This is a genomic window from Janthinobacterium sp. GW456P (assembly GCF_002127655.1).
GTDB lineage: Bacteria > Pseudomonadota > Gammaproteobacteria > Burkholderiales > Burkholderiaceae_D > Janthinobacterium.
Genome location: NZ_NEHB01000017.1, coordinates 57672 through 113464 on the forward strand (window position 1 = coordinate 57672; position 55793 = coordinate 113464).

Consider the following 55793-nt stretch of genomic DNA (forward strand, 5'->3'; position numbering starts at 1 on the left):
ATTGTTGTCGAGCTTGAAGCCGCGGATCGTGAACTGTTCCGCATAGCCGACGGCGTTGTAGGCATCGTTGATGCTGGCATCGAGCTTGGCGGCATCGCTGAGATTGCGGATCTGTAAATCCTGCATGTCTTTTTGCGAGATGACGGTGACGGACGCCGGCGTCTGCAGCAGCGGCGCATCGCTAAAGCCGCCGACGGAGGCGCGCCTGGCGGCCGGCGCCTTGCTGGCCGTGACGACGACTTCGGCCATGCTCGGCGCCTGCGGGTCGGCGGCTGCGGTGCTGTCATTCGCGGCGAAGGCAGGCGCGGCAAACGCGTGCAGGATGGCCAGGGTCAAAACAGAAACGGATAAATTCGGTGTGGACATAGATTGCTCGTGGTTCAAGCCGACTCTGTACAGAGCACGGCAGGCTGCTTGTTCGGCTGGCGCCAACGCAGGAGCTATCAAAGGAGGGAAGGTACTTTGCGCTTTCCTTCGCTGGCATTATCCAGATCAGGTACGAAGGGTATCTCTCACCCGGATGACTGCTCCAGGACCCCTAGCGAAATGACAGCTTAGCATGAAGCACGGCCCGCTGTCCCACCCGGCTGACCGTTTTACAACACTGTGACGCGAATCTACAAACTGAGTTCGAGCACCTTGCGGCTGACGGCGGGCGTCACTTCGCGCTGTTCGCCCAGCGCCGTCATGCCGTGCCCTTCCAGGGCGGACACGACGGCGTCCACGCTCGCATGGTTCAGGCCGTAGTCGGCCAGGCGCGTCTTGACGCCCATGTGGCGGAAGAAGAATTCCGTGCGCGCGATGGCCGCCTCGATACGGCCATCCTCGTCGCCGCCATCGAGGCCCCACACGCGGGCTGCGTATTGCAGCAGCTTGGCGCGCTTGGCCTGCTTGCGCACGCGCAGCATGCTGGGCAGGATGATGGCCAGCGTCTGCGCATGGTCGAGCTCGTACAGGGCCGTCAATTCGTGGCCGATGGCGTGCGTGGACCAGTCTTGCGGCACGCCCACGCCGATCAGGCCGTTCAAGGCCAGGGTGGCGCTCCACATCACGTTGGCGCGCACGTCGTAGTCGTTCGGGTGCGACAGCGCTTTCGGGCCTTCCTCGATCAGGGTCAATAAAATGCCTTCGGCGAAGCGGTCCTGTACGGACGCGTTCACGGGGTAGGTCAGATACTGTTCCATCACATGCGCGAACGCATCGACGACGCCATTGCCCACCTGGCGCAGCGGTAATGTGAAGGTCTTCGACGGGTCCAGCACGGAGAATTTCGGATATACCTTGCGGCTCATGAACGAGCGCTTTTCCTGCGTGGCCTTGCGCGTAATCACGGCCGAGCCGTTCATTTCGGAACCCGTGGCCGGCAAGGTGAGCACCGTGCCGAAGGGCAGGGCGGCCTCGACGATCTTGCCGCCTTTCGCCAGGATATCCCACGCTTCGCCCTCGTGCAGGGTGGCGGCGGCGATGAACTTGGTGCCGTCGACCACGGAGCCGCCGCCGACGGCCAGCAGGAAATCGATGCGCTCGCTTTTCACGAGGGCCACGGCCTGCATCAGGGTTTCATAGCTGGGATTGGGTTCGATGCCGGAAAATTCCAGCACCGTGTGGCCGGCCAGCGCCGCCCTGACTTCATCGTAGACGCCGTTCTGCTTGATGCTGCCGCCGCCATACGTCATGAGCACTCGGGCCTGCGGCGGGATCAGCGCCGTGATGGCGGCGATCTGGCCCTGGCCGAAGAGGATTTGCGTCGGATTGTAAAAATCGAAATTGAACATGTGGCTCCCGCTGCCGAGGTGTAGGCTGTTGCTGAGCCATGATTATGGCCGAACGGGTGAAATTGTGTCGTGGACGCTTGAGCTTTTCGTCCGCGCGGTGGAGAATGCAGCCGATGTCACCACCACGCGAAAAGGAATGCGCATGACCACCGTCCCACTGGAAGAATCCGGCTTGCCGGCCACCGCGCTCGACATGCACCGCGCCATCGGCGCCACCATCGCCGCGCTGCAGGCGTTGGACTTGAACAGCCAGCGTTTCGAGGCGTGCACGGATCCGGAACTGCGCCGCGTGCTCGCGCATGCGGGTGACACCAGCCGCAAGGAAGCGGCCATGCTGCTCGAATGGATGCGCCGCCGCGACGCGCGCCTGGACGCGGCCTTGAAGGAAGCGCTGTTCAAGGCGGGGCCAATTGTTGCTCAGTATCACTATGACGAGAAAATATTGTAACTATTGGTTTGTTGTCGTGGCGTACCATGCGCCATTTAACCTTTGCTTCGCGTAGACTGTGCCCCGAACACGATTTTGGGGGAGTCTGCAGAAATGAAATCATTACCATACCGAGAAGGCAGCTGGTTTGCCGTGCCCCTGCCGGGCGGCGGTTATGCCGTCGGCGTGGTGGCGCGCAGGGCGCCTGCCGGGCGCATCATGCTGGCGTATATGTTCGGGCCGAAGCGCGACAGCTTGCCCACACTGGAAGAGCTGGAAGGCTTGCGGCCGGAACAGGCCGTTCGCCGCCTGCGCACGGGCGACATGGCGCTGCTCAACGAGCGCTGGCCCCTGCTGGGTGACAGCCGTCACTGGGAGCGCGACGCCTGGCCCATGCCGGCCTTTATCCGCCGCAATGAATCCCTGCAGCGCGCCTGGCGCGCCAGCTATGCGGACGCCGATCCTGCCAAGCTGAACCGAGAGGAGTCAATCCCCTTCGACACGCCAGGCATGGAAAGCGATTCCCTGTACGGCTATGGGGCGACGGAATTGTTGATGAGTAAATTGCTGGCGCAGGAGCAGGCATCAACGGCGTAGGTCGGATTAGGCCGGCAGGCCATAATCCGACAACATTGTTGGCTATTTTTGTCGGATTACGCGGTTCCCGCTAATCCGACCTACGCCGCTGGCAAGCTGATCTGAAACGCCAGGCCGCCGCCTTCGCGGTTGCGCACCTGCAGTTCGGCACCGTGGCGCAGCAGCACGCGGTCGACGATGGCCAGGCCAAGGCCGGCGCCATTGGCCTGCCCGCGTGCCGTGTCGAGGCGGGTGAACGGCTTCATCAATTGCTCGATCTTTTCCGCCGGCACGCCCGTGCCGTGGTCCTGTACCTCGATGATCACCTTTTTCGCGCCGTGGCTGGTGCGCACGTGGCAGACGATGTCGATTTCCGTCATGTCGCTGCCCGGCGTCTTGCCATAGCGGCGCGCATTTTCGATCAGGTTGTTCAGCACGCGGCGCAGGTCGGTGGGGTTGCCCATCGCATGCGCGCCGTCGGCGATGCTGGCGTTGACCTTCACGTCCGGCAGGCGCATCGCTTCGCGCGTCATGTCGTGGAGCAGGCCGCTGAGGTCGACATCGGTAAAGCTCGACGCTTCCGTCGGCTTGGCGTAGTCGAGGAACTGGCCGATGATGGCGTCCATCTGCCCGATATCGGACTGGATGCCTTCGCGCGCCTCGTCCGACAGGTTGGCCATTTCCACTTCCAGCTGCATGCGCGCCAGCGGCGTGCGCAAGTCGTGCGAAATGCCGGCCAGGATCACGGCGCGGTCCGATTCCACCTGTTTCAGATCATCGACCATCTGGTTGAAGCTGCGGTTCGCCTCGATGATTTCGATCGGTCCCTTTTCCGGCAGCGGCGCCGGCTGCTTGCCCTTGGCGATGTCGCGCGCGGCCGCCGTCAGACGCGACAGCGGCAGATTGATCAGGCTGGAAATGATGGCTGCGCCCAGCAGCGACAGCAGCGATACCAGGCTGGCCCAGCCCAGCCACTGGAAGCCCGTGAGGCCGCGCAGGCGCTCGCGGTCCAGCATCAGCCAGTACTCGTCGTCGTCGATCTTGAAGCTGACCCAGAAGCCGGCCACGCCGTTGACGCGCGCGGAAAAGCGCGTGTCCTTGCCCAGCTTGGCTTTCACCAGTGCCTCGATCTCGGGCATCAGGTAATTGTCGGGCGGCGGCTCGATGCGGTCGTCCTCTTCCAGCGAGAAGATGCGGATGCCTTCGTTGCTGACGAGGTCGAACAGCAGCTCGCGGCGCAACTCGGGCGCCGAGTGCGTCAGTGCCGCATGCGTGATGGTGACGACGGAAATGATCTGGGCGGAAATCTGCTGCGCCTGCGGCTCGCGCTGGATGACGGAAATCATGCCGATCCAGGTGATCATGCTGACGGTGGTCAAAGTACCCAGCAGCAAAAAGGTGCGCCAGAACAGGCCGCTTTTCAGCCGCGCCAGGCTGATATCGGGAACAAGCTTCATCATGCCTCGCCAGCGATCAGCGCGGCTGTCCGTCCGGGATGAAGACGTAGCCGAGGCCCCACACGGTCTGGATGAAGAGCGGGCTCGACGGATCTGGTTCGATCAGCTTGCGCAGGCGCGAAATCTGCACGTCCAGGCTGCGGTCGAACACTTCGTATTCGCGTCCGCGCGCCAGTTCCATCAGTTTTTCGCGCGACAGCGGCTGGCGCGCATGGCGGGCAAACACTTTCAGCACGGAAAATTCTCCCGTGGTCAGCGGCACCGTTTCGCCATTCTTTTTCAAGGTGCGCGTGCCCAGGTCGAGCACGAAGTCGCCGAACTCGAAGGTTTGCGGCGTTTCCGACGGCGCGCCCGGGATTTCATCGGGACCCTTGCGGCGCAGCACGGCGCCGATGCGGGCCACCAGTTCGCGCGGATTGAACGGTTTCGGCAGGTAGTCGTCGGCACCCATTTCCAGGCCCACGATGCGGTCCACGTCCTCGCCCTTGGCCGTCAGCATGATGATCGGCGTCTGGTCGCCCGCGCCGCGCAGGCGGCGGCAGATCGACAGGCCGTCTTCGCCGGGCAGCATCAGGTCGAGCACCAGCAAGTCGTAGCGTTCGCGCAGCCACAGCTTGTTCATGGCCGTCGCGCTCTCCGCCGTGAAGACATTGAAACCCTGTTCGGTCAGGTAGCGCCGCAGCAGGTCGCGCAGGCGCACATCGTCATCGACCACCATGATTTTTGCCTGGTGGCCATGGATCGATTGCGTTGTTGTATTGCTGCCGGTAGTGGAGGTTGTGGTCATTTAGGGTGTCGTGTTATCTTATATTAGTTGCTATAGTAACGCCTCGCGCGGCGTCGGCAAGGGGCTGTGGCGACCCATTACAAAGTGTTACAAACTTTACCCAATTACTCTTACTGCACCGTGTAAAGCATCATACACTGGGGCCACAGTGGAAATCAGCTTTAGTTTATACGGCATCGCGGAAGAGGAACTCAATGAATATCTTTACTAAAAAAATTCACGCCGCTCCCAGCGCAGCTATCGCCGCACGTACGACTGTGCTGTCCGCATTTGCCGTTTGTTCCGTGTTTGCCGCCAGCTTGGCGCTGGCGCAAAACCAGCCGCCGCCACGCCGTGACGACCAGCAGCAAATGCAGGCCCAGCGGTATGAGCAGGTACAGCGCAGCAATAGCAATGATACGCGACTGCGCGAACAGCGCGACGCACGCAGTTTCGACACCCGCGCCGAAGAGCAGCGCCGCGCCAACGAGGGCGCGGACGCCTCACGCCGCACGGGCCGCATGACGCCCGACGAACGGCGCGACCTGCGCCGCCAGATCAACGAAGTGGGCCAGGATATTTACTCCAACCCGCCACGCCGTTGATGACATCCGGCAATACCTACTGCGCGTCGCGACTTGTGGCCTGCGATGCTCACTGTACTAAAGTACAGTTCCGCTTCTCGGCCACAATTCACTTCCGCTCGCTACGGTCTTGCCAGATGTCGTGACTGTACCTGAAACATCCATCTCCATTTTCCCCCCATGTTTGTTGCGTCAGGATTATGCTGATCCGGCACACCGCCACGCCCCGTGATATTGTTCTAGTGCACTGAGACAATTCTCTGAATGTGTTGCAGGGGGAGGCAAGGCGTGAGCGACGACGACACACCCGTTCCTGATGCGGCCCCCGCAGGCGGCTTGCCGTACGGCCTGGTCCAGCGCGACGGGGGCGTGTTCCTTGACCTGTCGCTGGCGCCGGCGCAGCTGCGCGCCGCCGTCGACCAGCTGTTCCAGTCGGGGCAGTTGCTGGCTGGCCTCGATTACGGTTTGTTCCTGCTGACCCTGTTCCATGCGCCCACGCCCCGCGCCGCGCCCAAGGGCGAGGCCTTGCTGCGCATCGCCGTGCGCGTGGCGCCATTTCCGCCCCCGCGCCGCGCCCTGTATAAACAGGTCAAGATCCACGGCGACAGCGCCGAGTTTTACTTTGAAGCATTGCTTCCTGACGCGGATGGCCAGGTGCCTGCGCGCCGCGAGTTTGACGAGCTGGTGGCCGACCTGTGGTGCAAGGGGGTGCACTACGGCATCGATAGTGTGGCCGTGCGCGCCGTTCTCGCCAGTGGCAAGGCCGAGCGCATCACGGTGGCGCGGGTGCTGCCGCCGCAGCCGGGGCGCGACGCCCAACTGGTGGCGGTGTCGCAAGGCATCCACCGCGACGATGCGCCACGCGAACGCTCCGATGGCCGCCTCGATTTGCTCAGCTTTAAGAACCGCTTTCCACAAGTCAAAAAACACGCGCGCCTGCTGCGTCTGCTTCCAGGTGCGCCCGGTTTGCCCGGCTATGACCTGGCCGGCAAGGCACTGCCGCCGCCCGCGCCGCTGGAGCTGGACCTGGCCACAGTGGCGGGGCCGGGCACGGCGGTCGAACATTTCAGCGATGGTGATTTTGTCGTCGCCACCACGAATGGTTATGTGAACGTCGATGAGCACGGCAAGATGTCCATCGAGAACAAGATCGTCAGCCGCGAAGGTGTCAGCAGCCGCACCACGGGCAATCTGAAGCTGCGCGCCGCCTACGAAGAATATGGCGACGTGCAGGAGCAGCGTCAGCTCGACGGCAGCGACATCACTATCCATGGCGACGTGTATGGCCATTTGCACTCGCATGGCGGACTGATCTTGTTGCAGCGCAACCTGGTGGGCGGCACGGCGGTCAATGAACACGGCGACGTGCGCGTCGATGGCGTCGCTTCCGGTTCCGTGCTGCAGGCGCTGAGCGGCGAAGTGCATGTGAAGCGCGCCGAAAGCTGTGTCATCGCCGGCACGCGCGTGGTGATCGACAGCGCCAGCAATTGCGAGATCATCGCCGACGAGGTCGTCATCGAACTGGCGGAAGGCTGCGCCGTGGCGGCGCGCACCATCCGCATCGGCAGCGCCGGCCCGCGCAAGCAGGTGGAAATGCTGCTGTTTCCGCTCGTGCCCGATTTGAGCGCCCTGGAGCAGCAGATCGCGGAAAGCCTGGCCAAGGCGGCGCAATTCCTGCAACTGCAGCACAAGCGCCAGCAGGAAATCGATGCCATTGCGCAATTGCCGGAAGTGCGCAATTACCTGACCCTGGCGGGCCAGCTGCGGCGCGGCGAATTGCAGTTGCAGCCGGCGCAGCAGTTGCAGTACGACAAGCTGGCCACGCGCATCGCTCCCGTCCTGAAGGAAGTGGCGCGGTTGCGCGTGGAAGTCAAACAGTCGGAAATCCTGCATGCGCAGATGCTGGCGCTGGTGGCGCAGCTGCGCCAGGAGCGGCAGGCGACGGCTGGCCAGTCGCGCTGCACCCTGGGCCTGGTCGATGGAGAAACGACGGTGCGCGCCCTGGTCGTGCCGCCCGGGCCGGCCAAGGTCTACGACCGGCCGCCGAAAGAGATCAAGGCCTTGCTGCGCAGCGTCACGCCGGCCACGCAAGCCGTGTTCGCGGAAAGCACGGGCAGCCTGGAGTGGATATACCAGCCGCCACCCTGATCAGTCGATCACCTTGCCGCGCGACTGTTTCAGCACACTGTGCGTGCTCTTGCTGTCGAGGCGGCGGCGCTGCGAGCCGCGTGTAGGCTTGGTGGCGCGCCGCACGGCGGGCAGGAAGGTCACGCTGTCGATGATTTCCTGCAAGCGCCGCAACGCTTCTTCCTTGTTCTGCTCCTGGCTGCGCGACTGCTGCGCCTTGAGCACCAGCACGCCATCCTTGCTGATGCGGCTGTCGCGCAGGGCCAGCAGACGCTCCTTGTACGCTTCCGGCAGCGACGAGGCGGCGATGGGGAAGCGCAAATGGATGGCGCTGGACACCTTGTTGACGTTCTGCCCGCCCGGACCCTGGGCGCGGATGGCGGAAAATTCAACTTCAGCGGGGTTGACGAGGTGTTGCATGGCCTGCCTGTAGGGAGTGATGTGGGTATTGTAAGGGAAGATGGCTGCGCCGGCGCAAGGGCGGGCGGCCAGTCGATGATGTCTTCCGGGAAAGTTGATGTTTCTCAACGCCGGGGGCGGGGATGCTGGTTAGCATGGGCCAACGTTGCGCCACTGCGCATCCTGGCAGCGCTTACCGGATGAAAGGAACACCATGCAGCCCACGACCACGCCTGGCGCCGCAGCGACGGCGGAACGCGGCACCGCGCAATCTCTGAAGCAGTACTTGAGCTTTCGGCTGGGCGGCCTGGAATACGGCCTCGATTACCGCTGCGTGCGGGAATTGCGGGCACTCAAGGAGCTCGACCGTTTTTCTTCGGAAGGGGAAGTGCTGCACAGCGTGGCCGTATCGCGCGGCGTGATCATCCCCATCGTCGATATGCGCGCCGCGTTCGGCAGCGCCCACGGCGCGCCAGACCCGGCCACCGACGTGATCATCTTACAGCTGAGCAATGGCGTGATGGGCATGGTGGTCGACGGCGTCACCGACATCGTCAGCCTGGCGCCCGCCGACATCGCCGCCGTGCCCGGCCTGGGCGAGGCGGAAGCCGATTACCTGCAGGGCCTGGCCACGGTGGCGGGGCGCCGCTTGATCCTCGTCGACATCGACCGCCTGATGGCGATCCGCAGCCCCGGTCCGATGCAGGCAGCCTGAAAAAAAAAGACGACCCGGAGGTAATGCCGTTCAGTGAAGCTGTCCGACGCATTGAAAGGCAAAGGTGTCAGGCGTAAAAACGTAAAATTGGCGGGCCGAAGACGCGAGCTTGGCCCGGTACACCTGTGCCGGCGACTGGGGCTTTATTCCGTTTTGCAGGTCTACTGGTCGCGTAGGGGCGCTATCTGAACGGCATTACGACCCGGAGGTCGTCTTTTGTCGTTGCTTGATTAACCGAGTTTTTCCAGCTGATCCTGCAAGTCCAGCCATTCCGCTTCCAGCTGCGCCAGGTCCTTGGTGAAGAAGGTCTGGTCGGCCAGCAACTGTTTCAGCTTGGCCTTGTTGGCGGCGTCGTAGATGGTCGGCTCGCCCAGCTTGGCGTCGGTTTCCGCCTTTTGCGCGTTGCGCTTGGCAATCTGCTCTTCCTGGCGCTTGATCTTGTTTTCGATCGGCTTGCGCAGGGCGGCCGTTTTCTGGCGCTCTTCCGCTTCCTTGCGCTTGTCGCGCACGGGCGCGGCAGGGGCGGCGGCCGGCGCAGGTACGGACGATGTTACCGGGAAATCGGTCTTGTTGGCCTTGCCGGCGGCCGGCAGCACATCGGTACCCTTGCCCAGCTTGGTCTTGAACAGCCAATCCTTGTAGTCGTCCAGGTCGCCGTCGAACGGCTGCAGCTTGCCGTCAGCTACGATGATGAATTCGTCCGTGGTGGCGCGCAGCAGATGGCGATCATGGGACACGACGACCAAGGTGCCTTCGAACTGCGCCAAGGCTTCCGTCAGCGCTTCGCGCGTTTCCAGGTCCAGATGGTTGGTCGGTTCATCGAGCAGCAGCAGGTTCGGACGCTGCCAGACGATCAGGGCCAGCGCCAGACGGGCTTTTTCGCCGCCCGAGAAAGGCGCGATCGAGGCGGTGACCATATTGCCGGGGAAGTTGAAGCCGCCCAGGAAGTTGCGCAATTCCTGCTCGCGCACGGTGGGGGCGATCTTGGCCAGATGCCACAGCGGCGATTCGTCATGGCGCAGCATTTCCACCTGGTGCTGGGCGAAGTAGCCGATGTTGAGGCCCTTGCCCATGGTGGCGTCGCCCGTCAATGGCATCAGTTCGCCGGCGATGGTCTTGATCAGGGTCGATTTGCCGGCGCCGTTCTGGCCCAGCAGGCCGATGCGCTGGCCGATCTGCAGCGAAAACTTGATGCCGTTGACGATGGTCTTGTGCGTGATCTCGCCCGTCGCTTGGTTCTCGATCTTGTAGCCCGCATCGACGTCTTCCATCACCAGCAACGGGTTCGGGGCCGACAGCGGCTCGCGGAATTCGAACGAGAATTCGGCGGCGGCGCGCAGCGGCGCCAGCTCTTCCATCTTCGCCAGCGCCTTCATGCGGCTTTGCGCCTGGCGGGCTTTGGAAGCTTGCGCCTTGAAGCGGTTCACGAACGATTCCAGGTGGGCACGCTTGCGCTGCTGCTTTTCCAGCGCGCCGGCGGCCAGGATCATCTGCGCCGCGCGCTGGCGCTCGAAGCTCGAATAGTTGCCCGAGTAGCGCTTCAGCTTGCGCTCGTCGATATGCACGACCACGTTGACCACTTCGTCGAGGAAGTCGCGGTCATGCGAAATGATCAGCAAGGTGCCGGCGTAGCGCTTGAGCCAGTCTTCCAGCCAGATGATGGCGTCCAGGTCCAAGTGGTTGGTCGGTTCATCGAGCAGCAGCAGGTCGGACGGGCACATCAGCGCCTGCGCCAGGTTCAGGCGCATGCGCCAGCCGCCGGAGAAACTGGCGACAGGCTGCTGCATCTGGTCCAGGGTGAAGCCCAGGCCCAGCAGCAATTGCTCGCCGCGCGACTGCACGGTATATGCGTCCGCATCGGCCAGCGCGCTGTAGATGTCGCCGATGGCGATGCCGTTTTCCGACGTGGCCGGCTCCGATTCCAGGCGCGCCAGTTCCGCTTCCAGTTTGCGCAAGGTCACGTCGCCGTCGATCGCATAGTCGAGCGCGGCACGGTCCAGCGGCGGCGTTTCCTGCGCCACGTAAGCCACGCGCCATTTGGCCGGGAAATCGATTTCGCCCTGGTCAGGGTGCAATTCGCCGCGCATCATGGCGAACAGGCTCGATTTGCCCGCGCCATTGGCGCCGATCAGGCCGATCTTGTCGCCCGGATTGAGGGTGACATCGACTTGTTCGAGCAACGGTTTGATGCCGCGCATCAGGCTTACTTGTAGGAAACGTATCATTTTTTTCTTTGTGTAGGCTGGGCTTTACCCCTCGCCGTAAAATTCAGGTAGGTCGGATTAGCGTAGCGTAATCCGACAAGTGTGTGCGCTGCCTGTCGGATTATGCCCTTCGGGCTAATCCGACCTACCAAGTCGATTAAACCAGCTTCAACTGCTCGGCCGTCAGCAGGAACACCATGTCGTCGCCGGCGCTCGTCGTCAGCCAGGTCAGGCCCAGCTCGCCGAAGGCCGCTTCCGCGTATTCGCGCTCGTTGCCGATTTCAATCATCAGGATGCCGTCGTCCGTCAGGCGTTCGGCCGCGCCTTTGATGATTCTCCGCACCAGGTCCATGCCGTCGCTGCCGCCGTCGAGGGCGATTTGCGGTTCGGCCAGGTATTCCTGGGGCAGGGCGCCCATCGACGCGGAATTCACGTACGGCGGGTTGCTGATGATCAAATCATATTTCTTGGCCGGCACGTTCGTGTACAGGTCCGATTCGATCAGGTTCACGCGGTCCTGCAGTTTATAGGTGTCGACGTTGCGCTTGGCCACGGCCAGCGCGTCGGCGGAAATGTCCACGGCGTCGACGGCGGCGTTCGGGAAGGCATCGGCCATCATGATGGAGAGGCAGCCCGAACCGGTGCACAGTTCTAGGATGTTTTCCACGGCTTCCGGTTCTGCCACCCACGGCGAGAAGTATTCAGGGATCAGTTCGGCAATGAAGGAGCGGGGCACGATCACGCGCTCGTCCACGTAGAAATTGTACGTGCCCAGCCAGCCTTCCTTTGTGATGTAGGCGGCCGGCACGCGGTCGATGCTGCGGCGGTCGATCACCGTCATCACGCTGGCCACTTCCGACGGCAGCAATTTGGCATCGAGAAACGGTTCGAGCTTGTCGAGCGGCAACTTCAAGGTGTGCAAGATCAGATAGGCCGCTTCGTCGAACGCTTCGGCGCTGCCGTGGCCGAAAAACAGCTTGGCGGTATTAAAACGGGTAACGGCGTAGCGCAGCAGGTCGCGTGGCGTGGAAAACGGGTTCGGGGTCATGGCATTCTCGAAAAGACGGTGTTCTGGCCCGCCGTGACGGGCCTCGGTATTCTTGTTCAGGCGGGCAGCAAATGCTCCAGCGTGCGCCGGTAAATATTCTTCAGGGGATCGATGTGGCGCAGTTCGATGTGCTCGTCGATCTTGTGAATACTGGCATTGGGCGGCCCGAATTCTATCACTTGGGGGCAGATTTGCGCGATAAACCGGCCATCCGAGGTGCCGCCCGTGGTCGACAGCTCCGTCGTCAGGCCCGTTTCTTCCAGGATGGCGGACGACAGCGCATCGGAGAGCGTGCCGCGCGGCGTGAGGAAGGGCAGGCCGCTCAGGGTCCACTGCAAATCGTACTGCAAATCATGTTTGTCGAGGATGGCGTGGACCCGTTCCTGCAAGCCCTCGGCCGTGCTGGCCGTGGAAAAGCGGAAATTGAAGTCGATGACCATGTCGCCGGGAATCACGTTGTTGGCACCCGTGCCCGCGTTGATATTCGACATTTGCCACGAGGTAGGGAGGTAATATTCGTTGCCCGCGTCCCATTTTTCTTCGACCAGGTCGGCCAGCGCCTGCGCCGCTTCGTGGATCGGGTTTTTCGCCAGGTGCGGGTAGGCGATATGGCCTTGCACGCCCTTGATCGTCAAGCGGCCCGACAGCGAACCGCGGCGGCCGTTCTTGATCATGTCGCCCAGCTGCGCGCTCGAGGTCGGCTCGCCCACCAAGCAATAGTCGATCTGCTCGCCGCGCTCCTTTAACTTGTCGCAGACGATGACGGTGCCGTCCGTGGCCGGGCCTTCCTCGTCGCTGGTGATCAAAAAGGCGATCGAGCCCGTGTGCTGTGGCGTGGCGGCGATGAATTCCTCGCAAGCGACCACCATGGCGGCGATCGAGGTCTTCATGTCGGCCGCGCCACGGCCGTACAGCTTGCCGTCGCGGTGCGTGGGAATGAAGGGCAGCGAGCGCCATTGCTCGACGGGACCCGTCGGCACCACGTCCGTGTGGCCGGCAAACACGAACACGGGCGACGTCGTGCCGCGCCGTGCCCACAGATTGGTGACGTCGTTCGACTGTATCGTCTCGCAGGCAAAGCCCAGCGGCGTGAGGAGGTCGATCAGGTGCTGCTGGCAGCCCTTGTCATCGGGTGTGACCGAAGACAGGGCGATCAGTTTTTCGGTCAGGGCGAGGGTTTTGGAGGTGGTCATGGGTAAGGTCGTGCCGGCAACATCGTTCCGGTGGTCAACTAAATAGATTACAGCGAGAAAATGGTCTGGTACTGCGCATCCGAAAACGCCACGCTGAACTTTCCATCCTTGTCCAGCACGGGGCGCTTGATGATGGACGGGTTTTCCAGCATCAGGTCCAGGGCGCTGGCCGCGTCCGTTATCGACGTCTTGCGCTCGTCGGGCAGGGCGCGCCAGGTCGTGCCTTTCTTGTTGACCAGCACATCCCACGGCAATTGCTGCAGCCACGCCTCGACAGTGGCGCGTTCCAGGCCCTGCTTCTTGAAGTCGTGGAAGGTGAAATCGAGTTGCTGTGCGGCCAGCCAGGTGCGGGCCTTTTTGACGGTATCGCAATTGGGGATACCGTAGAGTGTAATGGTCGTCATGGGTAGGGCTAAGGGGAATGAATGCGGTTCGCTTGATCGCGGCGCTTGCGCCAGGACAAAATGCGGTGGTAGCCGACATTATACAGTCGAAGCGCAGCCGATGCGGCAGTGCAACACGTCCCTTGACTTCCCTACACCGGCCGTGGCGCCGTCTTGCCTGATTCAGCCGGACCGAAATGCAGACCAAGCCGCAAGGCCAGGGCGCGCAGGGCGCCGCTTTCCTGCAGGTGCAGGGCAAGCGCGATGTGGCCGTCGGGGCGCACCAGATAGGCCGCGTCGCGCCCCAAGCCGGCCAGCTTGGCGGCGACATTGAAGGTATAGCAATGCACGGGCAGTTTCAGCACGCGCGCCTCGTCGAGCAGTTCGGGCGCCGCTTCTCCATAGATGTGCAATTGCCAATCCATGCTGCGCAGGGCTAAAAAGTTGTCTTGCGTGCCGTCCGAGAACCACGGCAGGCGGTCGCCGCCGCGCAGGTATTCCGCATGGCCGGCGGACAGGGCGCTGTCTTCATAGCTGATCTCGATTTGCGACACGGTCTTGAACAGCAAGCGGCGCGCCCGCGCGAAGCCGGACAGGAAGGGCAGCGCGTGTGGCACCAGCCAGCGCCGGAGGAATTGCCCGGCCATGCCCTGTGCGACGATGGCCTGGAAGGCGCGGTCCGTGGTGGCGACGAGCTTGCGGGCAAACACGATGCGCTCGCTTTCATAGGTGTCGAGCAAGGCGTCGTTGCTCTGGCCGTGCAGCTTTTGCGCCAGTTTCCAGGCCAGGTTGACGGCGTCACCCAGGCCCGTGTTCATGCCCTGGCCGCCCACGGGGCTGTGCAGATGGGCGGCGTCGCCGAGGATGAAACAGCGGCGCGCGCGGAACTGGCCTGCCACCCGGTGATGGACCTTATAGGTGGAAAACCAGTTCACGTGCTCGACTTTGATGCCCAGCAAGGCTTGCACCTGTTCCCGCACGTCGTCGAAGACGGGGGGCGGCGCGCCATCGGGGCGGTCGGGCAGGATGCCGATCAGGCGCTGCATGCCGCTGGTGCGCACGGGCAGCATCAGCGCAAACGCGTTCGCGCCCAGGTGGGCGTGCAAATCTGTATTGTTGCCGGCCACTTGCGCATCGGCCACGTAGTACAGGTGGTCGTAGGTGCCGCCGGAAAACTCGAAGCCGGCGATCTCGCGTACCTTGCTGCGGGCGCCGTCGCAGCCGCAGATGTAGTCAAACGTGCAATACTGGCGTTCGCCATTGTTGAGCAGGATGGCTTGCACTTCGCTATCGTCCTGCGTCCACAAGTCCAGGGTGACGTTCCATTCCACATGCACGCCGGCCGCCGCCAGTTTGCTGATCAGAAAGCGTTCATGCTCGTCCTGGGGCAGGCTCAGCACGAAAGGGTAGGGACTCAGCCCTTCGCCGATCTCGCCCAGCGCCAGTTTTACCAGCTCTTCGCCGCCTTCGTGGATGTGCATGGCATTGATCTTGATGCCCAGGCTGACCAGCTCGTCGGCAAAGCCCAGCTGCTGGTAAAACTCCAGGGTGCGCGCATGCACGGCCATGGCCCGCGACGCCTGGCCCGGTCCGCTGTTTTTATCGATGATGCGGCAATCGACGCCATGGCGCGCCAGGCGCAAGGCAAGCATGAGGCCGGTAGGGCCGGCACCGACGATCAATACGGGAGGAGTATTCATGCCATCCAGTATAGGACAGGATGGGGAAGGGCTGCGCGACGATTGAAGATGGTATTCAGATGCGATGCGGGAGATGTGTGGTGCTGGCCTTGGCGCCAATTTGACTGTTGCGCAGTTTTTTCAGTGTGGCAAATTGCGCGCCATCTTCATCTATGCGATAGTCCTTGAGCAGAGTGCCCTGCGCGTCCCAGACTTGTTCCTGGATGCATATTCCGAGTTCATAGCGTCCGTCGGATTTGCGCGCGCCATTGTCGTGCCATTCATGCGCCGGGCCATGTAACGCGTTCAGGGCAAACCATTCTTCGCGAATAAGCCTGCTCGCAACCGACCATTGCCGAGAAATACCATTTTTCTGGCCATCAATAAAACTGGTTTCTGTTATCAATGCGCCATCCGTATCGTTTTCAAATGCTATGCCGCTAAACGGTGTGCCTGTGTAGCACATCAGCAGGCAATCCTCTGATGGCTCCAACGCCTCGTAATCGACTCTGGACATGCTTTACCTCAAACAAGTGTTACGCTGGCGTGGATAGAAATAAAAATGTCCCGCCGTAGCGGGACATTCAGGTGTGACCGATACTTCGCAGCGCAGTGATTAAATGCCGCGCAAGAGTTCGTTGATGCCGGTCTTGGCGCGGGTTTTCGCGTCGACGCGCTTGACGATCACGGCGCAGTACAGCGAGTACTTGCCGTCATCCGAAGGCAGGTTGCCCGAGACCACGACGGAGCCGGCCGGCACGCGGCCGTAGGTCACTTCGCCCGTGGCGCGGTCGTAGATCTTGGTCGACTGGCCGATGTACACGCCCATCGAGATGACCGAGTTTTCTTCGACGATCACGCCTTCGACGATTTCCGAACGGGCGCCGATGAAGCAGTTGTCTTCGATGATGGTCGGGTTCGCTTGCATCGGCTCGAGCACGCCGCCGATGCCGACGCCGCCGGACAGGTGGACGTTCTTGCCGATCTGCGCGCAGGAGCCGACGGTGGCCCAGGTGTCGACCATGGCGCCTTCATCGACGTAGGCGCCGATGTTGACGTAGGACGGCATCAGCACGACGTTCTTGGCGATGAAGCTGCCGCGGCGGGCGACGGCTGGCGGTACCACGCGGAAACCGCCCTTGGCGAAGTCTTCGGCCGTGTAGTTGGCGAACTTGGTCGGCACCTTGTCGTAGAACTGCATCGTGCCGTCGGACGGCAGGACGACGTTGTCTTCCAGGCGGAACGACAGCAGCACGGCTTTCTTGACCCACTGGTTGACGACCCAGTCGCCCGAGGTTTTTTCCGCCACGCGGATGCTGCCATTGTCCAGGCCATGGATGACGTGGGAGACGGCGTCGCGCAGTTCGGCCGTGCCGTTGCGCGGATTGATCTCGGCGCGGTTTTCCCAGGCCTGGTCGATGATGGTTTGCAGTTGTTGGCTCATGATGATGTCTTGTTTATTTAGTTGGTTGATGCGGATGCGGAAAGCTGCTGGCAGAATTTTACTATGCGCAAGGCCGCTTCCAGCCCTTCGGCCGTCTCGGCCACCAGGGCCATGCGGATGCGGTTGCGGCCCGGATTGATGCCGTGCGCGTCGCGCGCCAGGTAGCTGCCAGGCAATACCGTGACATTATATTCGGCGTACAGGCGTTGCGCGAATTCGGTGTCGGACAGGCCCGTGCGGCTGACGTCTGCCCACAGGTAGAAGCCGGCGTCCGGCAATTGCACGTCCATCACCGCTTGCAGCAGCGGCGTGATGGCGTCGAACTTGGCGCGGTACTTGGCGCGATTTTCCTCGACATGGGTTTCGTCGTTCCAGGCCGCGACGGAGGCCGCCTGCACGGCGGGGCTCATGGCGCCGCCGTGGTAGGTTCGGTAGAGCAGGAATTTTTTCAGCACCTCGGCGTCGCCGGCGACGAAGCCCGAGCGCATGCCCGGCACGTTCGAGCGCTTCGACAGGCTGGAAAACACCACCAGGCGCGCATACGGGCGCTCGATCGTGGACAGGCCCAGCATGTGGGCCGCCTGCAGCGCGCCCAGCGGGGGCGTGTCGCCGTGGTAAATCTCGGAATAGCACTCGTCGGCGGCGATGACGAAGTCGTAGCGCTCGGACAGGGCGAACAGGTGTTCCCAGTCCGTCAAGGTGAGCACGGCGCCCGTCGGATTGCCGGGCGAGCACAGGAACAGCAGCTTGACTTTTTCCCACACGGACGCGGGCACGCTGTCGTAGTCGCAGCCGAAGTTGCGCGTGGGGTCGGAGTTGACGAAATACGGTTCGGCGCCGGCCAGGTAGGCTGCGCCCTCATAGATCTGGTAAAACGGATTCGGGCTGATCACGAGCGAACCGGCCGATGGATCGATCACCGTTTGCGCCAGCGCAAACAGCGCTTCGCGCGAACCGTTTACGGGCAGGATTTGCGTGGCAGGATTGAGCTTGGGGATGCCGTAGCGGCGTTCCAGCCAGCCGGCGATGGCGCTGCGCAAGGCTTCCGAACCGATGGTGGTCGGATAGCTGGCCAGGCCGTGGATATTGTCGACCAGCGCCTGCTCGATGAAGGCCGGCGTCGGATGCTTGGGTTCGCCCATGCCCAGGCTGATGGGCGCATACTCGGGATTGACGGTCACGCCGGCAAACAGCTGGCGCAGCTTTTCGAATGGATATGGTTGCAGTTTAGCAAGAAGTGGATTCACGGAACGGACCAGGGCAAGAGTGGAAAGACGATATTGCTGAGCGATGTGGCTTGGTAATGGCTGAATAATGGCTGAACGATTGCTTGGCGCGGCAGGCTTGATGCCGGTCAAATAATAGGCTGCGTCTTTCATTATAGCCGTCCTCGCGGGGCCGCTGTGCAAGCCGCGCCAGCTTGATCGCTGCCCGGCTGGTCCAGGCATGCCGCGGCGGGGAGTGCCGCGCCATGGCGTGGCAAGGTAAAATACGGCATGCCTATCTTACTTCCCACCTTGCTTGCCATTGAAACTTCGTCCGAACTCGCGTCCTGCGCCTTGCTGCGCGGCGATGCCGTTCTTTTCCGCGCGTCGTCGGGCGTGCGCACCCATTCCCAGTCGATCTTGCCGATGGTGCAGGAATTGCTGGCCGAAGCGGGCGTGACCCTGGCCGACGTCGATGCCATCGCCTACGGCTCCGGTCCCGGCTCGTTTACGGGCGTGCGCACGGCCTGCGGCATCGCGCAGGGCCTGGCCTATGGCGCCAATTTACCCGTCGTGCCCGTCGTCACGCTCGACGCCATGGCGCTCGCCTGCCACCAGCAGCATGGCGCGCAGCGCATCGTGACCGTGCTCGACGCCCGCATGGGCGAAGTGTACTGGGCCCAATATGATTACCAGGATGGCTTGCAAGCCGTGCTGCCGCCGGCCCTGAGCGCGCCGGCCGGCGTGGCGCCGCAAGGCGACGTGGTCGGTTGCGGCAACGGTTTTAGCGCCTATGCCGAAGCGCTGGCTGCGCTGCCGTGCGCCGCCACTGCCGACGTCGCCATCATGCCGCACGCCGTGCAAGTGGCGCAGCTGGCGCGCATCGCCTTTACGGCCGGCCAGTTCGTGACGGCGGCCGATGCGCAGCCTTTGTACTTGCGCAACAAGATCGCCTACACGAGCGCCGAACGCCTCGACATGCAGGCCGCCAAGGCCGCCGCGGAGTCCGCGCAATGAGCGTGGCGGGCCAGGATCGCGCTGCCGGCTGGGACTTGCTGCGCCTCGACTATCAGCCGATGCAGGAAGCGGATCTGGCGGAAGTGCTGGCGCTGGAGCAGCGCGTCTACCCGCATCCCTGGACGCACGGCAACTTCGTCGATTCCCTCAAGAGCGGCTATCCGGCCTGGGTCTTGCGTGACGTGGATGGCACCTTGCTGGGCTACTTTTTGCTGATGCTGGTCGTCGACGAGGCGCATTTGCTCAACGTGGCCGTCGAGGGCGCCATCCAGGGGCAGGGACTGGGCCGCTTCCTGCTGAACCAGTCCTGCGCCTGCGCGCGCCAGCTGGGCATGGAATCGATGCTGCTGGAAGTGCGTCCGTCGAATGTGCGCGCGCTTGATATTTACCAGCGCTATGGATTTGAACAGATAGGCCGGCGCAAGGGATACTATCCGGCCAGCAACTCGCAACGTGAGGACGCCATCGTGATGCGTTATACCTTATGAGCCGCAGCGCCGTTTTTCTCGATGAAATGGGTGTCGGCCCCTTGTGGCGCTTGCGCCAGGGCGCCGCACCCGAGGCTGTTGACGTCGTCGCCGACGCTGCCGTGGATGCGGAAGTCGCTGTGGCCCCGCCTGTGGTCGAAGCCATTGAATCCGTGACCGCAGTGGTCACTGAGGTGGTCGTTCAGGTACAGACCGAAGCGCCCGCCGCTGTTGCCGCCACGCCAGTTCCCGTCGCCGCGCCTGACGACACGGCCTGGTTCGACGATGCGCCGCCACCGCCGCCCGCCAGACAGCTCAGCGATACGGACATTGCCGCCCTCGACTGGGAAGGCTTGGCGGCGGCTGTCGCCAAGTGCGCGCGCTGCGACTTGTGCAAGACGCGCAAGGGCGTGGTCATGGGCCGTGGCGACCGCCAGGGCGCCTGGCTGATGCTGGCCAGCAGCCCGTCCCGGCTGGAAGAGCGCGAAGGGCGCGCCTTGCCGGGCGAGCAGGGCAAATTGCTCGACAATATGCTCAAAGCCATCGATGTCGATGCGGGCGGCGATGTGTACATCACGCACTTGCTGAAATGCCGTCCGCTTGACGAGGCGGGCCAGGAACGCTTGCCCACGGAGGCCGAGTCCGCCGCCTGCCGTCCTTATTTTGAGCGCGAACTGGCCTTGCTGCAGCCGCGCACCATCGTCACCCTCGGTTCGATGGCCGCGGCCGGCATCAATCCCGGCGAAAAGCCCGTACGGGGCAAGGTGCGTCAGCTGGGCAACGCCTCGCTGATCGCCACCTTCCATCCGGAAATGCTGCTGCAGGACGAGACGGGCAAGGCCAAGGCGCGCGCCTGGGCCGACCTGTGCCTGGCGAAAAGCACGCACGGTGGTTGATACGGCCGTCGCTACCTTCCAGGCCCGCTTCGAACGCCGCTGGGGACATTTGACTCACCCACGCGTGCGGGCGCTGGCCTGGCTGCTCGACTCGCCCGACTTGCTGGACCCTGCCAGCCCCCACTGGGGCGGGCGCATCGCCAGTTTGCCTCCCGTCGCGCCTGCCGTGGCGGCGTGGCTGGGGGCGCTGCAGGATGACCCGTCGCCGCTCGATGTGGCGCTGGGCAGCCGGTTCTATTCCCGCCTGGGCCTGTACGCTGAAAAGCTGCTGGCCTTTTATTTTGAGCAGCACGGACTGCTGCAAGCGCATGGCTTGCAAGTGCAGGTCAACCGCAACGACACGGTGGGCGAGTTCGATTTCCTGCTGCGTGACGAGAGTGAATTGTTGCACTGGGAATTCGCCACCAAGTTCTACCTGCTCGAAGGGGCGCCCGATCCCGGCGTCTTCAATCACTTTATCGGCCCGAACCTGGCCGACACCCTGGGCTTGAAGATGCGTAAGATTCTCGACAAGCAACTGGCCTTGTCCCGCCATCCGGCCGCGCAAGGCCTGCTGGCGCACCCCGTGCGCGCGGCGCAGGCGCTGGTCAAGGGCTGGCTATTCTATGCGCCAGGCGCCACACCCGCCATGGACGGTATTTCCCCGGGGCATGGGCACGGTTTCTGGTGCACCCCGGCCCAACTGCCCGAGCAGCGTTATGTCGTACTGCCACGCCTGCAATGGCTGGCGCCGTTCAAGGGCCGCGACGTGGAAGTGCTCGATGTGGAGGCCCTGCGCGCGCAGTTGTTTGATCTGTCGCAACCGGTGATGGTGGCCACGGTGGATACTGTCGAAGGCTGGGAAGTGGAGCGTACGCGCGGTTTTGTCGTGCCCCAAGACTGGACGCAGCAGGCTGCCGCGCGGCGAGTAACAGGCGCGCTTCCTGCGTAGGTCGGATTAGCGCGCAGCGCGTAATCCGACACTACACCGATGCCACCTCATTGCCTAGTGCTTTTGCTCGCCAATCAGCGACAGATTGTCATGCTCAGCCTGGTTCAGCTTGTGCTTGCGCATGATGGCGTACATGGTACCGGCAACGAACAGGCCGAACAGGGTGATGATGATATTGAGCGGCAGGTGCAGACGGATCATGATCGAATACACGGCCAGCATGGTGAGAATCGACAGGTTTTCATTGAAGTTCTGCACGGCGATGGAATGGCCCGCGCTCATCAGGACGTGGCCGCGATGTTGCAGCAGGGCATTCATGGGCACGACGAAGAAGCCGGACAGGGCGCCGATCAGGATCAGCAGCGGGTAGGCGATCCACACGGAGTGCACTTGCGTCATCATCATGACGATCACGCCCATGGCGATGCCCAATGGAATAACGGTCAACGATTTGCGCAGAGGAATGAAGCGCGCCGACAGCACGGCGCCGCCGGCCACGCCGATGGCGACCACGCCCACCAGGCTGGTCGCCTTGTCGAACGGCATGTTCAAGGATTGCTTGGCCCATTCCAGCACGATCAGTTGCAAGGTGGCGCCAGCGCCCCAGAACAGGGTCGTCACGGCCAGGGTGATCTGGCCCAGCTTGTCTTTCCACAGAATGGAATAGCAATTGGCAAAATCGGTGATCAGTTTGATAGGATTGCGTTCCTGGTGCGGATACACGCAGCCCGTGTCGGGTATCTTCAGGTTGGCCAGGGTTGCCAGCACGTAAATACCGACCACGACGCACAAGGCCGCTTCCGTCTTGCTGGTGATGCCCGTGTCGATCAGCGGGATGTCGATCGACAGCAGCAGGTCGGACACGTGGCCGCTGACGAGCGCGCCGCCCATGACGGTGCCGAGGATGATGGAGGTGACGGTCAAGCCTTCGATCCAGCCATTCGCCGCCACGAGCTTTTCCGGCGGCAGCAGTTCCGTCAGGATGCCGTACTTGGCGGGCGAATATACGGCCGCGCCAAAACCGACGACGGCGTAGGCAAGCAGCGGATGCACGTGGAAGAAGACGAGGGCGCAGCCGAAGATCTTGACCATGTTGGCGATGAACATGACCTTGCCTTTTGGCAAAGCATCCGCGAAGGCGCCGACAAAAGCGGCCAACAGCACGTAAAACAGCACGAACGATAACTTAAGTAGCGGCGTGATCCACGCCGGGGATTTCATGGACACCAATAAATCGACGGCGACAAAAAAGAGGGCGTTATCGGCCAGCGAGGAAAAGAACTGCGCCGCCATGATGGTATAAAAACCACGATTCATTCTGGAATGCCTGAAATCATATCTGGCTTGCTTTATACCACGAAAAAACGGCAAACCCCAAGTTTGGCAGGGGCTGCTTTGCATAGTCTTGCCTAAGCGAAGCTTAATTATTCTGCCGTAGAAAAATACACACACATGTGAGCATTTTGTATATGGTGTCCGGCGCACCTATCCTGCTTCCGCTTGCTGCACCCGCTTGCGGCGCCCGCTCGAGTCCCATCCGGTAAAATATGGCTTTCCCACCTGCCGTGAACGACGCATATGCCCAGGCCCATCCTTGCCACTATCCATATTGATGCCATGCAACATAATCTGGCGCGCGCCCGTGCCGGCGCCCGTGGCGCCAAAGTATGGGCTGTCGTCAAGGCCAATGCCTATGGCCACGGCCTGGAACGGGCCATGCGGGGCTTTGCCGAGGCCGATGGCCTGGCGCTGGTCGAGGTCGATTACGCCGTGCGCTTGCGCGAACTGGGCTGGAGCAAGCCTATCTTGCTGCTGGAAGGGTTTTTCGATGCCAGCGATTTGCCGGTCATGGCCCAATACGACTTGAACGGCAGCGTGCATTGCGAGGAGCAGATCGCCATGCTGGCAGCGGCGCAGCTGTCGCACCCCATCGACGTGCACCTGAAAATGAATACAGGCATGAACCGCCTGGGCTTCACGCCGGCTGCCGTGGCGGGTGCTTATGCGCGCCTGCGCGCCATGCCGCATATCGGCATGATCACCGTGATGACGCATTTCGCCAATGCGGACGAGGCGGGGCCCACGCGCCTGCCTTTGGCCCAGCAGATGCTGCGTTTTGAAGCCGGCGTGGCCAGTATCGGCGCGGCCGGCGAAGGCACGCGCTTGCCGCGCAGCCTGTGCAATTCGGCCGGCGTGCTGATGCACCATCTGGACAGCGACTGGGTGCGCCCCGGCATCATGCTGTATGGCGGCACGCCCAGCGGCGCTCCGGGCGGCACGTCCGCGCAAACGTTCGGCTTGCTGCCCACGATGACCTTGCGCAGCAGCATCATTGGTATCCAGGATATCGCCGCCGGTGAGGTGGTGGGCTACGGCAGCCGCTACCAAGCGGCAGGCAACGTCAAGGTGGGGGTGGTGGCCTGCGGCTACGCGGATGGCTACCCGCGCCATGCACCGGAAGGCACGCCCGTGCTGGTCGACGGCGTGCGCACGGGGCTGATCGGCCGGGTTTCGATGGACATGCTGATGGTGGATCTGACCCACGTGCCGGGCGCCAAGGTCGGCAGCAGCGTCACCTTGTGGGGGCAGGGCATGCCGATCGACGAGGTGGCGCTGGCCGCCGGTACCATTGGCTACGAGCTCATGTGCGCATTGGCGCCGCGCGTACCGGTGAATGAAGCGTAGGGTGACGCGGAAGCGCGGTTTGTATATACTGTATATATAACCAGCTATTTTATTTTATCCGGGCAAAGTACACCATGGCAAAAGTCAAGACCATCTACACCTGCAGCGATTGCGGCGCCATCAGCAACAAATGGATGGGGCAATGCACCTCGTGCAACCAGTGGAATACCATGGTGGAAACCCTGCCCGAGACAGGCGGCAATAACCGCTATTCGAACCCGCAGCATATGTCGCTGGCACAGACGGCGCCCGTGCTGTCGCTCGACGATATCGACGCCATCGACGTGCCCCGCTTCGGCACGGGCATCGAGGAATTCGACCGCGTGCTGGGCGGCGGCATGGTGGCGGGCGGCGTCGTGCTGATCGGCGGCGACCCCGGCATCGGCAAGTCGACCCTGCTGCTGCAGGCGCTGGCCAACATGTCGCACCACAAGCGCGTGCTGTACGTCAGCGGCGAGGAATCGGGCGCGCAGATCGCCCTGCGCGCCAAGCGCCTCGTCATCGACGCCAAGGAACTCAAATTGCAGGCGGAGATCCAGCTGGAAAAGATTCTTTCCACCTTGAACGACCTGAAGCCGGAAGTGGTGGTCATCGACTCGATCCAGACCGTGTATTCGGACGCCCTCAGCTCGGCGCCCGGTTCCGTGGCGCAAGTGCGCGAATGCGCGGCGCAATTGACGCGGGCGGCCAAGCAGACGGGCGTGACCATCATTCTGGTCGGCCACGTGACGAAAGAGGGGGCGCTGGCCGGCCCCCGCGTGCTCGAGCACATCGTCGATACGGTGCTGTATTTCGAGGGCGACGCCCATTCCAGTTTCCGCCTCGTGCGCGCCATCAAGAACCGTTTCGGTGCCGTCAATGAGCTGGGGGTGTTCGCCATGACGGAAAAGGGCTTGAAAGGGGTGTCGAATCCGTCGGCCCTGTTCCTGTCGCAGCACGACAACCAGGTGCCAGGCTCGTGCGTGATGGTGACGCAGGAAGGCACGCGCCCCTTGCTGGTGGAAATCCAGGCCCTCGTCGATACCAGCCACTTGCCGAATGCGCGCCGGCTGTCCGTCGGCCTGGAACAGAACCGCCTGGCCATGCTGCTGGCCGTGGCGCACCGCCACGCGGGCATCGCCGCCTTCGACCAGGATGTGTTCATCAACGCCGTCGGCGGCGTCAAGATCACGGAACCGGCGGCCGACCTGGCCGTATTGCTGGCGATTAACTCGTCAATGCGCAACAAGCCCCTGCCGCGCGGACTCGTGGTGTTTGGCGAAGTGGGGTTGGCCGGCGAAATCCGCCCCGCGCCGCGGGGCCAGGAACGCTTGCGCGAAGCGGCCAAGCTGGGCTTTACCCTGGCCGTGGTGCCCAAGTCCAACCTGCCGAAGCAAGTCATCGAAGGCCTCAAGGTCATCGGCGTCGAGCGCATCGACGAAGCGTTTAACAAATTGCGCGACCTGGAGTAAGAGTTGGTATGGTTTAAATGCCAAGCTTGAGGTAAGTCAAACAAAGTTTCCGTTTGGAACTATAATATTTGTCCGATGAGTTCGCGTAGCGAGTTCGCGTCGACAATGAATTAATAGAGAAGCGGAATATAGTGTTAGTTGAGCAAAGACAGGGCGCACGCAAGATATTGCGTGCCAAGGCAATGTTGGTGATGGACGGCGCGGACCCTGTGGCGGCGCGCACCCTTGACGTGGGGCCGGGCGGCATGACGGCCGTCATCGCGGAACCGCTGCCGACAGGCAAGCAGGGCAAGGTGCTGTTCGAGCTGTTTTACGATGGCGCGGCGCACATCATTGAGGCGCGCGTGTCTGTCTCCCACTGCATTTTCAGCAGTGCAGGTTTCAAGGTGGGACTCACTTTCCCGCAGCTGGACATGGCTGTCAGCAGCGCCATTTCGAGATTCATGCGCTGAGGCACGCCCGGGGAGCGCAGCGGGCGAAATGCGCTAAAATGGTGCATATGGGTTTGCAGTCAGGAAAAACCTGTTCTGTTCGCTGTTTTGATATTCCGGTAATACTGCATAATTATCAACCAGAAGAGGGACCTTGCCGCGCCACGCGCGCCTGCCGTCCGTTTCCAGCGCAGCACGGTCAAGACCTGAACCGTGTGCCTTGACCTTACACCCGACGGGAACGCCTACCATGTTTAATTCGACCATCAACAGCAGGGCCTTTACCAACAACACGCAGCAGACGACGCAGGGCAATATTTCGGCCGATGTGTATGCGAAGGTGGAGCGCCAGATGCAGTCGCAGAACACGGGCGTCGTCAAGCTCAACGCCAGCCTGGCGCGCGACCAGGCCAAGTTTTCGGGCCTGGGCCAGCTGCAATCGGCGCTGGCAAAATTCCAGACCGTGGCCAAGAACATGGCCGGCAGCGGCCTGGCCACGTCGGCCACGTCCAGCGCCAAGGATGTGCTGAGCGCCACCACCACCGACAAGGCCGTCAGCGGCAGCCATGAGCTGAACGTCAAGCAGCTGGCGCAGGGGCAGACCTTGCAGAGCGGCGTGCAGAAATCGTCGAGCGCGGCGATCGGCACCGGTGCGCCGGCGCTAGTCAAGATCGAGGTAGGCACGGCCGACGGCAAGCAATTTACGCCCGGCAGCGGCAAGATCATTTCGCTGACCATCGACAGCAGCAACAATAGCCTCGACGGCATCGCCGCCGCGCTCAAGCAGCAGGGCGTCGACGCCAGCGTGGTGAAGGGCGCCGATGGCTACTCGCTGGCCATCAATGGCAAGAGCGGCGCCGACAGCAGCATGCGCATCAGCGTGTCCGGCGACGCGGCCGTCAGCAACCTGCTGAGCTACGCGCCTGGCGCCGGCAAGGGCCTGCAGCAAACCGCCGCCGCGCAGGATGCGCTGCTTACCGTCGACGGCAAGGAAATCAAGAGCGCCACGAATACCCTGACGACGGCTGTCGAGGGCGCCACCATCGAATTGAAGAAAAAAGGCACGACCGATCTCGTCATCGCCAAGGACAGCAGCCAGATCGCGACCAACGTGGCCAGCTTCGTCACGGCCTACAATGAACTCAACAGCAAGCTGCAAAGTCTGCAGCAGGGCGACTTGAAATCCGACACCGCCCTGGGTCAGGTGCGTTCGCAGATGGAGCAAGTGCTGCGCACGGCCAGCACAGGCGTGCCCGCCTCCATCCTCAGCAGTGCTGGCGTGACCTTGGGCAAGAGCGGAGAACTGGTGCTCGACGATAAAAAACTCAAGGCCGCCATCGCTGCCGACCCTGATGCCGTCAGCAAGTTGTTTACGAATAACGGCAAGGGCGTGGCCGACCAGTTTTCCAGCAAGATCGGCGAGTTGACAGGCGAAACGAGCATCATCCGCAAAGAAGTGCAGACAGTCGGCAAGGACATCACCACGCTGACCAACAAGAAAGCCGTGCTGGCCAAGGCGCTGACGGCCCAGGCGCAGGCGCTGATCAAAGCCTATTCGGCCCAGGAGCAGATGGGAACGAACTCGGCCTTGCCGGGCTATACCGGTAAAAATTCGCTCTTCGACTTTATGGCTTAAGAGCGCTCGCTCTGGGCAAAGAATGCCGACGGCGAACTGCCGAAGGTCTTCTTGAACATGGCGGAAAAGGCCGACTGGCTGGCGTAGCCCAGTTCTTCGGCCACCTGCGACAACGGCACGCCGCGCGCGATCAGGGGCGCCGCGTGCGCCAGGCGCACCTGCTGGCGCCACTGGCCAAAACTCATGCCCAATTCGCGTTCGAACAGCCGCGCCAGGGTGCGTTCCGAGGCGCCGACCAGCTGCGCCCAGTGTTCCAAGGTCTGATTCAGGCCCGGTTTCTCGATCAGGCTGTCGCACAGGGTCTTCAGGCGCTTGTCGCTGGGCAAGGGGACGCGGATGGGGCGCGTGGCCGAGCGTTTCAATTCATCAAGGATCAGTTCGGCCAGCAGCGCTTCGCGCGCCGGTTCCTGGCCCGGATCCAGCTGTTCCAGTGCCATGATCAGCTGGCGCAGCAGGTTCGACACTTCCAGTACCTTGCAATCCTGGCCCGCGAACGGCGCGCGTGCGGCATGGATGCACAGGGGGCGCAAGCGGGTTTTTTCCAGTATCGTGACGGCATGCTCCACATTGGGCGCGATCCAGATGGCGCGCATGGGCGGCAGCACCCAGCTGCTGTTGTTGGCAGTGATGCGCAGTACCCCTTCGAGCGCCATCGTGACCTGACCCCAGGGGTGGGTATGCGGTAACAAGAATTCATCGGGTTGCAGGTCGCGCGCGATCATCGTCACGGGGATGGTCGCGCTGGGCGCTTCCCGCGGCGGACACATGCGGGTATGGTGGAGGATAGGTACACCCATCAGCTTGGCCTTAATTCGATAAATTATGTCATCCTGTCGGAAAACAGACGATGATATTTTGCATACACTTGAGCTTCACCAGTATAAGACAGGGTATGACATGATAACAACTAACTCAGCGTCCGAACTTCCAACCTTGCGCAGCGATGCGCGCGTCATCGCCCTGGTGGGGCTGGCGCATGGCGTGTCGCATTTCTACCATCTGATCCTGGCGGCCCTGTTCGTCTGGCTGAAACCCGCATTCGATCTGTCATATGCGGAGCTGGGCCTGCTGATGACGGTGTTTTTCATCATCTCGGGCGTGGGGCAGGCGCTGGCCGGTTTTGTCGTCGACCGCTTCGGCGCCCGCGCCGTGTTGTTTTCCGGCGTCTTTCTGCTGGGCATATCGGCGCTGGCCTTGTCCACCGCGCACAGCTATGCCGCGCTGATGCTGGGCGCCATGCTGGCTGGCATGGGCAACAGCGTGTTCCATCCGGCGGACTACACGATCCTCAACCAGCGCGTCTCGGCGGCCCGCGTGGCCTACGGTTTTTCCGTGCATGGCATCAGCGGCAACATCGGCTGGGCCCTGGCACCGCTGTTCATGACGTATGTCGCCACCCATTATGACTGGCGAATCGCGCTGCAATGCGCGGCCGTGCTGCCGTTCGGCGTGCTGCTGATCCTGTTCCTGAACCGTCACGCCATCCGCCCCGCGTCTGTCAAGAAGGCCGCAGCGGGTCAGCCGGCTGGCGGTGAAGGCACCCTGGATTTTCTGCGCCTGCCTGCCGTGTGGATGTGCTTTGCCTTCTTCTTCATTACCGCCATCGCCCTGGGCGGCATTCAGAGCTTTGCCAGCGTGGCCCTCGTCAAGCTGTACGGCATGAGCCTGGCGTTGGCCACCAGCGCCTACACGGCCTATATGCTGGCCTCGGCCGTGGGCATGCTGGCCGGCGGCGTGGTGGGCGCGCGCAGCAAGCAACCGGACCGCAACGTGGCGATCGCCTTTTCCGCCGCCGCGCTGCTGGCCGTGCTGCTGTCCATGGCCGTCGTGCCGGCCTGGGGCGCGGTGGTGCTGATGGGCGCCATCGGCTTGACGTCGGGCGTGGCGGGACCGTCGCGCGACCTGATGATACGCGCGGCGGCGCCGAAGAATGCCACCGGGCGCGTGTATGGCGTCGTGTATTCGGGCCTCGACAGCGGCCTGGCCGTCGGTCCCCTGTTCTTTGGCGCGCTGATGGATGGCGACCATCCGGCCCTGTTGTTCGTGTTTATAGGCCTGTTCCAGGCGCTGGCGATTGCCACGGCCGTGGGAGTGGGCGGCAAAACGCGTGCCGCCGCGCTGCAAAAGGCATAGAATCGTTGCCATCTGCTACGAAAGGAGTCCCCATGACCTTTGCCACCACCGACCTGTGCGACGACTATGCTGCCATGCTCGACGACGGCACCCTGGCCGTGCTGCCGCCCGTGTACCGCGCTTTCGGCCAGCGCGTGCGTTTCAGCGGGCCCGCCACCACCTTGCAAGTGTTCGAGGACAACGCCCTCGTGCGCAGCACGCTGGAAACGCCGGGCCAGGGCCACGTGCTGGTCATCGATGGCGGCGGCAGCCTGCGCCGCGCGCTGGTGGGCGGTCAACTGGGCGTGCTGGCCGAAAGCAATGGCTGGGCCGGCATCGTTGTCGATGGCTGCATCCGCGACAGCGAGGAAATCAATGTCTGCCAGATCGGCGTGCGCGCCCTGGCCACGCATCCGCGCAAGAGCAACAAGACGGGCGCTGGCCAGCGCGACGTGCGCGTGCAGCTCAGTGGCGTGGCCGTGCATCCGGGCGACTGGATCTATGCCGATGCGGACGGCATCCTGGTGGCGAGGCAAGAACTCGATTGACGGCGTAGTGCGCCTGAAAACGTTGCAAATTATCTACATTCAATATATTTCTGCAAAGTTCTTTGATTTTCATCATGGCTGAGATATGATTTCACTTAAGGAAACTTTAATATCGATAAAGCAAGGAAATCAGATCATGAAAATCGCCACCATCGCAGCAGTTGTCGCCCTGTTTGCCGCAGCCAGCGCCAGCGCCAGCGCCAGCCCAGTCAACCTGATTACGAACGGCAATTTTGACACGGTCGCTTCCGGCTACACCTTCGACAGCGGTTTTAAAGTCGTCAACAGCGGCTCTTCGGCCATCACGGGCTGGACCGTGGGCGCCAGCTCCGTCGACCTGATCCGCAATGCGTATAACGCCATCGATGGCTACAGCGTCGATATGCTGGGCACGCCTGGTCCTGGTTTCCTGTCGCAAAATTTCAATGTCGTTGCCGGCCAGACTTACAATCTGAGCTTTGACATGGCGCGCAATTCCGGCGGCCCCGCAGGCCAGGGCGTGAGCGTCAATTTCGGTGGCGCGGCCGGTAATTTCTACTCGACCGCCGCCGTGTCGAACACCTTGTACAGCCACACCCTGAGCTTCACTGCCGCTTCCACTGGCCTGGCGACCCTGTCGTTTGCCAGTGCCGCCAAGGCCGGCACGCCATTCGACAATTACTCGGGCGCCGTCATCGACAACGTGTCCGTGATGGCCGCCGTGCCGGAACCGGAAACCTACGCCATGTTGCTGGCCGGTCTGGGCCTGATGGGTTTCCTGCGCCGCCGCAAGGCTGCCAAGTAAGCCGGGTTGGCCTGACATCAAACCGCCTGCTGCCATGCACAGGCGGTTTTTTTTGGCTCTGTCCCCGCTCAGCAGGGGACGTCCGGGAATTTTCCTGTGTCCCTGCTGTCTGACTGTGCATCGCAGACCAACGGGAGCCTTCCATGCGGACAGGCCAATGCAACACCTTCATCGCCCGGTTCGCCGCACTGAACCGTCGCCAGCGCCCGGCAGGAACAGCCACGGCAGCAGTTTAGGGATTTGCATCGGCATCTCCGCGCAATGGGCACGCCGCCGCTGCCGCCCCCATACGCCGTACCAGTTCGCCGCGCAACTGCGTCAATCCATCGATGCGCGCATCGATTTCGCCCAGCTTGCGCGCCAGCGCCGCGCGCAGCAGATCCGCCGTGGCGGGATCGCCTGCGGCCGCCAGCAGCGGCATGTCGGCTTCGATTTCCGCCAGGGTAAAGCCCAGCTGCTGCGCCGTGCGCAGGTAGCGCAGCCAGTCGGCCGCTTCGGGCGGGTAGTCGCGGTAGCCGTTCGCGCCGCGCCGCGCGCGCAGCAAGCCCCGTTTTTCATAGAAGCGCAGGGTATCGCGGCTCAAGCCCGTCGCCTGTGCCATCTCGCCGATCTGCATGGTTCTTTTCTTTCATAAAATGCTTGACCCTGGAGTGTACTCCAGCCTCGATCATGGGCGCTTTCCACTGACAGGAGTTCCCCCATGTTGTCCGTTTCCGCCTTCCGCCGTGTGGTGCGCGCCAGCGCCATTTATGATGTGCTCATGACTGCCCCGTTTATCACGCCGTGGACGTTTTTGCTGCTGCGCGAGCACTTGAACGCTATCAACGTGGGCCTGGGCGGCGCGCCGCTGCCTCTCTTCGAACCCTTGCATCTGCTGTTCAGCAGCTTGTTTGGCAGCGTGGTGATGGTCTGGTCGGTGCTGCGCATGCTCGACCCGCAGCCGCGCTTCGGCCGCTATGACGCGGCGGCCCGCTACCTGTTTTCCACCTGGATGGCGTGGGCCTTGCTGGTGACGGGCCAGCCCGTGCTGTGGCTGTTCATCGTGCCGGAACTGGCCTGGGGCCTCGCGCAAAGCCTGCCTCTGCACGGCGCCGTGGCCGGGCGGGAAGGGCGTGCGCACGAATCGCTGTTGAGATGAATATAACGAAATGCAATAATGGGCGTGCTTTACAGCAATAAACGACTATTAAAGGAATGACTATGCAGCAGGATGCCGCTGGAAAAAACATGGCGTTGCTCGATCCGGTGGTGGCGCCGCGCATCGCGGTGACGCGCCTGGTGGCGGGCCTGCTGCAAGGCTTGCTGCTGTACTGGCTGTACAGCACGGCGCAAGACAAGGTGTGGCCCGCGACGGAAGCCTACCTGCTGGGTCCGCTGATGCTGATCAGCCTGCTGCTGCCCATCCTGCTGGTGTCCAGCCTGGGCCACATGTCGGTGAAACGCATCGCCCTGTGGATGGCGGGCGCGGCTGTCGTGCTGGCCGTGCTGGCCTGGCATGACGTGGCGCGCGGCGCCGAACATGTGATCTGGGGTAATTACAAGCCGGGCGCGCCGCTGCGCGTCATTTCCGCCCAGCTATTCGGCTTCTGCGTGGTGGGCTTGTATATTGCCCACGCGCTCGTGCTGGCCAGTGCCCAGGATGGCCAGCGCATCGCGCGCTATCCCACCTACTTTGAAATCGCCTGGAAGCTGGGCATCCAGCTGCTGTTTTCCCTGCTGTTCGTGCTGGGTCTGTGGCTGGTGCTGTGGCTGGGCGGGCAGCTGTTTCTGTTGATCAAGCTCAGTTTCCTGAAAAAGCTGCTGGGCCAGGCGTGGTTCGTGATTCCCGTCATCTGCTTCGCGTTTTCGTTCGCCATTCACATCACGGACGTGCGCCCATCCATCGTGCGCGGCATCCGCACCTTGCTGCTGGTGCTGCTGTCGTGGCTGGTGCCGATCGCCGCCGTGCTCGTTTCCGGTTTCTTGCTGACCCTGCCATTCATCGGCTTCGAGCGCCTGTGGGCCACGCGCCATGCGGCATCCGTGTTGCTGGGCATGGCCGGGGTGCTGGTGGTGCTGATCAATGCCGCCTTCCAGAATGGCGAAGTGGGCCATGGCGTGGCGCGCGGCATCCGACTGGGCACGCGCCTGGCATGTTTGCTGCTGCCGTGGGTGGTCGGCATCGCCATCTATGCGCTGACCCTGCGCGTGATGTCGCATGGCTGGACGTCCGACCGCCTGATCGCTTGCGCCTGCCTCTTGATCGCCACCTGCTACGCCGCCGGCTATGCCTGGGCGGCCAGCAAGTACGGCGACTGGCTGCACCTGATTGCCAACGTCAACGTGGCCACGGCCTTTGTTACCCTGCTGGTGCTGTTCGCCTTGTTCTCGCCGCTGGCCGACCCGGCGCGCATTTCCGTGGCCAGCCAGATGGCGCGCCTGGAGAGCGGCAAGGTTGGCGTGGACAAGTTCGATTTCGAATATTTGCGCTTCCAGGGCGCCCGCTACGGCCAGGCGGCCTTGCAGGAACTCAAGACGCGCACGACGGGCCCGGACGCCGCCATCGTGCGGGCCCGTGCCGAGGCCATGCTCAAGCGCCAGAACCGGCTCGACGAGACGGGTGCGCTGAGCGACGTATCGATCAACCTCACCCTGCGTCCGGCAACGGCGAAGCTGCCGCAGAGTTTCCTGCGCCAGGACTGGACGCAAGTGAGCCCGGCCTGGCGCTTGCCCGCCTGCTTGAAGCGGGCAGGGCCACAGTGCGATGCCTACCTGCTCGATTTCGATGGCGACGGCAAGCAGGAAGTGCTGCTGATCAGCAATGACCCGCGCGCCTCATCCGTCTTGCTGGCGGAAAAGGACGACGGCAGCTGGACCGCGCGCGGGCAAATCCCCACCGACGCCCTGCGCTGCAAGCCCCTGCGCGAAAAACTGCAGGCGGGCGAATTCCAGCTGGTGCCGCCGAAAGTGCGCGAGCTGGAAGTCGACGGCCAGCGCGTGCCGATGACCTTGTACACGCAGGAGGACGAGCTCAGCTGCCCGGAGGAGACGGCGGCGACGCCGTAAATGGCCTGAGGAGGGCTGGAAGCGCCTGATAGAACCACTTGCTTGTCATGAATACAATGACTTCATGGGCCGAGCGATTTCGGCCGTCCGCTATCGGCCAGTAGCAGACAATCGAAATTTTTAGGAGCCAACATGACTGCGCAATGTCCCGATATCTTGATTGTTGATGTCGAATCTATTTTACTGTCGGGCTTGCAGTTGTACGGTGTCTGCATCGGAGACATTGATGAGCCGAGAAAGTCATCTAATTATGTATTTGTGTCATCGGCCGACGAAACGAAGATGACTGAATGCACAGCGTTATGGCGTGGTTATGTGTCGGCGTATCGGCTTAAGAGCAACGGAACGTTGGTACTTGAACGAATGGAATACCCATTTTCGGATGGCGTGGTGGCAGATGAAATAAACGAAATTCTTCTAGGAGATTTTTGGCTTGATCTTCGGGTTTGGTTTATGGGCGACGCAGTGAGGATTCCATTCCGGGATGGTTTGGTATCGCTTGACCGTAGCACCTGGAGGTTTTCGTCCGGCGTCCCGCTTCCACGACAGTGGCCGAGGCAATAAATGAAGGTCCGCAATGGGGCGGAACGCGGCAACGACGGCAACCGGGCAGAAGCAGACATTCAAGTTGACGTGACAATGTGTGACTTATCTCGCTTGCTAATTCGTTATGCTCACGGGCCGCTGGCGGCCCGAAGCGGACGCCGTAACATCGAATCCGTATGTCCACACGAGGAAACGAAGCCTATGAATGATTTTGAACAATTCTCTTACTGCCACATTTGTGCCGCGTTGGCAAACATCGATACGTCGACCATTCCGGATATTTATGCATTGTCATTCTTCATTTACGATAACGACGACGATCCGCGTTATCCGGTTCTGCAACTTGGCTACAATACATTGACGCATTTGACGGAATGCACGCCCTCAGCGTCCGATGCCGCAGAAGCGAAATGGAACTTTGCCTTTTGGCTCCAGAACGAATTGAAATACATTGGTGAACCCGATACGGAAGGCGGCCAACTGCTGGAAGAGCTTCTGAAGGCACGAGGGCTATGGTACACAGATGAAGATGAGGAAGCCGACTTTGATCGGTGTATGCGCATTGGGGGCGACATCAACGCCTACTTTGTAGACGCATGTGTTCGGATCGCACGGGCACTTCATGAAAACGGCGTTATCGAAAAGGGCTTTTCACGCCCGATCCCGATTGTCGTGCATGAACTCGAATACTATGATGAGATTGCTGTACAAACGCGATTGGCCAATCCGCCAGATTTGGCGAAAGAATTTGAAGACTGGATCGCCAGCATGTAATGGAATCTGTTCGCTATGGAGCGGCATCCGCCAACGACGGCAACCGGCCAGAAGCGGTCTTTCAAAACCGCCCTTGCAGAGAAACAACCAAAACAGGATATTGTTGCATCGTGAAAATTAAAGACGAAGATGTAATTCAAGCACTGACGGTTAATGGCATAACTTTAGACCGCTGGCTCTCCCTTGACAGTCATCTCGTCGGCTATCTTGACGAGAGTGGTGGTCTAATGGCACGCATCATTGAGGATGATGCGCTCGCCGTCGCGGCTTCCAAGATGCTTCAAAAGCGGGGGCAGATTCACATCATTAAGCGCGTATAGCAGTGTTCGCCTTGGGGCGGAACCTGCCGATGACAGAAACCGGGCAGTAGCGGTCAGTCAGATTCGACCACGAGGGGCAAAACTGTATCCCCAGTGAAAATTGGACACCTTTTAGGAGAACGTAGTGCAACCACAGTTAGATGAAATTAAGCGGCGTGAGATGTCTGCGCTAGCCGCGATTCGTGATGCGTTCGGTACCGAAGCTGATGAATACGGTGGAACTCTATTCGTCTCTCACCACCTCGAAGAGTTGGACGCCACCTATTGGCAGTCGAATCTGGCCACTACGTCCCCCGAACCCGAACAGGTTCTTGGCCTCTTGGAATTGAAGTCTCACTGGGGGGACGAGGATGAGAACGGTATTGATGTGTTCGATTTTACTTTGCCTGGCAAGGTCACAAATTACGTACTTAGCGTCCGATTCGATGAAACAGGTGCCATCGAGGAAATTTCCATGGAAAGCTAAACGCAGTATGCCCAATCTTGCAACCGACTCGGATATGCTTTAGCGCTCCGACGCGCGTCTGCTTTGGACGTAGTTGGCTGTCGCAAGGCGGCCAGCAGCGGATGCCCAACTCGCGACTTAAAGGTACTAAGTGGCCTATCATCTGATGATATTTAAACAGTCTACAGCGATTGAGCCAACCATCAGTCTGTACTTAGGTTCCGCTCAGACCGTGTATCTCTATTGGGAAGCCGCAAGCTTCGATATCGGGCTGCCAACGATTAGTACAATTACAGAACGAGCTGATTCTGAGGCGGGATTCTGCCTTTCGGGTGCCACGCTTACTGCTTTTAAGGTGGAGTTGGAGCTGCTATACAAACACTGGAATACATCACACAAAGGCCACGAATTGCCGCCTACGCATTGTCAACTGATGCGTGCAGTGATTTTAGCATTGGACGATGAGTCGTTTGACAACGCAACGCTGATGATTGCATAGCTCGCTGGTAGGATTTGAGAGTCAACTTTGGGGCGGAACCTGCTAACGACAGCAGCCGGCCAGAAGCTGACCTTCGCAATGTCGACTTTTTTTTCACAACATGGGGAAAGGACGATGGAGAATGTAATCAATACTTTCGGCACTTTCGTTCGCGAGGTAAAAGACAGCGATTTTCATGAGTGGCAGGCATTGTGGCTTGGTTACAATGAGTTCTACGGTCGCCACGGTGAAACCGCGCTACCTGAAAAAACGACTTTGATGACTTGGTCACGTTTTTTTGACGCCTACGAACCGATGCATGCTTTGGTAGCCGTGAAGGAGGATAAGGTGGTGGGGTTTGCTCATTTTCTATACCACCGAAGCACAATTCAGATCGGTCCTAGCTGCTATTTACAAGATCTGTTCACTACTGTATCGGTTAGGGGGCAGGGTGTTGCCCGCTGTCTTATTGAACGGGTCTATGTCGAAGCCGCAGCCGCTGGATGCCACCGAGTGTACTGGCAGACGCACGAGACGAACGCTACCGCAATGCGACTGTACGACGGGATTGCTGAGAAGTCTGGCTTCCTCGTTTATCGAAGATTGCTGTGATATAAATCGGCTGAAATCGGCCAGAAGCAGCCATTCGCGTTTACGTGGCATTGCGTGACTTTTCTCGCTTGGTAATTCGATATGCTCATCGGCCGCTGGCGGCCAGAAGCGGTCACTCCAGAAGCGGTCACTCGCGCGAGCAAGAAAAAATGGAAGATAAAATAATGCTCTTGTGGAAGATTCAATCAGCTATTCAGCAGATTCAGCCTCTGGCAGTGAAAGGCTGGCCGCCTGGGCAATCCGGGGCGGGGTCAGGTCTGCCATTCGGACACGATCTCAGCCTAGGTGTTCAGACTCACAGCAAACCGTGCAGTACTAACTGTTAATACGGCACTACTTACTATGCTGTGTATGCGTATTGACGCTGAGCTTACGCAGAGACTTCAGCTTGGGGATTCGCATAGCTGGGCTTGTGTCAGAATGGCAGACCTGCCCCTCAGACGCACGGTTGGAATGGACTGTTGATGCGAAGAGTTCATTCGAGGCAATGACTATGTATTATAGATTTCGAGATTGGGGGGCTACACAACGTCCTTTCCTGAGATCGATATGATTCCATATGCCGACGAATAATTTTTCAGCTAACGGCCAGAAGCGGTCGTTCATTTCATGGGACGACAAAGTCGCGAGTTGAATGGCGGTGTCGCTATTCATTTCGCGCAGCATTACGGTCTGGCTCTACGCTATGTCTACCAGTAGCCTGTTACTTTGAATTTTGGGAAACACAATGTCCATTGAAACTACGCGTATCGAGACCATTATTAAGGTTCACTTGGCTCCAGAACTTCGTGCAGAAGGCTTTACGGGATATGGAAGGACGTTCCGCCGCACTCGGGATGGTCAAATCCATGTGGTCAATATTCAGGGGGCGAGGTATGGAGGACAGTTCGCGATCAATCTTGTTATTCAACCAGTTGCAGTTCCTGATGTACTAGGTAACGCATCCGCCCCAAAGAAGATCGCTGAGTCCGCGTGTGAGTTCAGGAGGCGATTGTCGGAATCCGGGGCAGATCAGTGGTGGCGCTATGATGATCAGGCATCACTTGAAAGGGCAATGAACGATGCAGCCAAGGTCTACGTGGCATACGGTCGCCCGGTGTTTGATGCGATGTCGATGCCGGCCTCTTCACTCGACACAATGAAAGTGGAACACTTGGTGGAAGGTCCGATGGAGTTCAGTGGATTTGGGATAACGAACGTTCGCTTAGCTCTTGTACTCGCGCGTCTGCGCGAAGTGGAAGGGAGAATCCCCGATGCCGTTTCATTTGCAGCGTACGGACTCCAACATGCAATCAATGCATTTGGACTTAGATCGGAACTGGAGCGAATCGCAGCACTGCCCCATAGTCCGCCGGACCAAATGAGCTAGCGTGCCCTAGTAGCCAGAACATCGGAACGCTGCTTTGAGTCTTTACCAATGTCCCCAATGGGGCTGAAACCGCCGACGACGGCAAGCGGCCAAGAGCGGCCGTTCGAGTCTCCGTGAGCAGAGCAGAAATTTCCTATGCACTCAATTCGAATTAATTCAAACCTGATAGTCGACGACGAGACCTTTCACTCGGTTTTCTCTGATGCTTGTGGGTTCCCAGATTTCTACGGGAGAAATATGAACGCATGGATTGACTGCATGGGATACCTCGACGAGCCGTCGGCACAGATGTCATCTGTACATGTCGCTGCAGGTGAGAGTTTGGCTTTGGTCATTGACGGCGCATCATCCTTCAAGACTAGATGTCCTGCATTGTATGATGAGCTGCTTAAGTGCGCTGCTTTTGTAAATGAACGATGCGAAGAAGCAGGGCGAGCGCCTCTGCTAGCTATCACAATGCACGCCTGATGGGTAACGGTGCCATAAAAACGTCAGTAGAGTTCTAGTTCACGAACGTCCGAAATGGGGCGTAACCGACCAACGACGGCAACCGGCCAAAAGCAGCCGTTCGAAATTAATCAACTCTGTGTAGATCACCATGCCAAGAAACCACCCTGGAGAAGTTGAGCACACCGTGTCGTTTAACCAGCATCTCGGCCCACGGTTCCAGTCCGCAGGATTGAGGGTGCAATTTCATTACAACCAAGTGCCGGGTATCCACTTTAAAGTTGAGCCACCTGTGGAGTACGCGGACGCGATTTTGAGAGGCCTGCAACATGGACTCGACCGGTATTTTCCCTCGTTTCCATCAACAGGCAGTATCTGGGTCAATGAGGTAATAGTTGATGAGGTTAGTTCCTCCCAAGCGGCCTTTTACCGAGCAGCAGTGCTTGTGATGCATCAGGCACTGGGTTTGGTCGAAATCATGGAGACGGATTTCCGTTCGCGGGATCTCCCGAAAGCATAAGAACATGCTTGCAGTGCTGTCGCGAAGGTCTGCTTCGGGGCGAAAGCAGACGGTGCCATTTAGGTAAAGCGCTACCGCTAGCTCAGTTTTGATCCATGGTTCCAGGCATATGAGAGCCTGATGGGGCGTGGCAGGGGCCTGGGCGGGGCGGTCCCTGTCGCCGCTGTAGCCGTCGCCCGACTGATACAGCATGTGCCTGTACGCGGCGCCTTGTGTCTTGTCGCCGCCGGGCCGCGCTCCTAGACTGGGGCCTTCTCCACCTGCGACTGCCTGCCATGACCGAACTCCTGCCCCTGATGAGCTATTGCTTTGTGATGTCCGCCACCCCCGGGCCGAACAACGTCATGCTGGCCACCACCGGCGCCAATTTCGGCTATCGCGGTGCGCTGCCGGTGATCCTCGGCATCCAGGCCGGCATTTTCGTGCAGACCATGCTCATGTGCGTGGGGCTGGGCAGCGTGTTCGTCGCCTACCCGATGGCGCAGCAGCTACTGCGGATCGCGGGCGCGCTGTACCTGGTGTTTTTGGCCTGGAAGCTGGCCGGCGCCTCGGTGGCGGGAAGCAGCGCGCCGAAGGCCGTGTCGTTTGCGCAGGCGGCGCTGTTTCAGGCGCTGAACCCGAAGAGCTGGCTCAAGGCGGTCACCATGGCGTCGGTCTTCATGCCCGTGCACGGCAACATGCTCGCCAGCGCGCTGCTGGTTTCCGTGACCGGCACCGTGGTGGGGGCGCCGTGCAACGCCATGTGGGCGCTGTTCGGCGTGTCGATCCGCGGCGTGTTGAAAGCGCCGCGCAAGCAGCGCATCTTCAATCTGACGATGGGTGCCATCCTGCTGGTGCTCGCCGTGATGTTTTTACGCTAGACTTGCGCCATGTTCGCCATCGACCGCTCCTCACCCATCGCCCTGTTCAAGCAGATCGAGGCCGCATTGCGCCAGCAGATCGCGCAACGCGTTCTGCCTGGCGGGACCAGGCTGCCGTCGATACGCCAGCTCGCCACGCAGCTCGCGGTCAGCACCAACACCGTGGTGGTCGCGTATGACAGGCTGGTGGCCGCAGGGGTCATCGATACGCACGGCACGACCGGCTTCTTCGTCTGCGCACCGGCTGACGCCAGCCGCGCCATTCCCGACGAGGTGGCGCTGGAAGCGGGCCAGGAGCAGGAGCCGGTCTGGCTGAGCCAGCAAGTGAACGACCAGCGGCCGGGCGTGCTGCTGGCCAGCAGCGGCGCCTTGCCGCCCACCTGGCTGCAGGATGCGCTGCCGGCGGCGGCCGTGCAACGCGGCCTGGCGCGCAGCGCGGCCGGCATGGCTTCGCGCTGCCCGCCGCAAGGGCTGGCCGAACTGCGCGAGCAGATCGCGCTGCTGATGCGCGGCATCGGCATCGCGGCGGACGCGAGCCACATCCTCACCACGTTCGGCGGCACCCATGCGATCGATCTGATCTGCCGCACCTTCCTGCAGCCCGGCGATACGGTGCTGGTGGAAGACCCCGGATACTTCCTGATGTTTGGCCGGCTGCGCCAGGACGGCGTGCGCCTGGTGCCCATCCAGCGCCGCCCCGACGGCCTCGACCTGGACGAACTGGAAGCGGCCTGCCGCGCGCACCGTCCGCGCCTGCTGTTCGTGCAGACGGCCTTGCACAATCCCACCGGGTGGAGCAGCAGCGCCGCCAACCTGCACAAGGTGCTGATCATGGCGCAGCAACATGGCTTCCTGATCGCCGAAGACGACGTGCACGGCCATTTCCAGCCGGGCCACAGCACGCGGCTGGCATCGCTGTCCGGACTGGATGGCGTGATCTACTATTCCAGTCTGTGCAAGGCGCTGAGCCCGGCCCTGCGCATGGGCTACCTGGCCGCGGCGCCGGCCCTGCTCAAGCCCTTGATGCGCACCAAGATCCACGCTGTCATGACCTTGCCTGCGCTGAACGAATACGTGCTGCTGGAAGTGCTCAAGGCCGGCAATCTGCGCAAGCACCTGGAGCGGCTGCAACGCAAGATCATGGTGGCGCGCAACGCCAGCACGCGGCAGCTGAGCGCGGCCGGCGTGCTGTTCGAGCAGCCCGGCGATGCGGGCATTTTCCTGTGGGGCTCCATGCCCGAAGGGCTGGACGTGGACTTGCTGGTGCAGGACGCCTACCGCAACAAGATCCTGCTGATGCGCGGCGCCGCGTTCTCGGCCAGCGACACGCCCGACCGGCACATCCGCTTCAACGTCGCCTTCAGCCAGCATCCGCGCGTGAGCGCCTATCTGGAAGAACGCCTGCGCGCGGTGGCTGGCGCGCGCTCAAGCCTGGCCCGCGCCGCCGCCGGCATCGAGGGCACGCCCTGAGCATAGTCCGCGCCTTTCTTCAGTATTTATTGATATTCTGGAGGAACGATTTTTTCGCAAGTGTGTCGATTTTGTATGCGTCCACCATCGCAGGGAAGGCGCACCGCTTGCCCATTCCACCTTCACCAAGGAAGCAGGGAAACGCCATGAACAAACAGATCATCCTCAACCTGCCCGTAAAAGACCTGGATAAATCCAGGGCTTTCTTTTCCGCTCTCGGCTTCACCTTCAATCCCCGCTTCAGCGGCGAGAACGCGGCGTTCATGAACATCGTCGAAGGCAGCATCGAGGCCATGCTGACGACCGAACCGTTCTTCCAGTCCCTGACCGGCAAGCCGCTCGCGGATGCAAGGCAGGCCAATGAAGTCGTCATTTGCCTCAGTTGCGAAAGCCGGCAAGAGGTGGACAGCCTGATTGCCAAGGCCGTCGCCGCCGGTGGCCGTATACCGCATCCGCCCGAAGACCATGGCTTCATGTACGACCAGGGCTTCGAGGATATCGACGGCCACCTGTGGAACCTGGTCTGGACGGCGCCCGAAGCCTGACGCGCCGAGCAAGCGGGACAGGCCGTATCAGTTCTTCGTGCGCACCTGGCGCACGTGGTTTTCCAGTTCGCTGAACGAGGGGCGTTCCGTGGCGGAAATGACCTTGCGGCCGAATTCCACGGCCAGCGCCGGGGCGTAGCCGTTCAGGCTGGCCAATAACGTCACTTTCACGCACTGGTACATCTTCGCCGTTTCATGGTGCTTGCGGCGCAGCAAGCTGGCCAGCGGCGCGATGAAGCCGTAGGCCAGCAAGATGCCGATGAAGGTGCCCACCAGCGCCTGCGCGATCAGCACGCCCAGCTCGGCCGGCGGCAAGCCGACGGAGGCCATCGTGTGCACCACGCCCATCACGGCGGCCACGATGCCGAAGGCGGGCATGGCGTCGGCCAGCTGCGAAATCGTCTGGATCGGCATTTCCGCATCTTCATGGTGCGTTTCGATCTCGTTATCCATCAGGTTTTCGATCTGGTAGGCGTCCATATTGCCCGACACCATCAGGCGCAGATAATCGGTGATGAATTCCAGGATGTGCTCGTCACCGAGCGTGTACGGGTATTTCACGAAGATGGCGCTGCGATAGGGGTCGTCGATATCGTCTTCGACCGACATCAGGCCTTCCTTGCGGATCTTGCTGAGGATTTCATACATCAACCCCATCAGCTCCATGTAGCGCGCCTTCGTGTATTGCGAGCCGTGGAACAGGGTGGGCAGGGCGGCGAACGTGGCGCGGATGGCCTTGGCGTCGTTGCCGACAAAGAAGGTGCCCAGCGCGGCGCCGCCGATCATCAGCAGCTCCAGCGGCTGGAACAGGGCGCCCAAGTGTCCCCCCTGCATGGCGAAACCGCCGAAGACGGAAAACAGCACGACGAGAAATCCGAGTATGACTAGCAAAACCTACTCCTTCATAATATTGCCATATCGCAATATTGTAGTTTAACCTGATTCTGCTGCTGTGGCCGAGTCCGGCTGCAATTGCTGGATGAGAAAATTGATAAAAGCGCGCACTTTGGCGGGCAGCTGGTGGCGGCTCGGATAATAGGCGTACAGGTCGGCCGGCGCCAGCGCATAGTCGGCCAGCACCACGCGCAGGCGGCCGCTGTCGAGGTAGCGCGCCAGGTCCCATTCCGAACGCAGCAGGATGCCGTGGCCGTCCAGGGCCCAGCCCAGCACCACGTCGCCATCGTTGCTGGCCACCGTGCCGCGCACTTTCACCGTGTGCGTGGCGCGGCCGCGGCTCAAACGCCAGATGCCGTAGGCGTCGTCGTTCTGCCGGTGCACGATGCAGCGGTGCCGCGCCAGCTCGTCGGGGGTGTGCGGCGTGCCGTGCGCCTGCAGGTAGGCGGGCGAAGCGCACAGGAAGCGCCGGTTCGACATGATGCGCCGCGCCGACAGGCGCGTGTCGGGCAAGTCGCCGAAGCGGATGCCCAGGTCGTACGCCTGCTCGACCAGGTTGATGGGGCTGTCCGTCAGCTGCAGCTGCACTTCCAGCTGCGGGTGGCGCAGCGCGAATTGCGACAGCAGGGGCGCGATCACCGTGCGCCCGAAGCCCAAGGTGGCATTCACGCGCAGCAGTCCGCGCGGCTCGGCGCCGCCGCTGGCCAGCGACTCTTCCATGGCGCGGATATCGTCGAGGATTTGCCGCGCCTGTTGCAAATAGTTTTCGCCATCGCCCGTCAGGCTGATGCGCCGCGTGCTGCGGTTCAGCAGGCGTACGCCCAGGCGCTGTTCCATCAGCACCAATCGCTTGCTGACGGCGGGTGGCGTGATGCCCAGCTCGCGCGCCGTGGCCGACAGGCTGCCCAGCTTGGCCAGCAGCACAAAGAAGGCCATTTCCGTGGTGGCGTCCGTTTTCATTGGTTCATCTTTCACTTCAAGTGAATAATGCTTTAAATTGATATCGATTATATGGCTTTGTATCGCGGGTAAGCTGGCGTCATTGTTTTCAGCCACAGGAGAGCCGCATGAAAATCGTCGAAATCCGCGAAAAGACCATCCCCATTTCCTCGCCCATCCGCAATGCATACATCGATTTCACGAAGATGACGTTAAGCCTGGTGGCCGTCATCACGGACGTGATGCGCGACGGCAAGCCCGTCGTCGGCTACGGCTTCAATTCGAATGGCCGCTACGGCCAGGGCATGCTGATGCGCGAGCGCTTCATTCCCCGCATCCTCGATGCCGATCCCGTCTCGCTCGTCACGGACGACGGCAGCAACCTCGATCCGCACAAGGTGTGGGATTGCATGTACACCAATGAAAAGCCGGGCGGCCACGGCGAGCGCTCGGTGGCCATCGGCACCATCGACATGGCCATCTGGGATGCCGTGGCGAAGATCGAGAACAAGCCGCTGTTCCAGCTGCTGGCCGAGCGCCACGGCACGGGCGTGCCTGACAAACAGGTCTTCGTGTATGCGGCCGGCGGCTATTACTATCCGGGCCAGAGCCTTTCCGCCCTGCAGGACGAGATGCGCAGCTATGTCGACCGTGGCTACACGGTGGTCAAGAAAAAGATCGGCGGCGCCTCGCTGGACGAGGATTTGCGCCGCATCGACGCCATCATGGAGGTGCTGCAGGATGGGCAGAAGCTGTGCGTGGATGCGAACGGCCGCTTCGATCTCGATACCTCGATCGCTTACGCCAAGGCGCTGCGTGAATATGACCTGTTCTGGTACGAAGAGGCGGGCGACCCGCTCGACTTCGAGCTGCAATCGACCTTGCGCAGCTATTACGACAAGCCGATGGCGACGGGCGAGAACCTGTTTTCCATGCAGGATGCGCGCAACCTGATCCGCTACGGCGGCATGCGCGCCGACCGCGACTGGCTGCAGTTCGACTGCGCCCTCAGCTACGGCCTGGTGGAATATTTGCGCACCCTGGACATGCTGCACCAGCACGGCTGGTCGCGCAGCCGCTGCATCCCGCACGGCGGCCACCAGATGTCCCTGAATATCGCGGCCGGCCTGGGCCTGGGCGGCAACGAGTCGTATCCGGATTTATTCCAGCCCTTCGGCGGTTTTCCCGATGGCGTGCGCGTCGAAAATGGCCATATCACGATGCCGGACCTGGTCGGCATCGGCTTCGAGGGCAAGGCCAACCTGTATGCGGAAATGCGGGCGCTGAGCGGCCAGTAAGCTTACTCGCTGCGCTGCCAGAAGCGCAGCCGGTTGCCGAACGGGTCCGCCACTTCCAGGATGTGGCCCCAGTCCTCGTCGCGGATGCCGGGCCGCGCATACGGATAATCCCTGGCCTGCAGTTCCGCGTGCAGGGCGGCGACGTCGTCGACGGGGATCAGCAGCGCCGCGCCCGGCGTCGCGTCGCCATAATGTTCGGACAGGTGCAGCACCAGCTCGCCCCGCGTCACCTGCAGGTACAGCGGCGCCGTGGGCTCGAAGCGGTGTTCCCAGTCCAGGGTAAAGCCGAGGAAGCCGAGGTAGAACTCGCGCGCCTTTTCTTCGGAAAAGATGCGCAGGATGGGGATGGCGGCATGCATGGCGGTGCTTTCAACAAGGTGGCGATGCCGCCATTCTAGCGTCAGGCCGGAGTCTGCCGTTTCACCCGGGCTGCGGGACTGGTCTTCTCCCAGCGGAACAGCCACATGATGATCAATTTGGTCGTGGCGCTGACGCAGGCGAGCAGCAGCAAGGGCCAGCCCGTCGACAGGCCCATGACGCAGGCAAAAAAGATGGTGCTGACATCCATCGCCAGGATGAACTGGCTCATCTTTAACGACACGGCGCCCGTCCTGCCCGACCGGTAAATGAGGCGAATCTGGTGCGCATAGCCCTGCGCCAGCAGCACCGTGACGGCGACGATCAGGCTTTGCGAGATCAGGCGCTTTTCATCGCTGAACGTGGGGCCGAAGGCCAGCCCCGCCACGCCGGCGCCCAGCAGCAGCGCGCAGGCCAGCAGCGCATGGCGCGATGCCCGGCTGCGGCGGTCGCGCTCGATTTCATACAGGACGGCCAGCGCGATCAGGGACGCTGCCAGGCGCGGCCAGACGATGTAGTGGTTGAACGGCGTGATGGAATAGCCGTACACAAAGAACGCGCAATACGCGAGGAAGCTGACGCTGAACTGATTGATGGACAAAATGTCCGTCGTCTGGCCGGCGCCGATGCCGGCATCGCGCTTGCGCTGCCAGATTTTTTGCAGCTGCGACCATAAACCATACAGGCTGATGACGATGAACAGGGAATTGAGGCTGCCGGCGAGGGCGTAGAGGGAAGGGGGCTGCAAGCTATCTCCTGGAATGGCCAAGGCAGCGCTGCCAGGACAGGCCGCCTTGTCTATACATTTTATTTGGACAACATGCTCTCATGAAATAAATTGGCAGGCAAGCAAGGATTTTGCGGCCGGGCCTGTTGCGGCCGCCCTCGCTTGAAACTTGCCCGGACGCACCTGTTCCTGCGCTTGCCCTTATAATCGGGACATGACTTTCTTATCACTGCGTGCCCGCTCCGTGCTGGCCACCCTCGGCAAAATGGCCGTTTCCCTGATTCTCCTGTTGACCGCCCTGTGGGGCGCGCTGGCGCTGTGGTACCAGCTGTCCGGCGGCACGGCGGCGCAAGCCATCGGCGCCTTGCTGTGGGGCGCGCTGGGCGTGGCCAGCATCGCGCTGTGGTGGGCGCGCGGCGACGCGCGCGTGCTGCTGCCGTATGCGGCCGGTTTCATCCTGCTGCTCGTGTGGTGGAGTTTGATCGCGCCGAAGCAGCAGCGCGTGTGGGCCGACGACGTGGCGCGCAACGTCACGGGCACGCTCAAGGGCAACCTGGTCACTCTGGACAATGTGCGCAATTTCGACTGGCGCAGCGATGACGACTACACGGTCAGGTGGGAGCAGCGCAGCTACGACCTCGACGAACTGCGCACGGTGGACACGGCGCTGTCGTACTGGACGGGGCCGTATATTGCGCACACGCTGATCTCGTTCGGCTTTGCCGACGGGCGATTTTTGACGTTTTCCATCGAGATCCGCAAGGAAAAGGGCGAGAGCTTTTCCGCCATCGGCGGCTTCTTCAAGCATTTCGAGATGAGCCTGATCGCCGCCGACGAGCGCGACATCCTGCGCGTGCGCACGAATGCGCGCGGCGAGGACATGCATTTGTACCGCGTGATGATGCCGAAAGCGGCCATGCGCTCGCTGTTCCTTGCCTACCTGGACGAGGCGCAAGCGCTGAAGGCCCAGCCGCGCTTCTACAACACCCTGACGGCCAACTGCACCACCATCGTCTTCGAGATGGTGCGCCGCATCGTGCCGGGCCTGCCGCTCGATTACCGGCTGATGGCCTCGGGCTACCTGGACCGCTATCTGTTCGACGTCCAGGGCTTGGTACCTGGCCAGACCTTCCAGCAGTTGCGCGATGGCGGCCACGTCACGGCGCGCGCGCGGGCCGCCAACGACGATGCGGACTTTTCGCACGCGATCCGGCGCGGCATGCCCGGCTACGATGAAACAGGCCATCCGGCGCTGCAAATGCCCAAGTAATGATCTACTGTCGCCACGACGCCCAATCAAACCGTAGCGAGCGGAAGGAAGAGGTGGCCGAGAAGCGGAACTGTACGAATAGTACAGTGAGCATCGCAGGCCGCCTATGCCGACGCGCAGTAGGTTTGGTTGGGTGTTAACGGCCATTGCCTTATACTGTCGCTATTCCGACCGGCCGCACATTGCGGCCGGTCTCACTTTCCGAATAAAGAAGGCCCGCTATGCCATTTTCCTCCCTGGGTCTGATTCCCGCCCTGGTCCGCGCCGTCGAGAAGGCCGGCTATGCCGCGCCGACGGCCATCCAGGCGGCCGCCATTCCCGCCATCCTGCGCGGCAGCGACGTGCTGGGCGCGGCGCAGACGGGTTCCGGCAAGACGGCCGCCTACGCGCTGCCGCTGCTGCAGGCGCTGATGGCGCCCGTTTCCGGCCCGCGCCAGGTGCGCGCGCTGATCCTCGTGCCCACGCGCGAGCTGGCCGCGCAAGTGGGGCAGACGGTGCATGCGCTGGCCAAGCCGCTGCCGATCAAGCTGAAGATTTCCGTGCTGTTCGGCGGCGTGTCGATCAATCCGCAGATGATGGACTTGCGCGGCGGCGCCGATATCGTCGTCGCCACGCCCGGCCGCTTGCTGGACCTGGTGCGCCAGAACGCCGTCAAATTGGGCGGCGTGTCGCTGTTCGTGCTCGACGAAGCCGACCGCTTGCTCGACATGGGCTTTAGCGAGGAAATCAAAGCCATCCTGGCGCTGCTGCCCGGGCAGCGGCAAAACCTGTTCTTTTCCGCCACCTTCCCCGACAGCGTGCAGGCGCTGGCCGACAGCCTGCTGCAGAAGCCCGTGCGCATCGAGGTGGCATCCGAACCGAAGGACCAGCCCGACATCGTGCAGCGCGCCATCACGGTCGACGTGCCGCGCCGCACGCAGCTGCTGCGCTACCTGATCCTGCAGCAGCAGTGGGACAGGGTGCTGGTGTTCGTCGCCACCAAGTACGCGGCCGAACACGTGGCCGACAAGCTGCAGCGCGCGGGCCTGCACGTGGGCGCCTTCCACGGCGAATTCAGCCAGGGCACGCGCAGCCAGCTGCTGGCCGACTTCAAGGCGGGCCGCCTGCAGGTGCTGGTGGCCACCGACGTGGCCGCGCGCGGCATCGACATCGCCGGCTTGCCGGCCGTCGTCAACTATGACTTGCCCCGCTCGGCCGTCGATTACACGCACCGCATCGGCCGCACGGGCCGCGCCGGCGAAAGCGGCACGGCCATCAGTTTCGTCACGGCCGACACGGAAGCGCATTTCCGCCTGATCGAAAACCGCAACGACTTGCGCATCGTGCGCGAAGTGGTGGCCGGCTTCGAGCCGACGGAACTGCCCACGCCCGTGAGTACCGCGACCGATACGGTGAACGGCGGCGTGAAGGGCGCGCGCAAGAGCAAGAAGGACAAGTTGCGCGAAGCGGCTGCCATGGCGGCAAAAGCGGCCGGGGACAATTAAATCCGTTTTATGTGCGCTCGCCGCTTGAATGCCCACGCTTCCCGGACTAAGATTGTGTTTCTATAAAGCAAGGGGACGGCAATGCACAGGATATTCATCACGCGCGCGGGCGCTTTGGCTTGCGCGCTGGCGCTGGCCGGTTGCGCCGGCATGGGCGGCAACATCGGCACGAGCGGCATGCAGATGCCGGGCAAGGCGCCTGCCGATGCCGCCGTGGCCGCCACCTGGTACAACCCGCCCAGCGAATTTCCCGGCATTTGCCTGACCCAGTTCAAGGATGGCAGCCTGCGTTTCGATGGCGGCTTCGCTTTCTTCAATCCGGGCCGCTGGGAGTATGACGCGGCCACGTCCGAGCTGCGCCTGCAACTGGCGCCGACGCCGTCGTTGGAACTGTCGCACGCGCAAATTGTCCTGCACAAGAATCTGCTGCGCGTCGACGGGCAGAAAAACACCCTGGTGTACGGCGTCAAGGCCGATACGCAAGCCATCGGCCTGGGCGGCTTTGTGTTTTACCGCGACACGCCTTGTCCGGCACGGCGCGGATAAGTGCAGGATAAGTGCAGGATAAGTGCAATGAAGGAATATTTAGTCGTATAATTTCAACGCAAGCTGGATGCCGCGCAAGACTCGCAAGACTGTCTCGCGCGGCAGATTCCCCTCCAGGCAAGCTCCGATATCGCCATGGCGATGAGAGGATGGTCCGATGGATGTGCACGACGAGCATGGCATGCCGGGTATGGCGGCGCTGGCAGCGGACGCCGGGCAGCAGCCTGCCGCGCCGCCGCGCACCTTGCTGCTGGTCGATGACGAGCCCAATATCCTCGCTTCCCTCAAGCGCCTGCTGCGGCGCGATGGCTACCATATCATTACGGCCAACAGCGGCCAGGAAGGGCTGGACGTGCTGGCCAGCCATGCCGTCGATGTGATCGTGTCGGACCAGCGCATGCCGGGCATGCTGGGTGCCGACTTCCTGCGCAAGGCCAAGCTGCTGTGTCCGCAAACCATCCGCATCATGCTGTCGGGCTATACCGAGTTGCAGGCCGTCACGGACGCCGTCAACGAGGGCGCCATCTTCAAGTTTCTCACCAAGCCCTGGGAAGACCACCAGCTGCGCGAGCATATCGCCGAAGCCTTTCGCCTGAAGGGCATCGACGACGACAACGTGCGCCTCAATGCGCAGCTGCGCGACGCCAACCAGGCGCTGGCGGCGGCCAATGCCGCCATGCAGGCGCTGGTGCGCCAGCAGCAGCACCAGATCAGCCGCGACGAGGTCAGCCTCGGCATCGCGCGCGAATTGCTGCAATTTCTGCCGCTGCCCGTGATCGGCCTCGATGAGGACGGCATGATCGCCTTCATCAACGCGGCGGCGGCCAACCTGTTCGAACGGGGCGCGGCCCTGCTGGGCAACGAGGCGGCGATCGTCTTGCCGCAATTGTTCGACGGGCAGGGCGCGCCTTGCCTGGCAGCCATCGATGGCCAGCCGTATACCGTGGCGGTCCATCCGATGGGCCTGCATTCGCGCTCGCGCGGCAGCCTGGTCACCCTGAGTCGTCATGGAGTGGATACATGAGTGAAAGCGGACGCGAAATTTCCATGGAGCAGGCGCAGGAAGGCATGGTGCTGGCGCAGGCCTTGAACGACGCCAGCGGCGCCGTGCTGCTGGCCCAGGGCGCCACCCTGACGGCGGCGAGCCTGACGGCTTTGCGCAGGCGCAATGTGGAGCGCTGCCACGTCGTCATGGACGAGGCGCCCGACCCCGCCGCGCAGGCGCATGCCGAGCAGGAACGCTTGCGCCGCCTCGAGCGCCTGGCCGTGCTGTTCCGCGCCACGCCGCCCGGTTCCGCCGGGGCCGAGCTGCTGGCGCTGCTGCAGCGCTACCGGCAAGGGAGCGGCGCATGACACGGCTCAGCTTTGAACATATCATCCGCCAGATACAGGAACTGCCGTCGCTGCCGGTGGTCGTGCTGGAGCTGCTGTCGAGCATGGACCAGGATGACACGGACGTCCATGTGCTGGCGCAAAAGATCGAACTGGACCAGGGCCTGGCGGCGAAAACCTTGCGCATCGCCAATTCCTCGTTCTACGGCATGCAATCGAAGGTCACCAGCATTCCGCAAGCCGTATCCGTGCTGGGCTTTCACAGCATCCGCACTGTCGTCACGGCCTGCGCCCTGACGGGCAGCTTCGCGCCCGTGAGCGGCGGCTTCGATTTCCAGGCCTTCTGGCGCCATTCGCTGGCCACGGCCATCGCCGCGCGCCTGCTGGCGCCGCACTTGCGCGTCAATCCCGAAACGGCGTTCACGGCTGGCCTGCTGCACGACCTGGGTACCCTGGTGCTGGTGACGCGCTTCCCGGCCGAGCACGCGCTCGTGCGCAGCCACCGTCAGGCGCATGACTGCCAGATGGCCGAGGCGGAACTGGCCGTCATCGGCATCGATCACGCGCAGGTGGGCCGCGCCCTGGCCGCCTACTGGAAGTTTCCCGAGTCGATACAGCAAGCGGTGGCCGACCACCACGCCATCGAGCGGCTGGAGGCGGGCGGCTTGCCGCTGGCCGTGCATATGGCCAATGCCGTCGCCCTGGCGCTCGACCTGGCCGGCGTCGACGATGCGCTGGTGCCGCCGCTATCGCCCGCGGCCTGGCGCAGCCTCACCCTCGACGAGCAGGCCTGGCTGGCGCTGCTGGCGCAAACCGAACACACTTTCGATGAAATGTCGCGGATCATGCTGGCATGAACAGGATAGAGGCCATGGAAACAGACGCAGGGCAGCCGCTGCCCGCCACGCCGGAACGCCGCCGCAGCGACTCCATCGCGCTGTCGGCATTTTTCGACGGCCATCCCGTGGCCACCTTCGCCATCGATACGAACCACGTGGTGACGCACTGGAACAGCGCCTGCGAACAGCTGCTGGGCTTCACTGCCGCCGAGATGGTCGGCACGCGCGACCACTGGAAGGCATTTTATCCGCAGCCGCGCGCCTGCCTGGCCGACCTGCTGGTGGCCGACGATATCGCGCTCGGCGAAAATGACCTTTACCTTGGCAAGCTGAAGCGTTCACCCGTGATCCCCGGCGCCTACGAGGCCGAGGATTTCTTTGCCGATATCGGGCCCGACGGCCATTGGCTGCATTTCACGGCGGCGCCCTTGCGCGACCGCCAGGGACGCCTGGTGGGCGCCATCGAAACCCTGCGCGACGTGAGCGAGCGGCGCCTGGCGGAACTGGCGCTGCGCAAGGCGCACGACAACTTGGAACACCTGGTGGCCAAGCGCACGGCCCAGCTGGCGGAAATGAACGAGCGCCTGGCCGACGATATCCGCCAGCGCCAGATCGCCGATCTCGAATTGCGCGAACGCAACCTGGCCCTGACGGAATTGAACAGCAAGCTGTCGCTGGCCCAGCAAAAGCTGCTGCAGTCGGAAAAGCTGGCCTCGATCGGTCAGCTGGCCGCCGGCGTGGCGCACGAGATCAACAATCCCATCGGCTATGTGTTTTCCAATGTCGGCACCCTGGAAGGCTACCTGGACGACCTGTTTTCTATGCTCGACGCCTACGAGGACGCCGAGCCGGCCGTCGCCGACCCCGTGGTGGCGGCGCGCCTGCGCGCGCTGCGCGAACAGATCGACCTCGATTTCCTGCGTACCGACATTCCCATGCTGATGGGCGAGTCGAAGGAAGGCATTTCGCGCGTGCGCCGCATCGTGCAGGACTTGAAGGATTTTTCGCGCACGGATGCGCACCAGGAGTGGGTCTGGGCCGACCTGCGCCAGGGCATCGATACCACGCTCAACATCGTGAACAACGAGGTCAAGTACAAGGCCGACGTGGTGCGCGAGTATGGCGACATTCCCGACATCGAATGCCAGCCTTCCGAGCTGAACCAGGTGATCATGAACCTGGTCGTCAACGCGGCCCACGCCATGGGCGAGGCGCGCGGACGCATCACTCTGCGCACGGGCAGCGACAACGCCACGGAAGTGTGGATCGAGGTCGAGGACACGGGCGGCGGCATCGCGCCCGAACACCTGTCGCGCATCTTCGACCCCTTTTTTACCACCAAGGCCGTCGGCAAGGGCACGGGGCTGGGCCTGTCGCTGGCCTACACGACGGTGCAGAAACACCATGGCCGCATCGACGTGCGCAGCGTCATCGGCCGCGGCACCACCTTCCGCATCACCTTGCCCGTGCGCCAGGCGCAGCCCGTCACACCATGAACGAACAGGACAGCATGAGCACGAGCACCAGTATCAGCGCCAGCACCGCGGCCGCGCCGCCCACCATCCTGTGCGTCGACGATGAACCGAATATCCTGTCGTCGCTGCGGCGGCTGTTCCGTCCGCACGGCTACCGCGTGCTGACGGCCGACGGCGGCGCGGCCGGCTTGGCCCTGCTCGAGAGCGAGACGGTGGACCTGGTCATCTCCGACATGCGCATGCCGCACATGGATGGCGCGCAGTTCCTGGCCCAGGTGCGCCAGCGCTGGCCCGGCACCATCCGCCTGCTGCTGACCGGCTATGCCGACATCCAGTCCATCCTCGACGCCATCAACCAGGGCGAGATCTACCGCTACGTGACCAAGCCGTGGGACGAAAACGATATCGTGCTGGTGGTGCGCCACGCGCTGGAACGGCGCGCGCTGGAACAGGAAAAACGGCGCCTGGAGGAGCTGACGGCCAGCCAGAACGTGGAGCTGCAGGCGCTCAACGCCAGCCTGGAAGCGAAGGTGGCCACGCGCACGCAGCAGCTGAAACAGTCGCACGACGAGGTGCAGGCGGCCAACGAGCGCCTGAAGGCCACGTTCGTGACGACGATCAAGGTGTTTTCCAACCTGATCGAAATGCGCGGCGGCAAGCTGGCCGGCCATGCGCGGCGGGTAGCGGAACTGTCGCGCAAGCTGGCGCAGGCGCTGGGCCTGGAAGGGCAGGAGGCGCGCGACGTGTTCATCGCGGCCCTGCTCAAGGATATCGGCAAGCTCAGCCTGAGCGACGACGTGCTGGAACTGCCGGCCAGCGCCTGGACGGGCGAGCAGCTGGCCGCGTTCCGCAAGCATCCGCTGCGCGCCGAGCAATTGCTGATGGCGCTCGACGAGCTGCGCGCCGTCTCCGTCATCCTGCGCTCGCAGCTCGAGCGCTTCGACGGCGGCGGTTTTCCCGATGGCCTGGTGGGCCTGGCCATTCCCATGGGTGCGCGCATCCTGGCGCTGGCCTCGGACTACGACGGCTTGCAGATCGGCGCCATGGTGCAGCGCAGCCTGCGTGCCGAGGAAGCGCGCACCCTGATCTACGACAGCGTCGGCAAGCGCTACGACCCGGCCGTGGTGGCCGCTTTCCGCGGCATCATGGAAGAGACGGAGCCGCCGGCGCGCGACCTGACCGTGCTGTCGGGCCAGCTGGAACCGGGCATGGTGCTGTCGCGCGACCTGATCAGCCGCGACGGCCTGATGCTGCTGGCGGCCGAACACGTGCTGACGGCCCGCGTGATCGCCCAGCTGCTCGATTTCGAAGGCAAGAATGGCGGAAGGCTGAGCATCCGCGTGTACGCGCCCGTGAAGGAAGTCTAGGCGTTCGCGGCGGCGGGCGGCTGCAGCGGCAGGTGCACGGTAAAGCGCGTGCCCTGGCCCACTTCCGACGCCACTTCGATGCGTCCGCCGTGCTTGTTGACGATGCCGTACGACAGCGACAGCCCCAAACCCGTGCCGCTGCCCACGGCCTTGGTGGTGAAGAACGGCTCGAAGATGCGGTTCAGGTGCTCGGGTGCGATACCGGCGCCCGTGTCGCCGATCTCCACCCACACCCAGTCGCCCGCGTGGCCCGTGCGGATGCTGATCACGCCATCGCTGCTGATGGCCTGGCCCGCGTTGACGAGCAGGTTCATGAAGACCTGGTTCAGCTGCGAGGCCAGGCACAGGATCGGCGGCAGCTCGCCATAGTGTTTCTCGATGCGCGCCTTGTATTTCAATTCGTTGGCGACGATATTGAGGGTGCTGTCCAGGCCAGCATGCAGGCTGGCCACCTGCCAGTCCGTCTCGCCCACGTGGGAAAAATCCTTCAGCGCCTGCACGATGTCGCGCACGCGTTTCAAGCCATCCATCGATTCGCGCACCAGATCGACCATGTCGTCCTGCAGGAAGGCCAGGTCGGCCTGCGCGCGCACCTCGGCCACGCGCGCGGCGAGGGCCGGGCCGTCCGGCGTGTCGCGCATCGCCGCTTCATATTGCCCGATCACGCCGAACAGGGTGCCGACATAGCCTTGCAGGGAACTCATGTTGGAGTTGACGAAGCCGATCGGGTTATTGATTTCGTGCGCGATGCCGGCCGCCAGCTGGCCGATGGAGGCCATCTTTTCCGATTGCAGCAGCTGGTCGTGCGCTTCCTGTAACTTGCTGATCAGTAGTTGCTGCTCTTCGCCGCGCGCCTGCAGCATCGCTTCCATGCCCTTGCGTTCGGTGATGTCC

Annotated in this window: 59 protein-coding genes and 1 riboswitch (2 of these 60 cut by a window edge); of the genes, 38 read left to right on the forward strand and 21 right to left on the reverse strand. The window is 62.2% G+C overall.

Annotated features, from left to right (window positions below; genetic code table 11):
- Positions 1-366, reverse strand: partial view of a TonB-dependent siderophore receptor gene (locus CBW66_RS17070; protein WP_086139282.1) — the beginning only. Its footprint begins 1782 nt before the window's first position; the window shows 366 of its 2148 coding nt (coding positions 1-366); it begins with the start codon at positions 364-366; its stop codon lies beyond the left edge, outside the window.
- Between the two features lie 86 nt (positions 367-452).
- A riboswitch (TPP riboswitch) is annotated at positions 453-550 on the reverse strand.
- Between the two features lie 67 nt (positions 551-617).
- The gene (locus CBW66_RS17075; RefSeq protein WP_086139283.1) at positions 618-1775 is read right to left on the reverse strand and encodes an iron-containing alcohol dehydrogenase; all 1158 of its coding nucleotides are present in this window, start codon (positions 1773-1775) and stop codon (positions 618-620) included.
- 142 nt (positions 1776-1917) lie between these two features.
- On the opposite strand from CBW66_RS17075, the gene CBW66_RS17080 reads away from it, so the two are divergent.
- Together CBW66_RS17080 and CBW66_RS17085 are read left to right on the forward strand one after the other, a co-directional pair.
- The gene (locus CBW66_RS17080) at positions 1918-2223 is read left to right on the forward strand and encodes a hypothetical protein (protein WP_230491966.1); all 306 of its coding nucleotides are present in this window, start codon (positions 1918-1920) and stop codon (positions 2221-2223) included.
- A gap of 93 nt (positions 2224-2316) precedes the next feature.
- Positions 2317-2799: an Imm26 family immunity protein gene (locus CBW66_RS17085; RefSeq protein ID WP_086139285.1), complete on the forward strand. Its 483-nt coding sequence runs from the start codon at positions 2317-2319 to the stop codon at positions 2797-2799.
- Between the two features lie 80 nt (positions 2800-2879).
- On the opposite strand, the gene CBW66_RS17090 is transcribed toward CBW66_RS17085, so the two are convergent.
- Together CBW66_RS17090 and ompR are read right to left on the reverse strand one after the other, a co-directional pair.
- Positions 2880-4238 carry a sensor histidine kinase gene (locus CBW66_RS17090; protein WP_086139286.1) on the reverse strand — a complete coding sequence of 453 codons (1359 nt, stop codon included), beginning with the start codon at positions 4236-4238 and terminating at the stop codon, positions 2880-2882.
- Positions 4239-4251: 13 nt separating this feature from the next.
- On the reverse strand, positions 4252-4953 hold the full coding sequence (gene ompR / locus CBW66_RS17095; RefSeq protein ID WP_223278807.1) for a two-component system response regulator OmpR: 702 nt from the start codon (positions 4951-4953) through the stop codon (positions 4252-4254).
- 263 nt (positions 4954-5216) lie between these two features.
- Here ompR and CBW66_RS28560 point away from each other — a divergent pair, with 263 nt between their 5' ends.
- Both CBW66_RS28560 and CBW66_RS17105 read left to right on the forward strand, forming a co-directional pair.
- A complete protein-coding gene (locus CBW66_RS28560; protein WP_070224012.1) occupies positions 5217-5606 on the forward strand; it encodes a hypothetical protein in 390 nt (129 codons plus the stop codon).
- Between the two features lie 267 nt (positions 5607-5873).
- Complete coding sequence (locus CBW66_RS17105) at positions 5874-7733, forward strand: flagellar assembly protein A (protein ID WP_170932895.1); 1860 nt, start codon at positions 5874-5876, stop codon at positions 7731-7733.
- On the opposite strand, the gene arfB is transcribed toward CBW66_RS17105, so the two are convergent.
- The gene (arfB, locus tag CBW66_RS17110) at positions 7734-8132 is read right to left on the reverse strand and encodes an alternative ribosome rescue aminoacyl-tRNA hydrolase ArfB (RefSeq protein WP_086139288.1); all 399 of its coding nucleotides are present in this window, start codon (positions 8130-8132) and stop codon (positions 7734-7736) included.
- 193 nt (positions 8133-8325) lie between these two features.
- Between arfB and CBW66_RS17115 the strand changes: the two genes are divergently transcribed.
- The gene (locus CBW66_RS17115) at positions 8326-8826 is read left to right on the forward strand and encodes a chemotaxis protein CheW (protein WP_086139289.1); all 501 of its coding nucleotides are present in this window, start codon (positions 8326-8328) and stop codon (positions 8824-8826) included.
- 230 nt (positions 8827-9056) lie between these two features.
- Here CBW66_RS17115 and CBW66_RS17120 read toward each other — a convergent pair whose 3' ends face one another.
- The 8 genes from CBW66_RS17120 to dapC form a co-directional block, all read right to left on the reverse strand.
- Complete coding sequence (locus CBW66_RS17120; protein ID WP_170932896.1) at positions 9057-11051, reverse strand: ATP-binding cassette domain-containing protein; 1995 nt, start codon at positions 11049-11051, stop codon at positions 9057-9059.
- A gap of 136 nt (positions 11052-11187) precedes the next feature.
- Entirely contained in the window at positions 11188-12078 is an 891-nt protein-coding gene (prmB, locus tag CBW66_RS17125) for a 50S ribosomal protein L3 N(5)-glutamine methyltransferase (protein WP_086139291.1), read from the reverse strand.
- Positions 12079-12134: 56 nt separating this feature from the next.
- A complete protein-coding gene (gene dapE / locus CBW66_RS17130) occupies positions 12135-13271 on the reverse strand; it encodes a succinyl-diaminopimelate desuccinylase (RefSeq protein WP_086139292.1) in 1137 nt (378 codons plus the stop codon).
- Positions 13272-13318: 47 nt separating this feature from the next.
- Positions 13319-13675 carry an ArsC family reductase gene (locus CBW66_RS17135; RefSeq protein ID WP_086139293.1) on the reverse strand — a complete coding sequence of 119 codons (357 nt, stop codon included), beginning with the start codon at positions 13673-13675 and terminating at the stop codon, positions 13319-13321.
- 131 nt (positions 13676-13806) lie between these two features.
- Positions 13807-15354 (reverse strand): FAD-dependent oxidoreductase, encoded by a 1548-nt coding sequence (locus CBW66_RS17140; RefSeq protein WP_086139294.1) that lies wholly within the window; start codon positions 15352-15354, stop codon positions 13807-13809.
- Between the two features lie 55 nt (positions 15355-15409).
- Complete coding sequence (locus CBW66_RS28565) at positions 15410-15850, reverse strand: toxin-antitoxin system YwqK family antitoxin (protein ID WP_139841710.1); 441 nt, start codon at positions 15848-15850, stop codon at positions 15410-15412.
- A gap of 99 nt (positions 15851-15949) precedes the next feature.
- A complete protein-coding gene (dapD, locus tag CBW66_RS17150; protein WP_086139296.1) occupies positions 15950-16777 on the reverse strand; it encodes a 2,3,4,5-tetrahydropyridine-2,6-dicarboxylate N-succinyltransferase in 828 nt (275 codons plus the stop codon).
- Between the two features lie 17 nt (positions 16778-16794).
- Entirely contained in the window at positions 16795-18024 is a 1230-nt protein-coding gene (gene dapC / locus CBW66_RS17155; protein WP_086139297.1) for a succinyldiaminopimelate transaminase, read from the reverse strand.
- Positions 18025-18273: 249 nt separating this feature from the next.
- Between dapC and tsaB the strand changes: the two genes are divergently transcribed.
- The 4 genes from tsaB to CBW66_RS17175 are packed head-to-tail and all read left to right on the forward strand — an operon-like array spanning position 18274 to position 21293.
- Positions 18274-18999: a tRNA (adenosine(37)-N6)-threonylcarbamoyltransferase complex dimerization subunit type 1 TsaB gene (tsaB, locus tag CBW66_RS17160; RefSeq protein WP_086139298.1), complete on the forward strand. Its 726-nt coding sequence runs from the start codon at positions 18274-18276 to the stop codon at positions 18997-18999.
- Positions 18996-19487: a ribosomal protein S18-alanine N-acetyltransferase gene (gene rimI, locus CBW66_RS17165; RefSeq protein WP_086139299.1), complete on the forward strand. Its 492-nt coding sequence runs from the start codon at positions 18996-18998 to the stop codon at positions 19485-19487. Before tsaB ends, rimI begins: the two co-directional genes overlap by 4 nt.
- Positions 19484-20362, forward strand: coding sequence for a uracil-DNA glycosylase (locus CBW66_RS17170; protein ID WP_086139300.1), 879 nt, complete (start codon positions 19484-19486; stop codon positions 20360-20362). Before rimI ends, CBW66_RS17170 begins: the two co-directional genes overlap by 4 nt.
- Positions 20363-20411: 49 nt before the next feature.
- Positions 20412-21293, forward strand: coding sequence for a DUF1853 family protein (locus CBW66_RS17175; RefSeq protein WP_230491965.1), 882 nt, complete (start codon positions 20412-20414; stop codon positions 21291-21293).
- Between the two features lie 54 nt (positions 21294-21347).
- Here the strand turns inward: CBW66_RS17175 and lplT are convergent, their stop codons facing one another.
- On the reverse strand, positions 21348-22610 hold the full coding sequence (gene lplT, locus CBW66_RS17180; RefSeq protein WP_086139302.1) for a lysophospholipid transporter LplT: 1263 nt from the start codon (positions 22608-22610) through the stop codon (positions 21348-21350).
- Between the two features lie 261 nt (positions 22611-22871).
- Between lplT and alr the strand changes: the two genes are divergently transcribed.
- The 4 genes from alr (at position 22872) to fliD (ending at position 27496) form a co-directional block, all read left to right on the forward strand.
- The gene (alr, locus tag CBW66_RS17185; RefSeq protein ID WP_086139303.1) at positions 22872-23978 is read left to right on the forward strand and encodes an alanine racemase; all 1107 of its coding nucleotides are present in this window, start codon (positions 22872-22874) and stop codon (positions 23976-23978) included.
- Between the two features lie 74 nt (positions 23979-24052).
- Positions 24053-25429 carry a DNA repair protein RadA gene (gene radA / locus CBW66_RS17190; protein ID WP_046683923.1) on the forward strand — a complete coding sequence of 459 codons (1377 nt, stop codon included), beginning with the start codon at positions 24053-24055 and terminating at the stop codon, positions 25427-25429.
- A 131-nt stretch (positions 25430-25560) separates the two neighbouring features.
- Positions 25561-25881, forward strand: coding sequence for a PilZ domain-containing protein (locus tag CBW66_RS17195; protein WP_071650264.1), 321 nt, complete (start codon positions 25561-25563; stop codon positions 25879-25881).
- A gap of 229 nt (positions 25882-26110) precedes the next feature.
- The gene (gene fliD / locus CBW66_RS17200) at positions 26111-27496 is read left to right on the forward strand and encodes a flagellar filament capping protein FliD (RefSeq protein WP_086139304.1); all 1386 of its coding nucleotides are present in this window, start codon (positions 26111-26113) and stop codon (positions 27494-27496) included.
- Here the strand turns inward: fliD and CBW66_RS17205 are convergent.
- Entirely contained in the window at positions 27493-28293 is an 801-nt protein-coding gene (locus tag CBW66_RS17205; protein ID WP_170932897.1) for a helix-turn-helix domain-containing protein, read from the reverse strand. The genes fliD and CBW66_RS17205 overlap by 4 nt on opposite strands.
- A gap of 100 nt (positions 28294-28393) precedes the next feature.
- On the opposite strand from CBW66_RS17205, the gene CBW66_RS17210 reads away from it, so the two are divergent.
- The 3 genes from CBW66_RS17210 to CBW66_RS17220 all read left to right on the forward strand — a co-directional run bounded on the left by CBW66_RS17210 (position 28394) and on the right by CBW66_RS17220 (position 30940).
- A complete protein-coding gene (locus CBW66_RS17210; RefSeq protein ID WP_086139306.1) occupies positions 28394-29629 on the forward strand; it encodes an MFS transporter in 1236 nt (411 codons plus the stop codon).
- A 32-nt stretch (positions 29630-29661) separates the two neighbouring features.
- Positions 29662-30156: a ribonuclease E activity regulator RraA gene (gene rraA, locus CBW66_RS17215; protein ID WP_070223974.1), complete on the forward strand. Its 495-nt coding sequence runs from the start codon at positions 29662-29664 to the stop codon at positions 30154-30156.
- Between the two features lie 136 nt (positions 30157-30292).
- Complete coding sequence (locus CBW66_RS17220) at positions 30293-30940, forward strand: choice-of-anchor C family protein (RefSeq protein ID WP_086139307.1); 648 nt, start codon at positions 30293-30295, stop codon at positions 30938-30940.
- A 232-nt stretch (positions 30941-31172) separates the two neighbouring features.
- On the opposite strand, the gene CBW66_RS17225 is transcribed toward CBW66_RS17220, so the two are convergent.
- A complete protein-coding gene (locus CBW66_RS17225) occupies positions 31173-31556 on the reverse strand; it encodes a MerR family transcriptional regulator (RefSeq protein ID WP_086139308.1) in 384 nt (127 codons plus the stop codon).
- A gap of 84 nt (positions 31557-31640) precedes the next feature.
- Between CBW66_RS17225 and CBW66_RS17230 the strand changes: the two genes are divergently transcribed.
- From CBW66_RS17230 to CBW66_RS17285, 13 genes are all read left to right on the forward strand, one after another.
- Positions 31641-32078, forward strand: a complete 438-nt coding sequence (locus CBW66_RS17230; RefSeq protein ID WP_086139309.1) for a hypothetical protein — start codon at positions 31641-31643, stop codon at positions 32076-32078.
- 62 nt (positions 32079-32140) lie between these two features.
- On the forward strand, positions 32141-33985 hold the full coding sequence (locus tag CBW66_RS17235; RefSeq protein ID WP_230491964.1) for a DUF4153 domain-containing protein: 1845 nt from the start codon (positions 32141-32143) through the stop codon (positions 33983-33985).
- 132 nt (positions 33986-34117) lie between these two features.
- Positions 34118-34549 (forward strand): hypothetical protein, encoded by a 432-nt coding sequence (locus CBW66_RS28570; protein ID WP_139841711.1) that lies wholly within the window; start codon positions 34118-34120, stop codon positions 34547-34549.
- Complete coding sequence (locus CBW66_RS17240) at positions 34550-35305, forward strand: hypothetical protein (protein WP_139841712.1); 756 nt, start codon at positions 34550-34552, stop codon at positions 35303-35305.
- Complete coding sequence (locus CBW66_RS17245; protein WP_139841713.1) at positions 35305-35625, forward strand: hypothetical protein; 321 nt, start codon at positions 35305-35307, stop codon at positions 35623-35625. The genes CBW66_RS17240 and CBW66_RS17245 overlap by 1 nt, the downstream gene beginning before the upstream one ends.
- A 124-nt stretch (positions 35626-35749) precedes the next feature.
- Positions 35750-36091, forward strand: coding sequence for a DUF2004 domain-containing protein (locus CBW66_RS17250; protein WP_205701141.1), 342 nt, complete (start codon positions 35750-35752; stop codon positions 36089-36091).
- 130 nt (positions 36092-36221) lie between these two features.
- Positions 36222-36569, forward strand: coding sequence for a hypothetical protein (locus CBW66_RS28575; protein WP_139841714.1), 348 nt, complete (start codon positions 36222-36224; stop codon positions 36567-36569).
- 114 nt (positions 36570-36683) lie between these two features.
- Positions 36684-37160: a GNAT family N-acetyltransferase gene (locus tag CBW66_RS17255; RefSeq protein ID WP_086139338.1), complete on the forward strand. Its 477-nt coding sequence runs from the start codon at positions 36684-36686 to the stop codon at positions 37158-37160.
- 727 nt (positions 37161-37887) lie between these two features.
- A complete protein-coding gene (locus CBW66_RS17260) occupies positions 37888-38529 on the forward strand; it encodes a DUF4304 domain-containing protein (RefSeq protein WP_086139313.1) in 642 nt (213 codons plus the stop codon).
- 135 nt (positions 38530-38664) lie between these two features.
- Positions 38665-38997: a barstar family protein gene (locus CBW66_RS29805; RefSeq protein WP_086139314.1), complete on the forward strand. Its 333-nt coding sequence runs from the start codon at positions 38665-38667 to the stop codon at positions 38995-38997.
- A 774-nt stretch (positions 38998-39771) separates the two neighbouring features.
- Positions 39772-40356: a LysE family translocator gene (locus CBW66_RS17275; RefSeq protein WP_086139316.1), complete on the forward strand. Its 585-nt coding sequence runs from the start codon at positions 39772-39774 to the stop codon at positions 40354-40356.
- A 9-nt stretch (positions 40357-40365) separates the two neighbouring features.
- On the forward strand, positions 40366-41826 hold the full coding sequence (locus CBW66_RS17280; RefSeq protein ID WP_086139317.1) for a PLP-dependent aminotransferase family protein: 1461 nt from the start codon (positions 40366-40368) through the stop codon (positions 41824-41826).
- Between the two features lie 146 nt (positions 41827-41972).
- Positions 41973-42371 carry a VOC family protein gene (locus tag CBW66_RS17285; RefSeq protein ID WP_086139318.1) on the forward strand — a complete coding sequence of 133 codons (399 nt, stop codon included), beginning with the start codon at positions 41973-41975 and terminating at the stop codon, positions 42369-42371.
- A 27-nt stretch (positions 42372-42398) separates the two neighbouring features.
- Here the strand turns inward: CBW66_RS17285 and motA are convergent, their stop codons facing one another.
- Both motA and CBW66_RS17295 read right to left on the reverse strand, forming a co-directional pair.
- On the reverse strand, positions 42399-43262 hold the full coding sequence (motA, locus tag CBW66_RS17290) for a flagellar motor stator protein MotA (RefSeq protein ID WP_035820336.1): 864 nt from the start codon (positions 43260-43262) through the stop codon (positions 42399-42401).
- 42 nt (positions 43263-43304) lie between these two features.
- A complete protein-coding gene (locus CBW66_RS17295; protein WP_086139319.1) occupies positions 43305-44225 on the reverse strand; it encodes a LysR family transcriptional regulator in 921 nt (306 codons plus the stop codon).
- Positions 44226-44332: 107 nt separating this feature from the next.
- On the opposite strand from CBW66_RS17295, the gene CBW66_RS17300 reads away from it, so the two are divergent.
- Positions 44333-45502 carry a mandelate racemase/muconate lactonizing enzyme family protein gene (locus CBW66_RS17300; protein WP_086139320.1) on the forward strand — a complete coding sequence of 390 codons (1170 nt, stop codon included), beginning with the start codon at positions 44333-44335 and terminating at the stop codon, positions 45500-45502.
- A gap of 2 nt (positions 45503-45504) precedes the next feature.
- Here the strand turns inward: CBW66_RS17300 and CBW66_RS17305 are convergent, their stop codons facing one another.
- Together CBW66_RS17305 and CBW66_RS17310 are read right to left on the reverse strand one after the other, a co-directional pair.
- Positions 45505-45861, reverse strand: a complete 357-nt coding sequence (locus CBW66_RS17305) for a glyoxalase superfamily protein (RefSeq protein WP_086139321.1) — start codon at positions 45859-45861, stop codon at positions 45505-45507.
- A 41-nt stretch (positions 45862-45902) separates the two neighbouring features.
- A complete protein-coding gene (locus CBW66_RS17310; RefSeq protein WP_086139322.1) occupies positions 45903-46607 on the reverse strand; it encodes a hypothetical protein in 705 nt (234 codons plus the stop codon).
- Between the two features lie 193 nt (positions 46608-46800).
- Here CBW66_RS17310 and CBW66_RS17315 point away from each other — a divergent pair, with 193 nt between their 5' ends.
- The 8 genes from CBW66_RS17315 (at position 46801) to CBW66_RS17350 (ending at position 54899) form a co-directional block, all read left to right on the forward strand.
- Positions 46801-47856 carry a DUF4105 domain-containing protein gene (locus tag CBW66_RS17315; protein WP_170932898.1) on the forward strand — a complete coding sequence of 352 codons (1056 nt, stop codon included), beginning with the start codon at positions 46801-46803 and terminating at the stop codon, positions 47854-47856.
- 221 nt (positions 47857-48077) lie between these two features.
- Positions 48078-49340: a DEAD/DEAH box helicase gene (locus CBW66_RS17320; RefSeq protein ID WP_086139324.1), complete on the forward strand. Its 1263-nt coding sequence runs from the start codon at positions 48078-48080 to the stop codon at positions 49338-49340.
- A gap of 81 nt (positions 49341-49421) precedes the next feature.
- Positions 49422-49886: a hypothetical protein gene (locus tag CBW66_RS17325; protein WP_086139325.1), complete on the forward strand. Its 465-nt coding sequence runs from the start codon at positions 49422-49424 to the stop codon at positions 49884-49886.
- Positions 49887-50043: 157 nt separating this feature from the next.
- Positions 50044-50910, forward strand: coding sequence for a response regulator (locus CBW66_RS17330; protein ID WP_086139326.1), 867 nt, complete (start codon positions 50044-50046; stop codon positions 50908-50910).
- Positions 50907-51239, forward strand: coding sequence for a hypothetical protein (locus CBW66_RS17335; protein ID WP_086139327.1), 333 nt, complete (start codon positions 50907-50909; stop codon positions 51237-51239). Before CBW66_RS17330 ends, CBW66_RS17335 begins: the two co-directional genes overlap by 4 nt.
- Positions 51236-52075, forward strand: coding sequence for an HDOD domain-containing protein (locus CBW66_RS17340; RefSeq protein ID WP_086139328.1), 840 nt, complete (start codon positions 51236-51238; stop codon positions 52073-52075). Before CBW66_RS17335 ends, CBW66_RS17340 begins: the two co-directional genes overlap by 4 nt.
- Positions 52076-52089: 14 nt before the next feature.
- Positions 52090-53553 carry an ATP-binding protein gene (locus CBW66_RS17345; protein WP_086139329.1) on the forward strand — a complete coding sequence of 488 codons (1464 nt, stop codon included), beginning with the start codon at positions 52090-52092 and terminating at the stop codon, positions 53551-53553.
- Between the two features lie 14 nt (positions 53554-53567).
- Positions 53568-54899 (forward strand): HD domain-containing phosphohydrolase, encoded by a 1332-nt coding sequence (locus tag CBW66_RS17350; RefSeq protein ID WP_086139339.1) that lies wholly within the window; start codon positions 53568-53570, stop codon positions 54897-54899.
- Here the strand turns inward: CBW66_RS17350 and CBW66_RS17355 are convergent.
- Positions 54896-55793, reverse strand: partial view of an ATP-binding protein gene (locus CBW66_RS17355; RefSeq protein ID WP_086139330.1) — the 3' portion only. Its footprint extends 428 nt past the window's final position; the window shows 898 of its 1326 coding nt (coding positions 429-1326); its start codon lies beyond the right edge, outside the window — the gene reads right to left on this strand; it ends in the stop codon at positions 54896-54898. The genes CBW66_RS17350 and CBW66_RS17355 overlap by 4 nt on opposite strands.

Bases quoted from the DNA above. Each gene is read 5' to 3' on its own strand.
- CBW66_RS17075 (WP_086139283.1), bottom strand. From the start codon at position 1,775: ATGTTCAATTTCGATTTTTACAATCCGACGCAAATCCTCTTCGGCCAG.
- CBW66_RS17080 (WP_230491966.1), top strand. From the start codon at position 1,918: ATGACCACCGTCCCACTGGAAGAATCCGGCTTGCCGGCCACCGCGCTC.
- CBW66_RS17085 (WP_086139285.1), top strand. From the start codon at position 2,317: ATGAAATCATTACCATACCGAGAAGGCAGCTGGTTTGCCGTGCCCCTG.
- CBW66_RS17090 (WP_086139286.1), bottom strand. From the start codon at position 4,238: ATGATGAAGCTTGTTCCCGATATCAGCCTGGCGCGGCTGAAAAGCGGC.
- ompR (WP_223278807.1), bottom strand. From the start codon at position 4,953: ATGGTGGTCGATGACGATGTGCGCCTGCGCGACCTGCTGCGGCGCTAC.
- CBW66_RS28560 (WP_070224012.1), top strand. From the start codon at position 5,217: ATGAATATCTTTACTAAAAAAATTCACGCCGCTCCCAGCGCAGCTATC.
- arfB (WP_086139288.1), bottom strand. From the start codon at position 8,132: ATGCAACACCTCGTCAACCCCGCTGAAGTTGAATTTTCCGCCATCCGC.
- CBW66_RS17115 (WP_086139289.1), top strand. From the start codon at position 8,326: ATGCAGCCCACGACCACGCCTGGCGCCGCAGCGACGGCGGAACGCGGC.
- CBW66_RS17120 (WP_170932896.1), bottom strand. From the start codon at position 11,051: ATGATACGTTTCCTACAAGTAAGCCTGATGCGCGGCATCAAACCGTTG.
- prmB (WP_086139291.1), bottom strand. From the start codon at position 12,078: ATGACCCCGAACCCGTTTTCCACGCCACGCGACCTGCTGCGCTACGCC.
- dapE (WP_086139292.1), bottom strand. From the start codon at position 13,271: ATGACCACCTCCAAAACCCTCGCCCTGACCGAAAAACTGATCGCCCTG.
- CBW66_RS17135 (WP_086139293.1), bottom strand. From the start codon at position 13,675: ATGACGACCATTACACTCTACGGTATCCCCAATTGCGATACCGTCAAA.
- CBW66_RS17140 (WP_086139294.1), bottom strand. From the start codon at position 15,354: ATGAATACTCCTCCCGTATTGATCGTCGGTGCCGGCCCTACCGGCCTC.
- CBW66_RS28565 (WP_139841710.1), bottom strand. From the start codon at position 15,850: ATGTCCAGAGTCGATTACGAGGCGTTGGAGCCATCAGAGGATTGCCTG.
- dapD (WP_086139296.1), bottom strand. From the start codon at position 16,777: ATGAGCCAACAACTGCAAACCATCATCGACCAGGCCTGGGAAAACCGC.
- tsaB (WP_086139298.1), top strand. From the start codon at position 18,274: ATGCCTATCTTACTTCCCACCTTGCTTGCCATTGAAACTTCGTCCGAA.
- rimI (WP_086139299.1), top strand. From the start codon at position 18,996: ATGAGCGTGGCGGGCCAGGATCGCGCTGCCGGCTGGGACTTGCTGCGC.
- CBW66_RS17170 (WP_086139300.1), top strand. From the start codon at position 19,484: ATGAGCCGCAGCGCCGTTTTTCTCGATGAAATGGGTGTCGGCCCCTTG.
- lplT (WP_086139302.1), bottom strand. From the start codon at position 22,610: ATGAATCGTGGTTTTTATACCATCATGGCGGCGCAGTTCTTTTCCTCG.
- alr (WP_086139303.1), top strand. From the start codon at position 22,872: ATGCCCAGGCCCATCCTTGCCACTATCCATATTGATGCCATGCAACAT.
- radA (WP_046683923.1), top strand. From the start codon at position 24,053: ATGGCAAAAGTCAAGACCATCTACACCTGCAGCGATTGCGGCGCCATC.
- fliD (WP_086139304.1), top strand. From the start codon at position 26,111: ATGTTTAATTCGACCATCAACAGCAGGGCCTTTACCAACAACACGCAG.
- CBW66_RS17205 (WP_170932897.1), bottom strand. From the start codon at position 28,293: ATGGGTGTACCTATCCTCCACCATACCCGCATGTGTCCGCCGCGGGAA.
- CBW66_RS17210 (WP_086139306.1), top strand. From the start codon at position 28,394: ATGATAACAACTAACTCAGCGTCCGAACTTCCAACCTTGCGCAGCGAT.
- rraA (WP_070223974.1), top strand. From the start codon at position 29,662: ATGACCTTTGCCACCACCGACCTGTGCGACGACTATGCTGCCATGCTC.
- CBW66_RS17220 (WP_086139307.1), top strand. From the start codon at position 30,293: ATGAAAATCGCCACCATCGCAGCAGTTGTCGCCCTGTTTGCCGCAGCC.
- CBW66_RS17225 (WP_086139308.1), bottom strand. From the start codon at position 31,556: ATGCAGATCGGCGAGATGGCACAGGCGACGGGCTTGAGCCGCGATACC.
- CBW66_RS17230 (WP_086139309.1), top strand. From the start codon at position 31,641: ATGTTGTCCGTTTCCGCCTTCCGCCGTGTGGTGCGCGCCAGCGCCATT.
- CBW66_RS17235 (WP_230491964.1), top strand. From the start codon at position 32,141: ATGCAGCAGGATGCCGCTGGAAAAAACATGGCGTTGCTCGATCCGGTG.
- CBW66_RS28570 (WP_139841711.1), top strand. From the start codon at position 34,118: ATGACTGCGCAATGTCCCGATATCTTGATTGTTGATGTCGAATCTATT.
- CBW66_RS17240 (WP_139841712.1), top strand. From the start codon at position 34,550: ATGAAGGTCCGCAATGGGGCGGAACGCGGCAACGACGGCAACCGGGCA.
- CBW66_RS17245 (WP_139841713.1), top strand. From the start codon at position 35,305: ATGGAATCTGTTCGCTATGGAGCGGCATCCGCCAACGACGGCAACCGG.
- CBW66_RS17255 (WP_086139338.1), top strand. From the start codon at position 36,684: ATGGAGAATGTAATCAATACTTTCGGCACTTTCGTTCGCGAGGTAAAA.
- CBW66_RS17260 (WP_086139313.1), top strand. From the start codon at position 37,888: ATGTCCATTGAAACTACGCGTATCGAGACCATTATTAAGGTTCACTTG.
- CBW66_RS29805 (WP_086139314.1), top strand. From the start codon at position 38,665: ATGCACTCAATTCGAATTAATTCAAACCTGATAGTCGACGACGAGACC.
- CBW66_RS17275 (WP_086139316.1), top strand. From the start codon at position 39,772: ATGACCGAACTCCTGCCCCTGATGAGCTATTGCTTTGTGATGTCCGCC.
- CBW66_RS17280 (WP_086139317.1), top strand. From the start codon at position 40,366: ATGTTCGCCATCGACCGCTCCTCACCCATCGCCCTGTTCAAGCAGATC.
- CBW66_RS17285 (WP_086139318.1), top strand. From the start codon at position 41,973: ATGAACAAACAGATCATCCTCAACCTGCCCGTAAAAGACCTGGATAAA.
- CBW66_RS17295 (WP_086139319.1), bottom strand. From the start codon at position 44,225: ATGAAAACGGACGCCACCACGGAAATGGCCTTCTTTGTGCTGCTGGCC.
- CBW66_RS17300 (WP_086139320.1), top strand. From the start codon at position 44,333: ATGAAAATCGTCGAAATCCGCGAAAAGACCATCCCCATTTCCTCGCCC.
- CBW66_RS17305 (WP_086139321.1), bottom strand. From the start codon at position 45,861: ATGCATGCCGCCATCCCCATCCTGCGCATCTTTTCCGAAGAAAAGGCG.
- CBW66_RS17315 (WP_170932898.1), top strand. From the start codon at position 46,801: ATGACTTTCTTATCACTGCGTGCCCGCTCCGTGCTGGCCACCCTCGGC.
- CBW66_RS17320 (WP_086139324.1), top strand. From the start codon at position 48,078: ATGCCATTTTCCTCCCTGGGTCTGATTCCCGCCCTGGTCCGCGCCGTC.
- CBW66_RS17325 (WP_086139325.1), top strand. From the start codon at position 49,422: ATGCACAGGATATTCATCACGCGCGCGGGCGCTTTGGCTTGCGCGCTG.
- CBW66_RS17330 (WP_086139326.1), top strand. From the start codon at position 50,044: ATGGATGTGCACGACGAGCATGGCATGCCGGGTATGGCGGCGCTGGCA.
- CBW66_RS17335 (WP_086139327.1), top strand. From the start codon at position 50,907: ATGAGTGAAAGCGGACGCGAAATTTCCATGGAGCAGGCGCAGGAAGGC.
- CBW66_RS17340 (WP_086139328.1), top strand. From the start codon at position 51,236: ATGACACGGCTCAGCTTTGAACATATCATCCGCCAGATACAGGAACTG.
- CBW66_RS17345 (WP_086139329.1), top strand. From the start codon at position 52,090: ATGGAAACAGACGCAGGGCAGCCGCTGCCCGCCACGCCGGAACGCCGC.
- CBW66_RS17350 (WP_086139339.1), top strand. From the start codon at position 53,568: ATGAGCACGAGCACCAGTATCAGCGCCAGCACCGCGGCCGCGCCGCCC.